This is a genomic window from Hyunsoonleella sp. J2K-J805, from assembly GCF_057167125.1.
The window spans coordinates 57,672-115,342 of the sequence record NZ_CM169901.1 but is presented as its reverse complement, the minus strand read 5'-3'; the positions used below and the strand labels follow the sequence as shown (position 1 = coordinate 115,342).

The 57,671-nt window shown below is 33.4% G+C and carries 52 protein-coding genes and 1 tRNA gene (2 of these 53 cut by a window edge); 35 read left to right on the top strand and 18 right to left on the bottom strand.

Annotated elements, in window-relative coordinates:
* Together AC1B0Z_RS00485 and AC1B0Z_RS00480 are read left to right on the top strand one after the other, a co-directional pair.
* Window positions 1-169 carry the 3' end of a Fur family transcriptional regulator gene (locus AC1B0Z_RS00485; protein WP_483793517.1) on the top strand. The gene continues 299 nt to the left of window position 1, outside the view, so only the last 169 of its 468 coding nucleotides appear in the window; its start codon lies beyond the left edge, outside the window; its stop codon occupies window positions 167-169.
* Between the two features lie 17 nt (window positions 170-186).
* Window positions 187-1,461, top strand: coding sequence for an adenylosuccinate synthase (locus tag AC1B0Z_RS00480; protein WP_483793516.1), 1,275 nt, complete (start codon window positions 187-189; stop codon window positions 1,459-1,461).
* Window positions 1,462-1,491: 30 nt separating this feature from the next.
* Here the strand turns inward: AC1B0Z_RS00480 and AC1B0Z_RS00475 are convergent, their stop codons facing one another.
* Together AC1B0Z_RS00475 and AC1B0Z_RS00470 are read right to left on the bottom strand one after the other, a co-directional pair.
* Window positions 1,492-2,235: a DUF6503 family protein gene (locus AC1B0Z_RS00475; protein ID WP_483793515.1), complete on the bottom strand. Its 744-nt coding sequence runs from the start codon at window positions 2,233-2,235 to the stop codon at window positions 1,492-1,494.
* 74 nt (window positions 2,236-2,309) lie between these two features.
* Window positions 2,310-3,254 carry a calcium/sodium antiporter gene (locus AC1B0Z_RS00470; RefSeq protein WP_483793514.1) on the bottom strand — a complete coding sequence of 315 codons (945 nt, stop codon included), beginning with the start codon at window positions 3,252-3,254 and terminating at the stop codon, window positions 2,310-2,312.
* Between the two features lie 354 nt (window positions 3,255-3,608).
* Here AC1B0Z_RS00470 and AC1B0Z_RS00465 point away from each other — a divergent pair, with 354 nt between their 5' ends.
* From AC1B0Z_RS00465 to AC1B0Z_RS00450, 4 genes are all read left to right on the top strand, one after another.
* A complete protein-coding gene (locus AC1B0Z_RS00465; RefSeq protein ID WP_483793512.1) occupies window positions 3,609-3,968 on the top strand; it encodes a BlaI/MecI/CopY family transcriptional regulator in 360 nt (119 codons plus the stop codon).
* 2 nt (window positions 3,969-3,970) lie between these two features.
* Window positions 3,971-4,816, top strand: a complete 846-nt coding sequence (locus AC1B0Z_RS00460; RefSeq protein ID WP_483793511.1) for a M56 family metallopeptidase — start codon at window positions 3,971-3,973, stop codon at window positions 4,814-4,816.
* On the top strand, window positions 4,791-5,708 hold the full coding sequence (locus AC1B0Z_RS00455; RefSeq protein WP_483793510.1) for a TonB-dependent receptor plug domain-containing protein: 918 nt from the start codon (window positions 4,791-4,793) through the stop codon (window positions 5,706-5,708). The genes AC1B0Z_RS00460 and AC1B0Z_RS00455 overlap by 26 nt, the downstream gene beginning before the upstream one ends.
* A gap of 494 nt (window positions 5,709-6,202) precedes the next feature.
* Window positions 6,203-6,355 (top strand): SsrA-binding protein, encoded by a 153-nt coding sequence (locus AC1B0Z_RS00450; RefSeq protein WP_483793508.1) that lies wholly within the window; start codon window positions 6,203-6,205, stop codon window positions 6,353-6,355.
* 287 nt (window positions 6,356-6,642) lie between these two features.
* Here the strand turns inward: AC1B0Z_RS00450 and AC1B0Z_RS00445 are convergent, their stop codons facing one another.
* Complete coding sequence (locus tag AC1B0Z_RS00445; RefSeq protein WP_483793507.1) at window positions 6,643-7,284, bottom strand: hypothetical protein; 642 nt, start codon at window positions 7,282-7,284, stop codon at window positions 6,643-6,645.
* 688 nt (window positions 7,285-7,972) lie between these two features.
* Here AC1B0Z_RS00445 and gap point away from each other — a divergent pair.
* From gap to AC1B0Z_RS00385, 12 genes are all read left to right on the top strand, one after another.
* Complete coding sequence (gene gap / locus AC1B0Z_RS00440) at window positions 7,973-8,962, top strand: type I glyceraldehyde-3-phosphate dehydrogenase (RefSeq protein WP_483793506.1); 990 nt, start codon at window positions 7,973-7,975, stop codon at window positions 8,960-8,962.
* Window positions 8,963-8,981: 19 nt separating this feature from the next.
* Window positions 8,982-10,352 (top strand): dihydrolipoyl dehydrogenase family protein, encoded by a 1,371-nt coding sequence (locus tag AC1B0Z_RS00435; protein ID WP_483793504.1) that lies wholly within the window; start codon window positions 8,982-8,984, stop codon window positions 10,350-10,352.
* Window positions 10,349-11,068 carry a glycosyltransferase gene (locus AC1B0Z_RS00430; RefSeq protein WP_483793503.1) on the top strand — a complete coding sequence of 240 codons (720 nt, stop codon included), beginning with the start codon at window positions 10,349-10,351 and terminating at the stop codon, window positions 11,066-11,068. The genes AC1B0Z_RS00435 and AC1B0Z_RS00430 overlap by 4 nt, the downstream gene beginning before the upstream one ends.
* A gap of 509 nt (window positions 11,069-11,577) precedes the next feature.
* On the top strand, window positions 11,578-11,988 hold the full coding sequence (locus AC1B0Z_RS00425) for a DUF1348 family protein (protein ID WP_483793501.1): 411 nt from the start codon (window positions 11,578-11,580) through the stop codon (window positions 11,986-11,988).
* A gap of 158 nt (window positions 11,989-12,146) precedes the next feature.
* Entirely contained in the window at window positions 12,147-12,890 is a 744-nt protein-coding gene (locus AC1B0Z_RS00420; RefSeq protein ID WP_483793500.1) for a cysteine hydrolase family protein, read from the top strand.
* A gap of 318 nt (window positions 12,891-13,208) precedes the next feature.
* On the top strand, window positions 13,209-15,302 hold the full coding sequence (locus AC1B0Z_RS00415) for a tetratricopeptide repeat-containing sensor histidine kinase (protein WP_483793499.1): 2,094 nt from the start codon (window positions 13,209-13,211) through the stop codon (window positions 15,300-15,302).
* A 67-nt stretch (window positions 15,303-15,369) separates the two neighbouring features.
* On the top strand, window positions 15,370-17,433 hold the full coding sequence (locus AC1B0Z_RS00410; protein ID WP_483793497.1) for a tetratricopeptide repeat-containing sensor histidine kinase: 2,064 nt from the start codon (window positions 15,370-15,372) through the stop codon (window positions 17,431-17,433).
* Window positions 17,434-17,468: 35 nt separating this feature from the next.
* Entirely contained in the window at window positions 17,469-19,592 is a 2,124-nt protein-coding gene (locus AC1B0Z_RS00405) for a histidine kinase dimerization/phosphoacceptor domain -containing protein (protein WP_483793496.1), read from the top strand.
* Window positions 19,593-19,643: 51 nt separating this feature from the next.
* Window positions 19,644-21,740, top strand: a complete 2,097-nt coding sequence (locus tag AC1B0Z_RS00400) for a tetratricopeptide repeat-containing sensor histidine kinase (RefSeq protein ID WP_483793495.1) — start codon at window positions 19,644-19,646, stop codon at window positions 21,738-21,740.
* A gap of 117 nt (window positions 21,741-21,857) precedes the next feature.
* Window positions 21,858-23,981 carry a tetratricopeptide repeat-containing sensor histidine kinase gene (locus AC1B0Z_RS00395; RefSeq protein WP_483793494.1) on the top strand — a complete coding sequence of 708 codons (2,124 nt, stop codon included), beginning with the start codon at window positions 21,858-21,860 and terminating at the stop codon, window positions 23,979-23,981.
* A gap of 59 nt (window positions 23,982-24,040) precedes the next feature.
* Window positions 24,041-26,155 (top strand): tetratricopeptide repeat-containing sensor histidine kinase, encoded by a 2,115-nt coding sequence (locus tag AC1B0Z_RS00390; protein WP_483793492.1) that lies wholly within the window; start codon window positions 24,041-24,043, stop codon window positions 26,153-26,155.
* Window positions 26,156-26,362: 207 nt separating this feature from the next.
* On the top strand, window positions 26,363-27,199 hold the full coding sequence (locus AC1B0Z_RS00385; protein ID WP_483793490.1) for a TauD/TfdA family dioxygenase: 837 nt from the start codon (window positions 26,363-26,365) through the stop codon (window positions 27,197-27,199).
* A 3-nt stretch (window positions 27,200-27,202) separates the two neighbouring features.
* On the opposite strand, the gene AC1B0Z_RS00380 is transcribed toward AC1B0Z_RS00385, so the two are convergent.
* The 4 genes from AC1B0Z_RS00380 to AC1B0Z_RS00365 all read right to left on the bottom strand — a co-directional run bounded on the left by AC1B0Z_RS00380 (window position 27,203) and on the right by AC1B0Z_RS00365 (window position 30,579).
* Complete coding sequence (locus AC1B0Z_RS00380; protein WP_483793489.1) at window positions 27,203-28,597, bottom strand: sigma-54-dependent transcriptional regulator; 1,395 nt, start codon at window positions 28,595-28,597, stop codon at window positions 27,203-27,205.
* A gap of 194 nt (window positions 28,598-28,791) precedes the next feature.
* A complete protein-coding gene (locus AC1B0Z_RS00375; protein ID WP_483793488.1) occupies window positions 28,792-29,292 on the bottom strand; it encodes a LytR/AlgR family response regulator transcription factor in 501 nt (166 codons plus the stop codon).
* Between the two features lie 37 nt (window positions 29,293-29,329).
* Window positions 29,330-29,761: a hypothetical protein gene (locus AC1B0Z_RS00370; RefSeq protein WP_483793486.1), complete on the bottom strand. Its 432-nt coding sequence runs from the start codon at window positions 29,759-29,761 to the stop codon at window positions 29,330-29,332.
* Between the two features lie 744 nt (window positions 29,762-30,505).
* Window positions 30,506-30,579 (bottom strand) — tRNA-Arg (locus AC1B0Z_RS00365).
* An 84-nt stretch (window positions 30,580-30,663) separates the two neighbouring features.
* Between AC1B0Z_RS00365 and AC1B0Z_RS00360 the strand changes: the two genes are divergently transcribed.
* From AC1B0Z_RS00360 to AC1B0Z_RS00340, 5 genes are all read left to right on the top strand, one after another.
* A complete protein-coding gene (locus AC1B0Z_RS00360) occupies window positions 30,664-31,293 on the top strand; it encodes a Crp/Fnr family transcriptional regulator (protein WP_483793484.1) in 630 nt (209 codons plus the stop codon).
* Window positions 31,294-31,505: 212 nt separating this feature from the next.
* Window positions 31,506-32,063, top strand: a complete 558-nt coding sequence (locus tag AC1B0Z_RS00355; protein ID WP_483793483.1) for a YeeE/YedE family protein — start codon at window positions 31,506-31,508, stop codon at window positions 32,061-32,063.
* Between the two features lie 3 nt (window positions 32,064-32,066).
* Window positions 32,067-32,480, top strand: coding sequence for a DUF6691 family protein (locus AC1B0Z_RS00350; protein ID WP_483793481.1), 414 nt, complete (start codon window positions 32,067-32,069; stop codon window positions 32,478-32,480).
* The gene (locus AC1B0Z_RS00345; protein ID WP_483793480.1) at window positions 32,481-33,272 is read left to right on the top strand and encodes a sulfite exporter TauE/SafE family protein; all 792 of its coding nucleotides are present in this window, start codon (window positions 32,481-32,483) and stop codon (window positions 33,270-33,272) included.
* A gap of 128 nt (window positions 33,273-33,400) precedes the next feature.
* Complete coding sequence (locus AC1B0Z_RS00340; protein ID WP_483793479.1) at window positions 33,401-34,813, top strand: MBL fold metallo-hydrolase; 1,413 nt, start codon at window positions 33,401-33,403, stop codon at window positions 34,811-34,813.
* Window positions 34,814-34,876: 63 nt separating this feature from the next.
* Here the strand turns inward: AC1B0Z_RS00340 and AC1B0Z_RS00335 are convergent, their stop codons facing one another.
* The 7 genes from AC1B0Z_RS00335 to AC1B0Z_RS00305 form a co-directional block, all read right to left on the bottom strand.
* Window positions 34,877-35,152 carry an ATP-dependent Clp protease adaptor ClpS gene (locus AC1B0Z_RS00335; protein WP_483793478.1) on the bottom strand — a complete coding sequence of 92 codons (276 nt, stop codon included), beginning with the start codon at window positions 35,150-35,152 and terminating at the stop codon, window positions 34,877-34,879.
* Window positions 35,153-35,181: 29 nt separating this feature from the next.
* Window positions 35,182-36,018 carry a 50S ribosomal protein L11 methyltransferase gene (prmA, locus tag AC1B0Z_RS00330; RefSeq protein ID WP_483793476.1) on the bottom strand — a complete coding sequence of 279 codons (837 nt, stop codon included), beginning with the start codon at window positions 36,016-36,018 and terminating at the stop codon, window positions 35,182-35,184.
* 144 nt (window positions 36,019-36,162) lie between these two features.
* Window positions 36,163-36,912: a triose-phosphate isomerase gene (gene tpiA / locus AC1B0Z_RS00325; RefSeq protein ID WP_483793475.1), complete on the bottom strand. Its 750-nt coding sequence runs from the start codon at window positions 36,910-36,912 to the stop codon at window positions 36,163-36,165.
* A 62-nt stretch (window positions 36,913-36,974) separates the two neighbouring features.
* A complete protein-coding gene (locus tag AC1B0Z_RS00320; RefSeq protein WP_483793473.1) occupies window positions 36,975-37,457 on the bottom strand; it encodes a TlpA family protein disulfide reductase in 483 nt (160 codons plus the stop codon).
* 49 nt (window positions 37,458-37,506) lie between these two features.
* Window positions 37,507-38,583, bottom strand: a complete 1,077-nt coding sequence (locus AC1B0Z_RS00315; protein WP_483793471.1) for an ABC transporter permease — start codon at window positions 38,581-38,583, stop codon at window positions 37,507-37,509.
* A gap of 6 nt (window positions 38,584-38,589) precedes the next feature.
* Window positions 38,590-39,906: a BT_3928 family protein gene (locus AC1B0Z_RS00310; protein WP_483793470.1), complete on the bottom strand. Its 1,317-nt coding sequence runs from the start codon at window positions 39,904-39,906 to the stop codon at window positions 38,590-38,592.
* 81 nt (window positions 39,907-39,987) lie between these two features.
* Entirely contained in the window at window positions 39,988-40,527 is a 540-nt protein-coding gene (locus AC1B0Z_RS00305; protein WP_483793469.1) for a DUF1599 domain-containing protein, read from the bottom strand.
* Between the two features lie 111 nt (window positions 40,528-40,638).
* Here AC1B0Z_RS00305 and folP point away from each other — a divergent pair, with 111 nt between their 5' ends.
* The 12 genes from folP to AC1B0Z_RS00245 all read left to right on the top strand — a co-directional run bounded on the left by folP (window position 40,639) and on the right by AC1B0Z_RS00245 (window position 53,633).
* Window positions 40,639-41,460 carry a dihydropteroate synthase gene (gene folP, locus AC1B0Z_RS00300; protein ID WP_483793468.1) on the top strand — a complete coding sequence of 274 codons (822 nt, stop codon included), beginning with the start codon at window positions 40,639-40,641 and terminating at the stop codon, window positions 41,458-41,460.
* A 162-nt stretch (window positions 41,461-41,622) separates the two neighbouring features.
* The gene (locus AC1B0Z_RS00295; RefSeq protein ID WP_483793467.1) at window positions 41,623-42,156 is read left to right on the top strand and encodes an endonuclease domain-containing protein; all 534 of its coding nucleotides are present in this window, start codon (window positions 41,623-41,625) and stop codon (window positions 42,154-42,156) included.
* The gene (locus tag AC1B0Z_RS00290; protein WP_483793466.1) at window positions 42,153-42,842 is read left to right on the top strand and encodes a hypothetical protein; all 690 of its coding nucleotides are present in this window, start codon (window positions 42,153-42,155) and stop codon (window positions 42,840-42,842) included. Before AC1B0Z_RS00295 ends, AC1B0Z_RS00290 begins: the two co-directional genes overlap by 4 nt.
* Before the next feature lie 36 nt (window positions 42,843-42,878).
* Window positions 42,879-43,664, top strand: coding sequence for a diadenylate cyclase (locus AC1B0Z_RS00285; RefSeq protein ID WP_483793465.1), 786 nt, complete (start codon window positions 42,879-42,881; stop codon window positions 43,662-43,664).
* Window positions 43,664-44,455: a DUF3667 domain-containing protein gene (locus AC1B0Z_RS00280; RefSeq protein WP_483793464.1), complete on the top strand. Its 792-nt coding sequence runs from the start codon at window positions 43,664-43,666 to the stop codon at window positions 44,453-44,455. The genes AC1B0Z_RS00285 and AC1B0Z_RS00280 overlap by 1 nt, the downstream gene beginning before the upstream one ends.
* A 1-nt stretch (window position 44,456) precedes the next feature.
* Window positions 44,457-45,245 (top strand): DUF3667 domain-containing protein, encoded by a 789-nt coding sequence (locus AC1B0Z_RS00275; RefSeq protein WP_483793462.1) that lies wholly within the window; start codon window positions 44,457-44,459, stop codon window positions 45,243-45,245.
* Between the two features lie 230 nt (window positions 45,246-45,475).
* Window positions 45,476-46,585 (top strand): hypothetical protein, encoded by a 1,110-nt coding sequence (locus AC1B0Z_RS00270; protein WP_483793461.1) that lies wholly within the window; start codon window positions 45,476-45,478, stop codon window positions 46,583-46,585.
* A 12-nt stretch (window positions 46,586-46,597) separates the two neighbouring features.
* The gene (locus tag AC1B0Z_RS00265; RefSeq protein WP_483793460.1) at window positions 46,598-47,314 is read left to right on the top strand and encodes a hypothetical protein; all 717 of its coding nucleotides are present in this window, start codon (window positions 46,598-46,600) and stop codon (window positions 47,312-47,314) included.
* A gap of 135 nt (window positions 47,315-47,449) precedes the next feature.
* Window positions 47,450-48,934 carry a BspA family leucine-rich repeat surface protein gene (locus tag AC1B0Z_RS00260; protein WP_483793458.1) on the top strand — a complete coding sequence of 495 codons (1,485 nt, stop codon included), beginning with the start codon at window positions 47,450-47,452 and terminating at the stop codon, window positions 48,932-48,934.
* Window positions 48,935-49,074: 140 nt separating this feature from the next.
* The gene (locus AC1B0Z_RS00255) at window positions 49,075-49,659 is read left to right on the top strand and encodes an RNA polymerase sigma factor (RefSeq protein ID WP_483793457.1); all 585 of its coding nucleotides are present in this window, start codon (window positions 49,075-49,077) and stop codon (window positions 49,657-49,659) included.
* Between the two features lie 13 nt (window positions 49,660-49,672).
* Entirely contained in the window at window positions 49,673-50,413 is a 741-nt protein-coding gene (locus tag AC1B0Z_RS00250; RefSeq protein ID WP_483793456.1) for a tetratricopeptide repeat protein, read from the top strand.
* Window positions 50,414-50,417: 4 nt separating this feature from the next.
* Window positions 50,418-53,633, top strand: a complete 3,216-nt coding sequence (locus AC1B0Z_RS00245) for a CHAT domain-containing protein (protein ID WP_483793455.1) — start codon at window positions 50,418-50,420, stop codon at window positions 53,631-53,633.
* Here the strand turns inward: AC1B0Z_RS00245 and AC1B0Z_RS00240 are convergent.
* The 4 genes from AC1B0Z_RS00240 to AC1B0Z_RS00225 form a co-directional block, all read right to left on the bottom strand.
* Window positions 53,630-55,399 carry an ABC transporter ATP-binding protein gene (locus AC1B0Z_RS00240; RefSeq protein WP_483793453.1) on the bottom strand — a complete coding sequence of 590 codons (1,770 nt, stop codon included), beginning with the start codon at window positions 55,397-55,399 and terminating at the stop codon, window positions 53,630-53,632. The two genes, AC1B0Z_RS00245 and AC1B0Z_RS00240, sit on opposite strands and share 4 nt — an antisense overlap.
* Window positions 55,400-56,143, bottom strand: a complete 744-nt coding sequence (gene truA / locus AC1B0Z_RS00235; RefSeq protein ID WP_483793452.1) for a tRNA pseudouridine(38-40) synthase TruA — start codon at window positions 56,141-56,143, stop codon at window positions 55,400-55,402.
* A 454-nt stretch (window positions 56,144-56,597) separates the two neighbouring features.
* Window positions 56,598-57,083, bottom strand: a complete 486-nt coding sequence (locus AC1B0Z_RS00230; RefSeq protein WP_483793451.1) for a YybH family protein — start codon at window positions 57,081-57,083, stop codon at window positions 56,598-56,600.
* Between the two features lie 174 nt (window positions 57,084-57,257).
* Window positions 57,258-57,671, bottom strand: the 3' portion of a protein-coding gene (locus tag AC1B0Z_RS00225) for a hybrid sensor histidine kinase/response regulator transcription factor (RefSeq protein ID WP_483793450.1). 2,361 nt of this gene lie beyond the right edge of the window; only the last 414 of its 2,775 coding nucleotides appear in the window; its start codon lies off the right edge, out of view — the gene reads right to left on this strand; it ends in the stop codon at window positions 57,258-57,260.

The following is a 57,671-nucleotide window of genomic DNA, read 5'->3' as shown; positions in this document are numbered from 1 at the left end:
GCACGACCATGTGATTTTAACCGACACAGGAGAAGTCATCGAATTCTGCGATCCAAGAATACAATCCATCAAAAAAACTATTGAAGAAGTTTTCGATATAGAAATTAATAACCACTCACTTTATTTTTACGGAAATAGAAAATCTCCTGAAAACGATCAGGACAACTAACTAATTCACTTTTTAAAATGGCAGTAGATTTACTACTAGGATTACAATGGGGAGACGAAGGCAAAGGAAAAATTGTTGACGTACTGACCAAAAACTACAATATTATAGCACGGTTTCAAGGAGGTCCAAATGCAGGACACACCCTAGTTTTTAATGGAAGAAAACATGTGTTGCATACCATACCATCTGGAATTTTTCATGACAATGCTACAAATTTGGTAGGAAACGGTGTTGTTATAGATCCGGTAATTTTCAAAAAAGAATTAGATAAACTTGAAGAGCAGGATGTAGATTACAGAAAATCGTTGTTGATTTCGAGAAAAGCACATATCATTTTACCTACGCACCGTTTATTAGATGCTGCAAGTGAAGCCTCTAAAGGAAAGGCTAAGATTGGTTCAACTTTAAAAGGTATCGGGCCAACTTATATGGATAAAACCGGTAGAAATGGTATTCGTGTTGGTGATTTAGAGCTAACCGATTGGAAGGAGCGTTACCAAGTACTTGCAGATAAGCACCAATCAATGATCGATTATTACGATGCTTCAATTGAGTATGATTTAAAAGAATTAGAAACAGAGTTCTTTACAGCAGTTAAAGTCTTAAAATCCCTAACTTTCATTGATTCTGAAGAATATGTTTATCAAGCACAACGGAACGGTAAGACAATTTTAGCAGAAGGTGCTCAAGGGTCGCTTTTGGATATTGATTTTGGCACCTACCCGTTTGTAACATCTAGCAATACAACTGCCGCGGGAGCATGCACAGGTTTAGGTGTTGCACCCAACCAAATAGGTGAAGTTTTTGGGATTTTTAAAGCGTATACAACGAGAGTTGGCTCAGGACCGTTCCCTACAGAACTATTTGATGAAGACGGTGCTACCATGGCTAAAGTGGGGCATGAATTTGGCGCCACTACTGGTCGTCCAAGACGTTGCGGTTGGTTAGATTTAGTAGCTTTAAAATATGCATGTCAGGTAAATGGGGTAACCCAATTAAATATGATGAAAGGTGATGTGCTTTCTGGGTTTAAAACACTTAAAGTTTGTACTGCTTACAAATATAAAGGTAAAGAAATTAAACATTTACCTTATAATATTGAGCCAGAAAACGTTACACCTATTTATACCGAATTTAAGGGCTGGAGTGAGGATTTAACCAAAATGACGGAAGCCTCACAATTTCCAAAAGAATTGAATGATTATATTGATTTCTTAGAAAAAGAATTGGAAATTCCTATTACGATAGTTTCGGTAGGGCCAGATAGGAAACAGACTATTTTTAGACAATAATTAAAAAAAAGCTGCACTTGGCAGCTTTTTTTATTCAAGAAGAGTAACTTCCACTTGCAGTGTTTCAATTTTAGATATTAGCTTCAGCTTATTATTTTGAAATAATACATCCAAATCCGTCAATTCTACATCTAGGCTTATCGGCTTGTAATTTTTATAATCCAAAAATGTAATTCCATTCACTATCCTTTTATTATAAGCTTCCCTAAAACGAATGCCTCCACCATCTACAGCATAACTGTATGCCAAATAATCCATTGAAAAATCTGTTTTATTAATCCAATACACAAATTTATCATCAAAGTCAGTGCCCCCGCCTTCTTCATTGAAGGTTACACCAATTTTGTAATACTCTTTTCCTTTTATAGAAGCTTCTTCAAAAAGTTGTTTTTTAGCTGCCGGTGCATTTAAGCCATAAGGCAATTGCGCAAAATAGTGCACACTGTTTACGCTATTTGAATATTTTTTTGCTACTGAATCTGGCAGTTCTACTAGCGTATCGTTTACATAACGCATAAAACCATCATTCGTTAACACATCTCTTATGGCCTGTATGCTATCATTAAAGATGCGTTCGTATTGGTATGAACCACCTTTTTTTATTGACTTGTAATGCTTATCCCTAAACATAAAGGTAATAGTGCTGTTTTCACAATTACCGTTACAGTGGGCAACTATGGCTTTATCTATAACGTCTTGCGCAGTGCGCTTTTTATTAGGCGATTTACAAGCAAATAAAAGAAGTGCGACAATAATAAGATTAATGAACTTCATATTAAAAAATTTGTTTCTATGTCAAAAATAACACTGAAACCTTTCACCTATTAATGATTTTACCAAGCTAAGACTTAGCCTTTTGAAAACACCAAAACCATAAAAATACTATAGCCCAGAACCAAAAAGAATCCCTTGAACCTACTAATTTGCATACGCTTAGGGATAAAAATAAGAGGTATAAGTACAGCGGCGAACCCTAACATCCAAAAGATGTCATTGGTTAAAATTTGAGATTCAGTAACTTCTATTGGTTTTACCAATGATGTTAATCCAAGTACAGATCCAATATTAAAAATATTAGAACCTATAAGGTTGCCTAGTGAAATAGCCTTTTCTTGTTTAGCAGCCGCTATTACCGATGCCGCCAACTCTGGAACACTAGTACCTATTGCAATTAAGGATACGCCAATTACGGCCTCACTAACACCAACGGATTGCGCTATTTCTTTAGAGCCATCTACCAGCCACTCACTGCCAAAATATAATGCTGCAGCACCAATAATCAACCAAGTTATAATCTTAAAATTGGAAACTTTAGCCAAAGTTTCGTCCACTTCCTCAACAACTGTATCTTTTCTAGCGTTTCTGATGAGAATAAATAGAAACAATACCAAGCCTAAAAAAAGGATGCTACCTTCCGCTGCAGTAAGCAAGTTATCATTTTTTAAAAAGTAAAAGAGCACAAGCGAAAATACCATCATTACAGGCCAATTAAGCTTGTAAAACGATTTATCTACCGCTATGGAGCCAACCAAAGCTGTAACTCCCAGTACCAAACCTATATTTGCAATATTAGAACCTACTACATTATTAATGGCTATAGCTGGAGATCCTGAGAATGCAGCCTGTAAACTTACCAACAGTTCTGGAGCCGAAGTGGCGAAGGATACCACCGTCATACCAATAACCATTTTAGAGATATTAAATTTGAAAGAGAGCGCCACGGACGAACGCACCAAATACTCCCCTCCTACAACTAACAGAACAAAACCAAGAACAACCCAAAGGATACTCATAAACTATTTTTTTACGAAGATAATATTAAGAATTAACGATTTACAATTTTTGATTTACGATTTATAAACAGCATATAAACTAAAAATTTAGTTAAATAACTATAAATATAGTTTTATAACTAAAAAAATAGTTTATATTTGCATTGTACTGAATTTTCCAAACTAAAAAAACAGTAATGGACAGTACAGGTTGTTGCAGATAGGTGCGTTAGGGATTGCAGAGGAAAGCCCACAGCGAGCCTGAAGGAGCGAGCGAGGACTTGGAACGAAAAGCCCGACCGAAGCGATCCTGCAAGGTTTTAAAAACCTTGTAGGTATGAGCGAAGTTAACGCCCAAATACATATTTAAAATACATGGAAAAATTAACAAACAAAGAGGAAGAAATAATGCACGTGCTTTGGAAGCTTGAGAAGGCGTTTGTAAAGGATGTGCTTTCGGAAATGGACGGAGAAAAACCACATTATAACACCCTTTCTACAATAATTAGAAATTTGGAGGATAAAGGGTATGTGGCGCATAATGCTTACGGAAAGACGCACCAGTACTACCCTATTGTGAAAAAGGAGGATTACAGAAAGGGTTTTATGACTGCGGCAATTGACAACTATTTTAATAACTCTTACAAAAATGTAGTATCGTTTTTTGCCAAGGAACAGAAAATTAGTGTAGAAGATTTAAAAGAGATTATTTCGATAATTGAAAAACAAAAATAGCCATGGAATACATATTGAAAGCTTGTGGTGTTTTGGCCATTTTCTACCTGTTTTACCTAGTTTTTTTGAGAAAGGACACGTTTTTTAAATTGAACAGAGGGTTTTTGTTGTTTGGGTTAGCATTTACATTTACATTGTCTGCTATAGTTATTCCGATTTATATTGAATACGCTCCAGTTGATATTTCTAACTTTACTTTTGAAGCGGTAGAAGCTACCGGAAATGAGCCATCGTTTAGCGTTTTGGACTATTTGGTGTTTGCTTACGTTTTGGGTGTTATCTTCTTTTTGCTTCGGTTTGTTCTGCAACTGGTTTCACTTGTTAGGATTGTTTGGGGTAATGCACATAAGCGTTCGGGAAGATTTGTATATGTTGAAACAAAAAAAGACATTGCTCCTTTTTCATTCTTTAAATGGATAGTGTACAATCCTGATCAATTCAATACTGAAGAATTACAACAAATCTTAGCACATGAACGTGTACATGCAGCACAACACCATTCTTTTGATGTGCTAGTAATGCAATTGGTTTGCATTGTACTATGGTTCAATCCTTTAGTTTGGTTGTATGCTAAAAGTTTAAAGCAAAATTTAGAGTTTTTGGCTGATAGTGCAGCCGTAACGCATACCGAATGTAAAAAGGCATATCAATATACGTTGCTTAAAACAAGTTTGCCAACCTATCAATTGGCTTTGAGCAATAATTTTTACAATTCATTAATCAAAAAACGAATCGTTATGTTACACAAATCAAAATCTCGTAAATCAAATCAATTAAAATTTCTACTTATTACACCGCTGTTAGTGCTATTCTTAATGAGTTTTGGCACCAAAGAAAATTTATGTTAAAAAGGAAATTGCTCCAATTTATGAGCTCGATTCTGAATTAGTATCTCCAATGGAATCTATTACAGAACCAAAGAATACAGGAAGTACTTTAGCAAAAAAAACAGAAAAAGTTACTAGAAGAAGTGAATCTAAGGGAGAGCGTAAACCGATTAAAAACAATAGTACGGTTAATAGATTACAAAAAAAATCTATTACCACATTAGCGGCTTCATCATCTAAAACACAAGCTGTAGCAATTACACGTTCAAATATTGCTAAAAAAGGAGATGAAGTAATCATCATAACGAAAAATACTAGTGATGAAGCATTGGAAAGTATTGTCGCAAATCAAAAAAAGCTGGGACTTAATTTAGAGTTTAGTGGCGTAAAGCGAAATAAAGAAGATGAAATAACAGCAATAAAAATAGAAGCCAGTACTAAAAAATCTAATGCAAGCTATAATATTAAAGATGACGATGCCATAAACCCGATTATGATTAGTTATTCTGATGGAAATATCTCCATAGGAAACGCAAAATCAAAACACAACACTTTTGTTTTTGAAAGTGAAGATAATAACAATAAAACAGTCTCAGTAATAGTTGAAAGTGATGAAGATATTGACGAGGACGTGGAAGAAGACATTATTGTAATAAAAGAGAAGGGCAATGGAAAAGAAAATAAAGCAATTATAAAATCAGGAAAGAAAAGCAAAATGATTGTTCGTTCCAAGAATGGAACTAATCCTCTATTTATAGTTGATGGCAAAGAGCTAAAAAAGTCAAAGTTTAAAAATATAGAACCAGATGATATCGAAAAAATTTATGTTTTAAAAGGAGATAGTGCTATAGAAAAGTATGGAGACAAAGGAAAAAATGGTGTGGTAGAGGTAATTACAAAAAAGAAAAAATAAAGTTACAAGACATAAAATAAGTTATTAAATCAAGGCACTCTATGACGAGTGCCTTTTTTATCTATTTTTCTGACATAAAAAGATAAAACAATCAAAAAATAATGATTTTTAAATAAAACACCCCTTGGTTTTTAAAACACACCTCGAAAATACCCTATAATTATTTCATATTGAAATAAAAATCATAGTAAAAAACTTCATTTTAATACTTATTCAAAGGAGGTCACATAAATATCGAAACCAATTCTATTTTTTTACTTACAAATCACTATTCAAATTCATCAATTTTCATAAAAACGCTTGGTGGACACTAGGGCTAATATATATATTGAAAAAACATTGATAATGTTAACCTTTAATACCAAACAAAATGATAACTCTTGCAAAATTTTTAGTTGATGTAATACTATTTATTATTTCTAGTATTTAGCTCAAAAAAAGGTAAAACTTAGTCTAGAATAAGTTTTACTATTTTTGCTTTAAGCACATAAATTTTGAAAAAACAAGTTTTTAAATTTTTAGCAAAGGTTAATAAATTACTCCTCCCAAGCTATTCTAAAAGAAAATTAGATTTAACCAAGGCTAGCAAACTTCAACTGGCTATAATTGGTTGGCGTTGGTATGTTACAAAAAATGCTTTGAATTAAATCAAAAATAGCTGAAAGTGAAAATGAATATGCATTTCTTGCTAGTTCTTCTATTAAATTTAATAAAAATGATCTAAATGAGTTACCCTAAACAACAAAAGATATAACAAAAATCACGAAAATGTAATTGCAGTTACTATTTGATGTTACAATTTTAGTTAAAATACCTCTTTTTTATAATAACAATCAAAAGAGACCTAGCTTAAATACTAAATAATAAGACTGCTAAACGATTAATAAAATTTATTTCTTAAAAACATAAAGAGGTATTTCAAAAAAATTACTACCTAGAGTATCTCTTTATTAATTAAAACCCAACGCTGTAGTGAGTCTACATAAACAAAAGTAAAATTTCCATAACCGTTAACGTTTTCAGAAGCGCTTGGGTTTGCGTTAAACTGAAATCTATTTTCTGGAAGTGACAAAGGAGACTCGTTAATTATAAACACATTAAAGTTTTGAACATCCGCTTTTATAACAATTAATCTTCCATCTGTTCCACCAGCTATACCTGTTATAATACTTGTTCCTGGTGAGCCAACATTGCCTCTTAGAATAAACAAAGTACGGTCAGAATTCACACCGTTTATGTCCATATCCAAGTTGTTTGTGGTAGTGTTATAAAAATTACCAGAAACAATAGCAGGCAAATAACGGGTAGCACCTCCAATAGCACTTAAAACTCCATTATTAAGTTCTAAATTATTGCCTACAGTAACTCCACCCACTACCCCATTAGCATCGCCTCCCAGAAGCTGCGTTGTTGTAGTAGAATTGGTGGTTAAATCTCTAATAGCTGTTGTTCCATTAATATCAAGTGTTTCTGTTGGATTTGTAGTGTTAACGCCCATTTGAGCTTTAAGCGGTCCTACAAAACATGTTAAAAAAACAGATAATAATAGGGCATGGATATGCGGGTTACTTTTCATAACTAAAAATTTGGGTTATACATAAAATTTGGTATTGTAAAAATACAAGAATTTATAGTTTTTTTGTTGAGAATTGTGAAAACCCATGCTTTATTAACAAATAATTAAATATGGCTTAATTATTTAATAACTACCTATTGTACGAAGTAAAAATTCACTAAATCGTTAGCATTATTGTTGTAATAGAATACTAGCGGCTAACACTTTAACATGAAAAATACTGTTAATTTAGACATAATTACATTTCTAGCTCCATATCAATTTATTTTTATTTATTACTTAAAAAACTTCTGTAGATAATTTATCCTTTTTTTAATTTAAATGAGTTAACATTAATTAATCATTATAAAACTACAGCCATATTTCAGAACTAGGCATCACTTACAATCATTAAATTAAAGAGAGGTAGATACTGTATATATACGGTATGTTGTGCTTTTTGTAGTTCTACTTACACCCAAATTAATTGCAACTTTCTGAAAATGAAATACTTAAATAAAATAGTGATTTTGGCACATGTTTGGTTTATTCTAATGTAGTATACGTTTCTTAATCTATCTGAATTCATCCTGATAATCAATAAGATGAAATAAAATAGCAACTAAAAGAGTGTTATTAACTATTAAATAGAACGCCGAAAAAAGAAAAGCATTCATGAAAACATTATAACTAAATAACCATAATTAAAATGAAAAGAATAGCGATAAATGGTATGGGGCGAATAGGAAGAGCCTCACTAAAAATAATATTAGAAAATCCTGAATTAGAAATAGTAGCAGTCAATGATATTGCTTCTATAGACAATATTGCTTATCTATTAAAATACGATAGTGTTCATGGCGTTTTTGAAAAAGAAGTAACAGTAGTGGAAGATACTTTAGTAGTGAGTGGCAAATCTATTCCTTTCTATTCCGAAAGAAATCCAGCTGACCTGCCTTGGAAAAAACTGGACGTAGATATCGTTATCGAAAGCACAGGTTTTTTTACCAAAGAAGAAGACGCCCAAAAACATGTGGATGCAGGAGCAAAAATAGTGGTTATTTCTGGCCCAACTTCAAGTGATGGTGTACCAACCGTAGTACACGGAGTAAACACAAAAGATGGAAAAAGCACCATATTCTCATGTGCCAGTTGTACAACGAATAATATTAGTCCAGTTATAGAAATTTTGGGGAGAAGGATTGGTGTTAAAAAAGCTATCATGACTACAATTCATGCCAATACCTCATCTAATAGTATGGTAGATGCACCCGCTAAAAAAACTAGAATGGGCAGAACGGGGATGAATAATCTAATTCCTACTACTACAGGTGCTGCGACAGCCACTACCAAAGCAATGCCCGAATATATAGGTGTCTTTGATGGAATGGCAATTAGGGTACCGTTAGCGATTGGTTCAATTTCGGATATTACCCTTGTGATGGACAGGAATACGTCTAAAGAAGAATTGAATCAAATATTTAAAGAGGAAGCAGAGACAAACCGCTACAGAAATGTGGTACGGGTAACAAAAGATCCTATCGTATCAAGTGATATTATCAAAGACCCTCATGCCGCCATTATTGATTTAGAAATGACGAAGGTTGTGGACGGTGATTTGGTAAAAGTATTGGCATGGTATGACAACGAATGGGGGTTTGCTAACCAAATGATTCGCCAGATCTTAGAAAATATTTAACCAGATTTAACAATAAAAAATGGTAGAGTACGATTTAATTGTGATTGGGGCAGGTTCGGGAGGACTGGTGGCAGCTACTACTGGCCATCGTAAAGGACTGAAAACTGCTTTGATTGAAAAAAATAAAATCGGAGGCGAATGTACTCACTATGGCTGTGTGCCAAGTAAAGCCTTACTGAATGCTGCAAAAGCCTACAAAAGCATCTCGAAGATGAAGGACTTGGGAATAGATATCCAACAACCTCAAGTAGATTTCAAAAAAATTATGGAGCAGGTAGATGAGGTCGTGCAAGGTATTTACACTCATGAGACACCTGATGTCTTTGAAAAAATGGGCATTGATGTTTTTGTAAATACATCAGGAGCCAAATTTGTAGATAAAAACACTGTAAGTGTTGGAGACAAAACATTAAAAGCAAAAAACTTTATTATTTGTACAGGTTCGTCACCTAGAATATTACCTATTAATGGGATTGAAAAGGTACAACTATTACATAATGAAAACTTTTGGGAATTAAGGGAGCAACCTAAAAAAATTGTATTTATTGGAGGGGGCGTAATTTCTGTAGAATTAGGACAAGCCCTAGCACAATTGGGCTCTGAAGTTGTTATTATTGAGAGGAATGAACGTATATTGAAGGTTACTGACCCAGAAGTGGGAGCACATCTGACTAAAGCCTTAGAAAAGGACGGTATTCAATCAATTTTAAATGCTGATATTAAGGCATTTAAAAATAAAAACACTTTAATCTACGAGGTCGACGGAGTTCAAAAAAATATTCAAGCAGACTATTTCTTTTCAGCCGCAGGTCGGTCTGCAAATGTTAAGGGCTTAGACCTGGAAAATGCAAACGTTGCATACTCACCACATGGCATTTCAACCAATAAATACTTGCATACTTCGGCATCTCATATTTATGCCTGCGGTGATGTTACAACCCGATTTAAATTTACACACACTGCCTCACATCAGGCCAATATTGCCATTGATAACATTTTGAACCCTCAATCTAAAGAAGATGACTTGAGTGTATTGCCCTGGGCAATTTTTACTACGCCTCAGGTTGGACATGTAGGCTTAAACGAAGCTGAAGCTATTGCAAAAATTGGAAAAAATAGTATAAGAGTATTTACAGTAAATGCTTCGATAGATAGATTTATTACAGATCGAAATACAGGTGGATTTTTAAAAGTAATTTTTAATACAGATCATTTAGTCATTGGCGCAGAAGCGGTCGGAGCACATGCGGGTGAATGGATTCAAATATTAACCATTGCCATAAAAAATAGAATCCCTGCTTCAAAAATGGCTGATACTATTTTCGCTTATCCCACTTACACAGAAATCGTAAAAAAAGCATTTACCCGATACTTGAGAACCTTACCATGAATAGTCAATTAAAAATATCTGCTATTATTTTAGCTTATAATGAAGAGCTCCTGATAAATAAAATTATCACTGAGTTAAAAAAACAAATTTACGACGGTGAAGTAGAACTCATTTTGGCAGATGGAGGTAGCACAGACAGTACAGTAACTTTGGCTTTAGTTCAATCGGTTAATGTGGTTGTTAGCAAGATGAAAGGAAAAGCTAGTCAAATGAATAAAGCTGCTTCTGTCGCAACTGGTGACATATTATTTTTTGTTCATGCAGATATGCAGCTTGATGAAAATACGTTTTCATTAATCGCTCAAGTGTGTAGAGAAGGCTTTGATGGCGGTGGTTTTGCTAATATTTTCGATAGTCATAATGATAAAATTAAACGGTTAGGTAATATTTTAAACTTGAGAATATTTGATAAACGGGAGCAATCGGATAAAGGAATTTTTTATGGAGACAATGGTATCTTTGTGAAGCGAGACGTTTTTGATAAATTAAACGGATTCAACGAAATACCTATTATGGAGGATTATGATTTTTCCAAAAGGATGAGTCAAAGTTTTCAAACGATAAAGTTAAAATATCCTAAAATTGTTGTTTCGGCCAGAAGACATATTAAGGCTGGTTTTACTAAGACAAGACTCCAATGGGTCTTTATACGAATACTTTTTAAAATGGGAGTGTCGCCACATTTTCTTGTGAAATTATATAAAGATGTGCGTTGAGCATCATTAGTCTTAAAAGAAATGAAACAGAATTGGGTTCTACGCTAAAAACATCTAAAATACTTTCGAAAAAATTGAAGGAATTACTCGCTAACTACCAAATATTCTTAATAAATACCCAAGGTTTTCATTGAAATATAAAGGGTAATCAACCTAGTGCTAGATATACATCATTTAAATAACTCTTAGATAAATACAATTAACCAGCACCTTCATTAACTAAGATGTTACCACATTACAATAATAACTTCACTTACCATTATAAAACTTTAGAGTAGTAGATACTGTATATATATAATATGTTGTGCTTTTTGTAGTTGTATTTAAATTCAAAAATATTTATAAATCACTGAAAATAAACAACTTAAAACAAAACACAGCTTTGGCACGTGTTTGGCTTATTCAATGATTGTAAACTTTTCTTAATCTAAGCACTAATAATTAAGAAGATAAAAAAACAGTAACTAAAGATAGTTTTGAACTATTAAATAGAACTCAAAAAATAATTTATGGAACAAAAACCACCATTGCCACCTTTTACAGAAGAGACTGCGAAACAAAAAGTGCAATTGGCAGAGGACGCTTGGAATAGTAAAGACCCTATAAAAGTATCGAAAGCATACACCGTAAATACAGAATGGCGTAACAGAGATACATTTATCAATGGTAGAGAAGAAGTTCAAAACTTTTTGTCAGACAAATGGAACAACGAATTGCATTATAAGCTAAAAAAAGAATTATGGGCATTTAGAGATAATAGAATAGCCGTTCGGTTTGAGTATGAATATCAAAATAAAGAAGGCCAATGGTATCGTGCCTATGGTAATGAAAATTGGGAATTTGATGCCAATGGGCTGATGCAAAAACGATATGCTAGTATTAATGATTTAAAAATTGAAGCATCTGAAAGAAGATTATAATCTGTAACATCAAAAGTTTTGAACGGCCATTTAAATCGTCTTTTTTGTCCATTGAAAAATTGAACAATACTCAAATTCTGTAATCTGAGATCAATGCAATAACCATATATATTAAAGAACTGATTACAGTTCAAAATAAACCATAAAAATCAGTAAATATGAAAAATTTAATTAGAACGATTTTAGCAGTCCTTATAGGAGTAACAAGCGTGTACGCACAATTACCAGAACCTGGTTTTGTAATAGACGAAACCACAGCAATAGTAATCACAGACCCTCAGAACGATTTTCTGAGTCCTAGTGGCGTAGCATGGGGCGCAGTTGGGGAAAGCGTTAAAGAAAACAATACTATTGAAAACTTAGAAACAATCTTTAAACTCGCAGAGCAGTATGATATACCTGTTTTTGTATCTCCGCATTACTACTATGTGCATGACCATGTTTGGAAATTTGAAGGGGTATTGGAAAAATTGATGCACAATATTAGCATGTTTGATAGAGGCGATCAACTAAAAATTGAAGGTTTTGAAGGCTCTGGAGCAGATTGGTTACCGCGTTATAAAAAATATATTGCCAAAGACAGAGTTGTGGTAACAGGTCCGCATAAAGTTTTCGGGCCAGAATCGAATGATTTGGCTTTACAACTTAGAAAACAAAAAATCGATAAGATAATATTAGCTGGTATGTCTGGTAATCTTTGTGCAGAATCGCACATGAGAGAACTCGGGGAAAACGGATTTGAAGTTGCTGTTGTAGGCGATGCTACAGCTTCTGCTAAACTTCCTGGATTAGATGGAAACCAAGCAGCACAAACCAATTACAAAATGATTGCCAGTAAGGTATATACCACTGAAGAGTTAGTTACAGATTTAAAAAATATGAATATGATGAAAAAGAAATGATAAGGTTAGTTTTTAGTTAATTAGTTAGTTTGGTTAGTCAGCCCGTTGGGTATTTTGATTTAAGGGATCAAAATGCACAGCGGGTTTAGTTTCACCATGCTCTACTAAACAATCAATAGATATTAAATGTGCCGTTTTTGAAAGGCAATATTATATAAACAGATTATTAATTAATTGATATTATATTTATTTTAACGCGCTTATGTCGTTTATCTCCATCATTTTTTTTATCATAACGTGGCTGAATAACCATGGTAGCACATTAAATCTATTTTGTCTATTTTTATTATATTTCCAAGTAATCACCGCTATTGTATAATGACCAAACCTAAACACCTTATTCTTTTATGTGTTGCAATGATTGCAACTCAGGTTGGCTTTACACAAACCGAAGTCAACACAAAAACTTTAGACAGCTTATATGCCTCTGTAAACAATGCCAATGATACCCAAGAAAAAGCAACCTTGCTACTGGCCTTATGCAGTTACTACAAAAAATATAGCACTAGAAATTACGATAGTTTATCGCATTATGCCCGTAGAGTTTTAAAACTCACCCAATCTAAAAACACACTACCCAAGAAAAGAATTGAGGCATTAGATCATTTGGCTTTTAAGCATTTACAGTTAGAAGAAATCGATAGCGCAAAAGTCTTCATTGATGAAATCAAGGAAATCTCTGAACGCTTGGATTATGGTGAAGGATTGAGCTTACTACACTTTCGCTACTCTGGCATCAGTTATTTAGAATATGATGAAGATATGCATATTTATCATCTCGAAAACGCCTATAAAGTAGCAAAATCATATAAAATACCTACGCCAATTTTATTTGACCGAGCAGTAGATTTAACGTCATGGTACATCGAATACGGTTATAGTACAGATATTATTACCAAAGTGTTGCTTGAAGTGCTACCCCTGGCAGAGAACCATAATATTTCTTTGGAAAGTAAAGGGCTGTTTTATTTAAATTTGGGGCAAGCGTATGATTCTAATAACCAATCTGAAAAGGCGATACCTAACTATGAAAAATCCGTAGCGTTATTTTACCAAGATAACAATGCCGCATTTCTCTATGCACCTTTATTAAATTTGGCATCAAGCTATGTGAATACCAACAACAATAAAAAGGCCATAAAAACGTATGAGGAAGTACTTGCGCTAAATATAGCATCGTCTATACCTGAAATTTATTATGGCCTTGGCAATGCCCATTACAATATCAAAGATTTTAGTAATGCAGAAAAGTATCTTCATAAAGCATTGGCGGAATTTGAGAACATTCAGGATACTCAAAGGGAAGCAGATTGTTTAAGCATGCTTGGTAAAATCAAGCTAAAAAACAACAAACCAAAATTAGCTAACACCTATTTTGATCGTGCCATAAAAAAATACCAAAAATCCATAGAAACGAACAAAGCTGATACCACAACTATGACTAATGCGTATCTACATCTTTCCAAGATATACGAACATCAAAAAAAATACGATTTAAGTTTAAAGCATTATAAAATTTACACAAAAAATGCCTTAGAAATATTTAAACGGAAAAGTCTAAAGGTAACGGAACGCTTTGCTTATTTTAAAGAGGCTACAGCAAAAAACAAAGAAATTGAAAGCTTAGCGAGCAAGAATAGATTACAAGAATTACAAACCGCAAAAGATCGCTACATTAAAATAGGCTTGCTGTTTTTTGTAGCACTAATAGCCTCTCTTTTAGCGGTTGTATTCAATAGATACCGCTTAAAACAAAAGGCGTTACGAATCATCAAGGAAAAGAATAAAGAAAATAAGTTGTTAATGCGAGAAATTCACCATCGCGTTAAAAACAACCTGCAAATTATTTTAAGTCTTCTGGGAACACAGATCAATAACAGTAACAATGAAGAATTAAAAAACATACTCACTGAAAGTCAAAACAAGATAAAGTCCATGGCCATTATCCATCAAAACCTATACAATGGCAATCAGTTTGCTAAAGTAGAGGTATCTTCTTATGTTAAAGATTTGGTGGCCAATATTCAAAAAAGTTTTGACAAAGGTAAAAACAAAGTTCAGTTCGATTTTGATTTGGTCAAAAAAGACATTGAAATAGCACTTGCCGTACCATTGGGCCTTATTATAAATGAATTGATTACAAACTCATACAAGTATGCATTTACTGATGTTTCTTCAGATGATAATACGATTTCAATTGATTTTCATCCAATTGAAAATTCTTCAAAATATAATCTACAAATTATAGATAATGGAAAGGGATTACCTAAAGATTTTAATATGGGTAAATTATCCTCTTATGGTTTGCAATTGGTGCAGGGGCTTGTAGCACAACTTCATGGTAAGATAGAAATCATACAAAATCAGGGAACGGCTTATCAGATTATCCTAGAAGATCCAAATCTCAATTAATTTTTAAACTTTATTTTAACGGCACCATATAATCCCTACAATGATTAAAATTAAACGTCTTTTTTGCTTGATTACCTTATTATGTAGTATTAACTATTGTAATTCTCAGACTCATACCAATACATTAGATAGCCTACATGCCTTAGTAAAACAAGCAAAAAGTAAACCTGATAAAGTTACCAGACTATTAAAATTATGTAACACTTACGAGCAGCCAAAAACTATGAATTTAGATAGTGTACATAGCTATGCTAAACAAGTATTAAAACTTACCAAAAAAGAAAAACAGTTGCAAAAGCAAAGGGTTGATGCAATGCAACATTTAGCTTTTAATCATATACGTAAAGGTGAATTAGACAGTGCAACCTTATATATTGAGAAATTTAAAGCCATTTCAGAAACTATAGATTATGGTACTGGTTTAAGTTACGTAAGCCTTCGCAAAGCCTATGTACTTAGTATGGAAAACAAGGCGAATGAGGCTATTTATTACTATGAAAAAGCTTACAACACCGCCAAAGCTTATGATGTACCAAAGCATATCCTTTTTGATACGGCCGTAAATTTATCTTATGTGTATTTGGCAGCAGAGTTTGACACTAATCTTGCAACTGAAGTTTTACTAGAAGTAAAGGATTTGGTTAACGACACGAAAATTACATTGCAAGATAAAGGGCTGTATTACTGTAATCTAGGTCAAGCATATTCGGATAGTAATGACTATGAGCAGTCCATTTCAAATTATAAAAAAGCTGTAGAAATATTTACAGAGATTCAAGACTATTTGTTAAAAGCGACTTTAGGGGCTTTAGGAGACGTTTACCACACAGTTGGTGATAATAACAATGCTATAATTACTTATAAAAAAATGCTAGCATTAAAATCTACTGATACAGCTAGTACGCCATACCTTGGTCTTGCTAAGTGTTATTATGATTTAAAAGACTTTGAAACTTCAAAAAAATATTATTTAAAAGCTGCAGAAGTTTACAATAACAATAATAACCAATGGCGTGAGGCTTATTGTTTAAAAGAAATAGGTGTTATTAATTTAAAACAAAACGACATAAAAAACTCTAATCGTTATTTTAATTTTGCCATAGAAAAATTCAAAAAGTTCGAGTTAAATAAAGAGAAAGGGCTTCATAATGATAAAGAAGCAAAGTTGCATTTTGAATTATCCAAAATTTATGAATATCAAAACGACTTACCCAACAGTTTAAAACATTACAAGTTATTTACTGCTTATAAAGATACTATTAACGACAATAGAAATATCAAAGTTACAGAGCGTTTTAAGATTTCTAAAGAAGCTTTAGAAAAAAATAAAGCGATTGAAGTTTTAGAAAAACAAAACAAAATACAAGAGTTAAAAGCAGAAAGTGATCGCACTATTAAATGGGGACTACTAGTATTTTCATTACTTATTGCAACGCTTCTTGCAGTATTATTTAATAGATATCAATTAAAACAAAAATCGCTAAAAGCCATAACAGCAAAAAACGAAGAGAATAAAATATTGATGCGAGAGATACACCATCGTGTTAAAAATAATCTTCAAATCATTTTAAGTCTTTTGGGAGCTCAAATCAATAGTAATGAAGATGACAAAAAGCTAATTAATATACTTACAGAAAGCCAGAACAAAATAAAGTCCATGGCTTTAATACACCAAAACCTATACAATGGCAATCAATTTTCTAAAGTGGAGGTATCTTCTTACGTAAAAGATTTGGTAGCCAACATTCAAAAAAGTTTTGATAGAGGTAAAAATGCAATACGGTTCGATTTTGATTTGGTCAAAAAAGATATCGAAATCGCACTTGCCGTACCCTTGGGTCTTATCATAAATGAATTGATCACAAACTCCTACAAGTATGCATTTACTGATGGTTCTTTAGAGGATAAGGCCATTACAATTGATTTTTACCCCATAGAAAACACTTCAAAATACAACCTCCTCGTTAAAGACAACGGAAAGGGACTTCCTAAAGATTTTAATATGAATACATTATCCTCTTATGGTTTGCAGTTGGTACATGGCCTTGTGTCGCAGTTACATGGCGAAATGAATATTGTACAAAATCAGGGAGCGGCTTTTCATATCACATTAGAAACGCCAGAGGCTTAATTATATAAATTGAAATTTTCACAATGCCTATGGTCATGCAATTACATACTAAAAAACTTCTTTTTATAGGTATTATATTGTTGACTTTACAGTTTGGCATAGCACAACCTAAGATAAATGATAGTCTCGTTAACCGCTTAAATACTTCGGTAAAAAAAGCTAAAAACAAACAAGCTAAAGTTAGAGCCATACTTGAATTATGTAAGCATTATTCAAACCAAACAACGATTAACACTGATAGTCTCTCTTATTACGCAAATGCAACGCTAAAGCTTTCTAATGCTAACCCCGATTTTATAGAACAAAAGGCTGATGCGCTCTACTATCTAGCTATTTGCGCCATTGAAACCGAAGAAATTGAACGGGCAAACAAACTTATTAACCAACTACAATCCATATCAGAAGAATTAGCTTATGGCAATGGTTTAAAAAATGTGGCAACACTATCTTCTCGTATGAGCCAATATGAGAATGATATAAAAATGGCTACCCTACACTTAGAAAACGCATACCAAATAGCCAAAGATCATAACTTACCTTCGCCAAAGATTATCGAAAGTGCCTTAAGTCTTGGTCAAATCTACTTAATAAACGTAAACAATAAAGAAATTGTATCCCATCTATTGTTCGAAAATATAGCTATAATAAACGATGATGATGTACCGCTAGATGATAGGGCTTATTTCTATTTTCTATTCGGTCTTTTTTATGACCAATATGACGTTGATGTGCATAAAGCCATAGAAAACTACAACAAATCATTTAATTTATATACAAAAACCAATAATACCCAGTATATCAACAATCCTATAATCAATTTAGCGGAATGTTATCAAAAAATAAATGAGCATACAAAAGCAATAGAAACGCTAAATAAAGCCTTAAAAATTGCCAAATCCATAGACCAAGATATGGCTTATAGTTTCATTTATTATAATTTAGGGCTGTCTTATTTTGAACTTAAAGAGTACGACAGGTCAGAAGCGTATTATAGAAAGGCTCTGCATGAAAATAAACGAATTAAGGATTTTACCGAAGAAGCACTTTGTTTACAAAGAATAGGTGAAATCTATTTAAAAAAGGGTGATAAGACCAAAGCCAAAACCATTTTAAAAGAAGCTATTGCTGCTTATGAAAAAGGTGTTACCGTATTAAAAAAGCAAAATGAAATAGATATATATATCGCCACTTCTTACAAAGAAATATCAAAAATTCATGAACTTTTAGATGACTATCAAGAGAGTTTAAAATACCATATGGCATATACGGAGAACAAAACAAAAATAGATAGTGTGCAAACTACAAAAGTCACGGAGCGTTTTAATTTTTTAAAGGAAGCTGCTGAAAAAAATAAAGAAATTGAAACCTTAGAGAATAAAAATAAACTACAACAGCTAAAAGCGGCTGAAGAAAAAACAGTAAAACTAGGGTTATTGATTTTCTTAGTATGTGCGCTCTTGTCCTTGTTGATCGTGTTCAACAGAAACCGTATCAAACAAAAAGCCTTAAAAATAATTGAAGCAAAAAATGCGGAAAACAAATTGTTGATGGGCGAAATACATCATCGTGTAAAAAATAATCTACAGATTATTTCCAATCTATTGGGTGTTCAAATCAATGCTCATGAAGACAATGAAATCTTAAAAACCATATTGACGGAAAGTCAAAATAAGGTCAAATCAATGGCAATTATACATCAAAACCTATATAAGGGAGAAAAGTTTGCCAAAGTATCCGTAGACAGGTACATCCATGATTTAATATCAGAAATCAGAAGTGGGTTCATCTGTAATGACACTAAAATTGAAATAGATCTCAACGTTGTAAAAAAGGAAATAAAAATTGGTCTTGCAGTACCTTTAGGCCTAATTTTAAATGAATTGATCAGCAATAGTTATAAATATGCATTTACGGATGACAATATTGCGGAAAAGCAAATAACGATAGCGCTCACCCATTGTGTAGGTACCGACCGATATCTTCTTTTGGTAAAGGATAACGGCAAAGGATTGCCTGAAAATTTTGATATTGAAAGGTTAAATTCTTTTGGGCTACAATTGGTACATGGTTTGGTGGCCCAATTACATGGTAACATTGAAGTAATGCGAGAACAAGGTACAACATATAAGATTCTTTTAGAAGAACCTAAAGCTGCATAATAACAGCTAATGTTTCATTAAAAAATGACTAAAAATAATTACGGCTAAAGCATGCTAAAATCTAAATTTCTAATTTTTTGTTGTGTCCTAGGTCTGCTATACCAACATGGTTTTGCCCAAAAACATAAAAATGGCAAAACACTGGATAGTTTGCATATCGCAGTGCGTCAGGCTTCCAACACCACAAAAAAGATTGAGGCCTTACTACAGTTATGCAAGCACCATAGAAAAATAGCCACTAAAAATTTAGACAGTTTATCATTTTATGCACAGAAGGTCTTAAGCCTAACGGATTCCCTTAAAAACTTTGAAAAGCAAAAAGTAGATGCCCTAAATCATTTGGCCTTTGTGGCTTATGATAGAAAGGACAATAAGCTTGCAAAAAAATATATTGAAACTTTTAAAGAAATTTCAGAAAGCATAGACTACGGTACCGGTTTAAGCAACGCCAGTTACCTTTCTGCGTATTTAAGTTTAGATGAGAATGATGTTAACCTTTACCTTTATCAATTAGAAAATGCCTATAAGATTGCAAAAGAATACAAAGTACCAGAAGCGGTTATTTTTAAAATGGGGATTAGTTTGTCTTCTGCTTATTCTGTTTACAGGTTTAACCCAGATGTAATAGTTAAGGCACTAACGGAATTAAGAGATTTGGTACATCATCCAGATGTACCACTTCAAATTAAAGCCTTTTATTATTTAGATTTAGGGTCCTTATATGATGAAACCAAAGACTACGAGAAAGCCAAAATAAATTATAAAAAATCTATAGCCCTATTTAAAAAAGATCATAATTTTTTGGCCTATCTACCATTGCTAGATCTAGCCAATAACTATCAAACCTCTAAGGAGTATAACAAAGCCATAGCCCTTTATAATGAGGCTTTAATGTTAAAGGTGCCAGAATCTTATGCAGATATTTATGTTGGCCTTGGCAGTTGTTTTTTTTATATGAAAGATTATGTGAAGTCAGAACTGAATTATAAAAAAGCTATAGATCAATATAAAGTTATAAATGACTATTCGGGAGAAGCGGCATGCTTGGAGCAAATAGGGAGAATTTATCTTAAAAAAAATGAGGTAAAACAGGCCCATTCGTTTTTTGATCTTGCCCTAAAAAAATCCCTTAAAACCATTGCTTTACAGAAAGAGAATAATAGCGATAAATCTGAAATTCCATCTACGTATGCATTGATATCTAAAATATATAAAACCAAAAAAGAATACAAAAAGGCTTTGGCATATCATAAACTTTATGATGTTTATAATGATAGTCTTAAGGCAGAAAATAATGTAAAGATCAGTGAACAATATGCGCTTTTTAAAGTGAGAAGTGAGCAAGATGAGCGCATAAAAAAATTAGCATTTCAAAATGAGGTGCAAGAAAAAACAGCGGAAAAAGATAGGTCTTTTAAAATGTTATTGTTGTTTTCCGTGGTATTCGTCCTTTTGCTTTTGGGCATATCGGTCAATAGAAATTACCTAAAGAAAAAAGCGATTAAAACAATCGAAGCGAAAAATGATGAGACGAAGCTTTTAATTCGTGAGATTCATCATCGTGTGAAGAACAACCTACAAATCATTTTAAGCCTTTTGGGCACACAGATCAATAATAACGATGATAATGAGCTTTTGAAAACCGTATTGAGCGAAAGCAAGAGTAAAATAAAGTCCATGGCCATCATTCACCAAAACCTCTACAATCAAAACCAATTTTCTAAAGTTACGGTGTCTTCTTATATTAAAGAGCTCGTAGCGCATATCCAAGAAAGTTTTGATGAGGAAAAGAACGCCATTCAAGTTAGTTATGATGTGTTGAAAACGGATATTACAATGGCACTGGCTGTGCCTATTGGGCTTATTATCAATGAATTGGTAACCAACGCTTATAAGTATGCATTTACAAACCGGCATGACAAAGAAAATACGATAACCATAAGTTTTAAACAACTAGAAAAAGCATCAAAGAAGTACCGCCTTATGGTACAAGATAATGGAAAAGGACTGCCCGTTGATTTTGATATGGAAAATTCAGCCTCTTTAGGGCTAGACTTGGTACGAAGTCTAGTAGCGCAATTACACGGCGATATCCAAATTACAAGAGCTAAAGGAACATGTTTTATAATTACCGTTAAAGATCCTTAAGCATAGGAATTATTTCAAAACACTAAAAATCAAAATATTAAAATATTTTATTGTAAATTTATAAGTCTTGAACTATACATTCCTAACCCTCGTATTTCAGTTTTTTAAAACTAAAAAATGACCAGAACCAAATTAGTACTTTTCGGATTAATGACGCTTTTTAGCTACCAATTTGGTAATACACAAACGTTTAACAAAACGCGCCAATTAGATAGTTTACATCTTGAAGTAAAGCAAGCCCAAAACACACAAGCTAAGGCCGAAAAACTATTAGAGTTATGCCATTATTTCTCACGGATTAAAAACTACAATGCTGACAGCTTATCTTTATATTCCCGAGAAATCCTTAAGCTGGCCGAAGCCCAAAACGGTTTGGAAAAACCAAAGGTTATCGCATTAACCCATTTAAGTAATGCCCTATCTAAAAACGCCAAAACCATAGATAGCGCAAAGCATAATGTAAAAATTGCAAAAGAAATAAGCAATAGATTGGACTATACCTATGGAAAGATTTTAACCTACAGAATTTCTGGTATCATAACCTTTGAAGAAGACGAGCGTGACAAGGGAATTCAAGTTTTGGATAGCGCCTATACCATCGCTAAAAACCCAGCAAACAACTTCCCTAAACACATTATTTTACGTACCCTACTCGATTTAACGCACCACCTATTACGTCATGGCAAAACCGATAGGCTTCCCCGGTTGTTACTGATTGAAGGGGTAGCTATGGAAGATGCTCCCAAGGTTACTCTAGAAGACAAAGCCTTATTAAATTATCATATCGCTAGAATGTATCTATATGAAGATAATAATGACGACGTAGATTTAAGGGTTTCATATTTGGAGAAAGCGGTGCGTTTATTTGATAAAGATAATAATACCGTTTTTGGGGATCCACGGCTTAGACTTGCTGGAGAATATAAAAATGATAAAAGAGATTACAAAAAAGCCATAAAAACGTATAATGAATTATTGGCTTTAGGACTTAAGGAGTATTATGCAGATTGTTATGAAGGTCTAGGTGGGTGTTATTATTATTTAAAAGATTATGATGCTTTAATTAAATATTATAAGAAAGCTTTAAAAGAAGGTAAAAACCGTTCTGATGAATTTAAAGGTGACATGCTTGCATCGATAGGCCTAGGTTATAAAGAAAAAAACAATAGTAAAGAAGCTACTAAGTATTTTAAACTTGCCGAAATGAGTTTTATCGATGCCATAGCAAACGATAATCATCCTCACTTTAACCAATCTATTTATAGTAATCTAGCTTATATTTCCAAACTCCAAAATGATTACAAAAAAAGTTTAACCTACCGGAAAAAACATGCCGCTGCCTGGGACAGCCTTTTTATGCGGGACAAGACTTCAGAAAGACGGTCTTTTGCTAACATTAAAGCCGATAATGAGAAAAAAATCGAACTCGCTGTTTTAGAGAAACAACTTAAAATCAAGGCTCTGAATTCCGAAAAAGAAAAAATTACAAACTACCTCTTAGTAGGGCTTTCTGCGCTTGCTATAGTGATAGGTTTGGTGCTGTTTGAGCGTTACAGAACAAAACAAAAGGCCTATAGCACCATCAAACAAAAAAATGACGAAAATGAGTTGTTGATGCAAGAGATCCATCATCGGGTCAAAAACAACCTTCAGGTCATTTCTAGTCTTTTAGGCGCTAAAATAAATAGCGTACCCAATGATGTTGCCATAAAATCCGCCCTACAAGAAAGCCAAAACAAGATAGCATCCATGGCTTTGATCCACCAAAACCTATATAAGGGCAATCAATTCACCCAAGTAAAGGTAAGCACCTATATCAACGAGCTTATTGCACATATTAAGAGTAGTTTTAATTCGGCCAACAGACCGGTACAATTTCAGTTGGATGTTCCACCAAAAGATATAAAAATGACACTTGCGGTACCCTTAGGCTTAATCATAAATGAACTGGTGACCAATGCTTACAAGTATGCATTTACAGAGCAGCAAAAGCAAGAAAACACCATACACATCAGTTTTACCCAATTGGAAGGTACATTGAAGTACCAGCTTATGGTGCAAGACAACGGAAAAGGATTGCCAGAAGGTTTTACCATGGATAAACTGTCCTCTTATGGCCTACAATTGGTGCATGGACTCGCAGCGCAATTGCAGGGTGAGGTTATCATGACGCAGGATAAAGGAACGCGATTCGACATCACAATGGAAGAACCAAAACAAAAACAAACTGACGAACTATAATTAGTTGTATACACCTGTGAACTATACTAAAAATGAACCTATACTAAACACTAGACTACATGCCTTTTTTTAAAACATTGATTGGTATTTTTTTCTTGTTCGTAAATGCCCATTTGGTTTTTGCACAACAAAGTTACGGCTCAAAACGACTGGACAGTCTGCAGAGCATCTTAAAAAAGAGCCGCACCGATGAACAAAGCGCAGCAACACTACTGGCAATAAGCAAACACTATTTTGAAGAAGGCACTAAAAGCTTGGATAGTCTTTACCATTACGCCAACAAGGCATTAGAGGTAACGGAAAGTGCAGATGAACTAGCGCAACAAAAAGTAGATGCGCTGTATTATTTGGCTATTCACGCACTGGAAACTAATCAAATAGCTTCCGCTAAAACCTATAATGAACGCATACAAACCATATCATCAAAATTAGAATACGGTTTAGGTTTAAAAAATGTAGCAGTGCTTTCAGGTTTTATAAGCGAAAAAGAGAATAACACAAACATAGCCGCATTTTATTTTGAAAGTGCCTATGACATTGCCAAAGATTATCAATTAACTAAAAACGTAATTTTTAATAGTACTTTAGAAATAACTGAAGCCTATATACGGTTCCAATTCCCTAAAAAAGATATCGAGGCTATTTTACTTGAGAGTAAAGCCATCCTTGATGCCCCAGGCATACTTCTAAAAGATAAAGCCCGATTTTATTTTAATACAGGTCTTTTTTATGATGCCTACACCAATAACCAAGACAAGGCCATTGAAAATTATACTAAAGCCATCACCTTACTTGAAGAGGATAATGCTTCTGAAAAATTATATCAGCCTTTATTAAAATTAGCGGCATCGTACCGAAAGCAAGAGAATCCTAAAAAAGCCATAGCAACCTTACATAAAGCGCTGAACACAGCAACAACTTTACAACAAAAAGAGGCTTATGCAGCCATTTACTATGATTTAGGAATGGCTTACTATGATGCAGAAGCCTATGATACAGCAGTGTCCTATTTTGAAAAAGCAATTCAAGCGCATCAAAACAATAACAATGCTATAGGAGAGGCAGATGGTTTACAACAACTAGGGGCAATTTATCTAACACGGAACAATAAACAGCAAGCTACTGAATTTTTTGACCTGGCTATTGGGCTTTATAAACAACGTATTGAAGAATTACAAGAAGAAGACCCTTTAGAACCTAGAATTAAACATTGTTATCTAGAATTATCTAAAATCTATGAAGTAAACGGAGATTATAAAGAAAGTTGCAGGTATCATATTTTGTATCGCAGATTCAAAATTAAAACCAACAATAAAATAAGCATCTTGATTCCGGAAAGATTGCGTTATATAGAAGAAGTAATCGCAAAGAATACTGAAATTAAACTCTTAAAAAATGAAAATGAAATTCAAGAAATTGAAGCCGAAAAGGACAAAAGAGTAAAAGCAGGTTTGGGGGTATTTTTAGCCCTTTTAACACTACTTGTATTCATTATATTTAACAGCTATCGTCTAAAACAAAAAGCGGTAAACATAATTGAACAAAAAAACAACGAAAAAAAATTATTGATACGGGAAATTCACCACCGTGTTAAGAACAACCTGCAAATCATCTTAAGCCTTTTGGGGGTTCAAATAAATAATAGTAATGACGAAAAGTTAACCGATATCCTGACCGATAGCCAAAACAAGATAAAGTCCATGGCCATTATCCATCAAAATCTGTATAGCGGCGATCAATTCTCTAAGGTCACCATAGCCTCATATATTAAAGAGTTGGTTGCGAACATTCAAAAAAGTTTTGATAAGGGAAAGAATTCCGTTCAATTTGAATTCAACGTGGTACAGAAAGACATTCAAATGGCGCTTGCAGTACCCTTGGGCCTTATTATAAACGAGTTGCTGACAAATGCCTATAAATACGCGTTTACCGAAACCAAAAATCAAGATAAAACCCTGACCATTGCATTCCACCAAATTGAAAATACATCGCAGTACACACTTGTAGTTGCCGATAACGGAAAGGGATTGCCCACCAATTTTAAGCTAGAAGATCTGTCCTCTTATGGGCTGCAATTGGTACAAGGTCTGGTAGCACAATTAAATGGTTTTATAGAAATAGCACAAGATCAAGGCACACGTTTTAAAATAACCTTGGAAGAGCCTACATCATAGTTTAAATGCACAGTGTATCACAACTTCTACTAAATATTGTGTTTATTGTTAATTAAAATCTAATTAACAATAAACAAAAATTACCTAATTAACTGATTTACAGAGATGTAAATATTAAAAAAAATTATAATTATATGGCATGTCTATTGCTTCTTTATCTGTGGATAGTAGTAATATAAAGGCTGTTATCAATTAACAGCAAAAAGGATGGGCATAGTGTTTAAAAGAATTTTAAATAATATAGGGTTAAAAAAACTAATAAAAAGTAAAAATCTTGATGTTGAGAATATAGAAAACTCATTTGGTACAAGGATAAAGACTAAAATAGATTTAACCAAAATTGGTAATAAAGATATAGACAAACTAAAAACTTTATTAACAAATAGAGGCATGCTTGTTATACCATCTCATCGCGTATTAAGTGAAGCAGAGCAGCTAAAAATCACTAAATTTTTTGGAAATACAAATGGTAGCGTCAGTTATTTAAGTCCGCACACCATTACTAACGATAGCAAGGCAACTGCCGAAAACACGTATTTATCAAGCGCTTTATGGCATTGCGACTATCCTAATTTAAAAAACCCTCCGCACATCAGTGTTTTTCAAATATTAGACAATGTCAATACTAATTGGGAAACTGCATTTATCAGCTTAAATGAGGTTTATTCTAATATTAGTGGAGAACAAAAAAAAGACTGGTTGGGTATTAATATTATGTATTCTGGAGATGATATTGTGCATCCGTTATTACGTGTGCATCCTTTTACTGGAGAACAAAGTCTTTATTTTGATTTTAGATTTGTGAAAGAAGTATATAATATTTGCGAGCATACAGGAGAGATTATGCTTAAAAACAGTAACGAAATTATTTTTAAGTTAAATGAATTATTCTCAAAATATACCTCAGTATATAGTCACAAATGGTGCTCGGGTGATATTATTATCATAGATAACTATACGATATCGCGCAGAGAAGTTTCTAAACCAGATACTACTAAAATCTCATTAGCAAGACGCACTACTACAGAAGGTGTTTATTTTTAATATTTACTTGTAATCGCTATCTTTTTTGATATCAAGCTTTTTTATCCTAAAATCGAGGGTACTTGGGTGCAGTTTAAGAATCTCTGCGGCACCGCCTTTACCCCTTATTTTACCTTTGCAAAACTTTAAAGTTTGAATAATTTGATCTCGTTCCACATCTTCCAGTGATTTTAGTTCGAACGATTTTCCTGAATTTTCAGAGTGTGTTATATCTGCAGTAGTTAATGAGTTAAATAGCATATTATCCTCCGCCAATAAAATACCGCGCTCTACAAAATGCTGCAGCTCTCTTACATTACCTGGCCAATTATAACTCATAATATGTTTAAGATTGTCTTTTCCTAATTCTGGACATGGTCTATCTATTTTTTTTGAAAACCGATCCATAAAATAATTGGCTAATAATTCAATATCTTTTCCACGGTCTCTTAAAGGAGGTACAGCTATTGGAAAAATACTCAATCTAAAAAATAAATCTGCTCTAAAATTACCTTTAGTTACTTCTTCCTCTAAAGTTCTATTGGTAGCAGCAATGATACGAACATCAATTTTTTTAGACATTATTCCCCCTACTGTTTCAATTTCTTTTTCTTGAATACAACGTAGTAACTTAGATTGACTACTTAAAGGCAGTTCTCCAATTTCGTCTAAAAACAAAGTACCACCATTGGCCTGTTCAAACTTTCCAATTTTTTTTTCGGTAGCTCCAGTAAAACTTCCCTTTTCATGACCAAATAATACAGATTCTATTAAATCACTAGGTAAGGCAGCACAGTTTACTTTTACCAATGGCTTATTTTTTCTTGGTGAACTTTTATGAATGGCTTCCATAATTAGTTCTTTACCAGTTCCGGTTTCACCATGAATAAGTACAGTAACATCTGTAAATGCAACTTTGTGTACTTGTTTTAATGTATTTGTTATAGCATTACTTTCTCCTATAATATGTGTAGCATCAAGACCAAGACCTGTATAAATTTCAGATGAAGAGGAGGCGTTTTGTTTAGGAGCCTTTGTAGCAGGTGCTTCGGCATCAATTTTACTAAAACCTAATTCTAAAGCAACCCTGATATCACGATCATCAAATGGCTTAAGTATATAACCCAACGGATCTGTTTGCATCATTTCATGCAGCGTTTCCGGGTCTGAGAACGAGGTAATGTATATAAAATTTAGTCCATATTGTTCTTTTAGTGTTATAGCTAGATCTGTCCCCTTAACATCTCCAATTAAATTAATATCAAGTAAAACTAAATCAGGACGTTCGTTTTCTATTTTCTCGATGGCTTCCGCGGCAGACTTTGCCATTCCCATAACCGCATAACCTAAACCGGAAACTATACCTCGTAAATCTTGAGCTATTATAAATTCATCTTCTACAATAAGAATTTTACTCATTATATGTTTCTATCTTAAAATAAACAGCAGAACACTTTACTGATGTTTCTATATCAAACTTTTGGAATTTAACCAACAAGCTAATAAATATAAAGCATTTTTAAATATTTGATTGTTAAATAATGTTTTATCTGCTTATTTTCTTAAAAAATTAGTTTTAGTTTAGGTTTTGTTTAATCTTTCAAAAAAAACACTTAACCATTCAGCCAATTCTTAAAAGCAACGGTTTTGTTTTTCCCTACAATAATTAGATTTTCAGATGACGGATGTGTTTCAACTTTTAATCCATTACCCATTTTAACGATCCTTTTTATAGCTGAAACTCTTACTATAATTTGTCTATTTACCCTAAAGAAAAAATGATGGTCTAGTGCTTCGAATAAACTGTCTAAACTATCATTGGTAATACTTCGTTTACCGTTATGAGTTACAACATAAGTAATAGAATGTTCTTTGTAAATAAAAGCTATATCAGCGGCGTTTACAACTAAGAGGTCATTACGATAATATGTTAAAATACGTCCTTTACAATTTATGGGTTCTTTAGAAGTATCACTATTTTGATCAGCCGCTACCTCTGCGGCGTTATTGTCGATATTAATCTTATTTGCAGATACTTCTTCATAGAGATAGTTAATATTGTCCACGATAGACATAAATGTATAAATTGGTGCTTGGTAATTAAATGATAACATAGCTTTATCAGTTTTAAGTTAATACTATTTCGAAAGTTTAAAGCTCTAAAGCTATCATTAGTTCATTTCGAGACTTATTTATATAGCTCCAAAAAACATCTTCGGTAATACCCAAATCTTCACAAATAAAAGCTGTTTTATATTGCGCAAATGTTTTCATTTTAAATGCTTTTCTTTGTACGGCTGGCATGTTTTTAAGACATTCATTGAATTTCGAATATTTGTTGTCAACGCTATATAAGTTTGATGATCTATTATTTAAATTCGTAATGTTTATATTATCATTACTTACTGGATTTCTTAAAACTTGTAATTCAGTTTTTCTAAATGAAAGTTTTTTTAATAAGAATCGCATTTTTGAAGTAAGTCTATCAATACTATGCTTGATAATGCTACTATTTAAATCTAAGTTTTTTGTAATTTCCATATCTGTACTAATATTTAAGTTTTCCATATTTTGTTTAACCATTAATTTTAATGATTTACAGATAAGCCAAAGCTATGCCATTATTAAATATTATTATATATATTTGAATTACAGTGATTTACAAAATAAAATGACTTTAATTACTTAAACAAAAAACACAAGATATGAGATTCGCACAATATATAGGATTAAACAAAAAAATCCTAAATACTTATTTTCTCGTCATTTTATTAGATAAAAAACACATTGAATTACATTTTGAAAGAAAAGACTGCTCATTGGTTTAATATTTCCAAATAAATTCGGTTTTCAAAATAAAAAAAATTCAAACCGTACATATTAAGCCACTACTTTGGAAAATTTATAGCATCAATAAAGTAATAAAAACAAATAATAAACGCTACAATCTTAATTTTAAGAATTTGCCCATTAAGTATCCTTAATAAGATTGCATATCCTTACAAAGCTTCTCCCGATAGTTATCGGGATTAAAAACAAAAACTCCAACTTGTAAATTCAAGCAAGCTTGATAAGTAGTCCTACTTTTCTTTATCATGATTCTTGATTTTAGCAGGATTACATATCCTGACAAAGCTCCGCTTTGAAAAACAAAAACTCCAGCTTATAAATTCAAGCAAGCTTGATAAACAGTCCTACTTTTATTTATCATGATTCTTGATTTTAGCAGGATTACATATCCTGACAAAGCTCCGCTTTGAAAAACAAAAACTCCAGCTTATAAATTCAAGCAAGCTTGATTTAACACTGGAGTTTTTGTTTTATTCGTGACCATGGCAGGATTCAAACCTGCAACCTCTTGAGCCGTAATCAAGTGCGCTATTCAGTTGCGCCACATGGCCTTTTTTCGTGGGTGCAAATATACATTTTTTATTAAAACTCCACCAAACAATTTCTTTCAATTTTTTAAATTCTTACTTTTGAATATGGCTCGCACACTCCTACAAGAAAAATTCAATAAAAACCTAGATAATTCGCTAATAAAAGAAATAGAAACCATTGGCAAATTAGTCTCGTTCAAACAAAACGATATCATTATAGATATCAATCAAACCCTAAAATACATCCCACTTTTATTAAGCGGCAATATTAAAATTCTTCGAGAAGATCAAGACGGTAACGAACTTCTCATCTATTTCCTTGAAGCTGGCGAAACCTGCACCATGTCACTAACTTGCTGTATGGGTACCACAAAAAGTAAAATAAGAGCAGTAGCCGAAAAAGACTCTACACTCATCATGATACCCGTGCAAAATATGCAAAAATGGTTTCACGAGAACGCTAGTTGGCGTAACTTCATACTAGAAAGTTATCAAACGCGTTTTGACGAAATGCTCGAAGCCATAGACAACCTCGCTTTCATAAAAATGGACGAAAGGTTACTTAAATACCTCATCAACAAAACCAAGCTTCATAGTTCAAAAACCATCATTGTAAAACACCAAGATATCGCCGAAGACCTTCACACCTCGCGCGTGGTTATCTCCAGACTCCTCAAACAATTAGAAAATCAAAACAAAATCAAACTTAGCAGAAACAAAATAGAAGTGCTATAAATAATTTGGGCGCTACCACAATCCCGATAGCTATCGGGAGGGCTTTCACTACTTGCTCCCTCCTGCGTCGGGGAGCTCAAACATGCCGTTCAATCCCTAGCGCACCTGTTTGCCACAGTCAGTTATAATTTCATTACCTTCTGCATACTAAGTAACATATATTACAAAACAATATAAACCTTAAACATAAATTCGCACTAAAATTTACAATTATGGAATACATTTTAAACCCATGGCCTTGGTACATATCTGGCCCATTAATAGCCTTAGTTATGGCACTACTTCTCTACTTTGGTAAAACATTTGGGATGTCATCAAACTTAAGAACCATGTGTACTATGGTAGGCGCAGGTAAGTTTGCCGACTTCTTTAATTTTAAATGGAAAGATCAAATATGGAATCTAACAGTAGTTCTAGGAGCTGTTATAGGAGGTTTTATAGCAGTTCAGTTCTTATCAAACAATTCGGGAACAGATTTAAATCCAACTACAATTACCGAACTTCAAAACATGGGTTTCAATAATCCAGGACAAACACTTGTTCCCAACGAAATGTACAATCTAGATGTTTTAGCATCACCAAAAGCATTACTACTTTTAATTATTGGAGGTTTACTAGTTGGTTTTGGCACACGATACGCTGGAGGTTGTACATCAGGACATGCAATTACTGGCTTAAGCAGTTTACAAAAACCATCCTTAATCGCAGTAATAGGTTTCTTTATTGGGGGATTGATTATGACTAATTTTATTTTACCCCTAATTTTTTAAGATATGAAAGCACTAAAATTTTTATTAGTAGGTATATTTTTCGGAATCGTTTTGGTAAAATCCGAAGCCGTATCATGGTATCGCATTTACGAGATGTTCCGTTTTCAATCCTTCCACATGTACGGTATTATTGGAACAGCCATAGCAAGTGGAATTCTTTTTCTTCAAATTTCAAGTAAAGGCTACATAAAAAACATTAAAGGGACAGAAATTTTTGTACCAAAAAAAGAAAACGGATTAGTACGTTACATTTTCGGTGGTATTATTTTCGGTTTAGGTTGGGCGTTAATTGGCGCTTGTCCTGGCCCCATGTACATCCTTTTTGGCACTGGTGTTTGGAGTATGCTAATCGTTATTGCTGCAGCTATTTTTGGAACATTTATTTATGGCCTCCTTAAAAGCAAACTACCACACTAAATGGATTCTACTCAAATATTAGGATATATTGGTGCATTAATAGTTGGTCTAGTTTTAGGGCTTATAGGTGGTGGTGGGTCTATTTTAACCGTTCCGCTTTTGGTGTATCTTTTGGGGTATAATCCAGTAATAGCAACCGCATATTCTTTGTTTGTTGTAGGTACATCATCTATGGTGGGTACTTATCAAAAGCACAAAAAAGGCTTAGTCGACTTTAAAACAGGGTTAGCCTTTTCATTTCCATCATTTGTAGCGGTATATTTATCAAGGCGCTATTTAGTTCCAGGGATTCCAGAAACACTTTTTAGTTTTGGAGGTTTTGATCTAACAAAAGATATGGGTATCATGATATTTTTTGCCATTATCATGATTTTAGCCTCATACTCTATGATAAAAAACAGAAAAGAAAACCTTGAAACTACTGAAAGTCAACCATACTATAAAACATTTATTCAAGGTTTAGCAATTGGTACGATAACAGGAATTATTGGAGCTGGTGGTGGTTTTTTATACGTACCTGCTTTAGTATTATGGGCAAATATCCCAATGAAAAAAGCGGTTGGCACCTCATTAATCATTGTAACCATTAATTCATTAATTGGATTTGTAGGAGATGTTCAAACTTTAGATATAGAATGGGGATTTTTACTAACATTTACTGGTATTTCTATATTAGGGATTGTTTTAGGGGTGTTCTTGTCAAAATTTATTAGCGGACAAAAATTAAAAAAGAGCTTTGGTTATTTTGTTTTAATTATGGCTACTTACATTATATATAGAGAGTTAAAATAGTTTTAAAGTAATATAAGTTACAAACTAAAATAACGATGTTTTGTAATTTTGATTGAATATCTAGTTAAATAGATTCCCTCCCCTGCCTGCCGGTAGGCTGGTTCGAGGGAATGACAAAAAATAAAATTATGCGAATAGAACAGATATATACAGGATGCTTAGCCCAAGGGGCTTATTACATTGAATCAAATGGTGAAGTTGCTATCATAGATCCACTTCGTGAAACACAACAATATATTGATAAAGCCAAAAGAGAAAATGCAAAAATCAAATATATTTTTGAAACACATTTTCATGCTGACTTTGTTTCAGGACATGTAGATTTAGCTAAAAAAACAGGCGCAACTATTATTTTTGGTCCTGGTGCCAAAACAGAATACGATATTCATGAAGCTAAAGACAATGAAACCTTTACTTTAGGAAACATAACTATTAAAGTACTACACACGCCTGGGCATACTTTAGAATCTGCCACATATTTACTACTTGATGAAAACGGAAAAGAACACGCTATTTTCTCAGGAGATACTTTGTTTTTAGGAGATGTTGGTAGACCCGATTTAGCAATAAAATCTGATTTAACAAAAGAAGATTTGGCGGCTATGTTATATGATTCTTTACGAAATAAAATCATGACATTACCTGATGATGTTATTGTATATCCAGCCCATGGTGCTGGTTCTGCCTGTGGTAAAAACTTAAGTAAAGAAACGGTTGGTGTTTTAGGAGACCAGAAAAAAACAAACTATGCATTGCGAGCAGATATGACCAAGGAAGAGTTTGTTAAGGAAGTTTTAGACGGTATTGCACCTCCGCCACAATATTTTGCAAAAAACGCCTTGATGAACAAAGTGGGTTATGAAGATTTTGAAGCAGTACTCAATCAAGGCAACACACCACTTTCTCCGGAAGAGTTTGAGGCTATTGCAAATCAACAAGGCGCATTGGTACTTGATGTACGTACCCAAGACGATTTTGCAAAAGGACACATTCCTAATTCAATATTCATAGGCCTAAATGGTGGATTTGCTCCGTGGGTAGGCGCCCTTATTACAGATTTAAAACAACCTATTTTACTACTAACGCCCGAAGGAAGAGAGGAAGAAACTGTGACGCGATTATCGCGGGTTGGCTACGATAACACATTGGGCTATTTAAATAATGGTATTGACGCATGGAAAGAATCAGGCAAGGATATAGACACTGTAACCTCAATTTCAGCTGAAGAGTTCGCTGAAATTTACACAAAAGATATTCCCGATGTTTTGGACGTTAGAAAGGATGGAGAATATAAATCCCAGCATCTTGTCGGACATAACGTAGTGCACTTCCCTTTGGATTTCATCAACGATAACATGGATGCCATAGATAGTCATGACACTTATTATGTACATTGTGCTGGCGGCTACCGTAGTATGATTGCAGCTTCAATATTAAAAGCTAGAGGTTTTAATAACTTGGTTGACATCGCTGGTGGTTTTGGATCTATCAAAAAAACAGATTTACCACTATCCGATTTTGTTTGTCCTTCCGAATTATAAAAAAAAGACCTCACAGGTTTTAAAAACCTGTGAGGTCTGCCTACAAAGTAGATTTTTATTTCTTTAAACTATTTCTGCACTTAACCCTGCTTCTAAAAGTTTAGAACAACGTGGCTTTAAATCGTCGTAATCTCCAGTTTTAACCGTGCATTTTCCTTTATAGTGTACAATTAATGAGCATTGTTCTGCTTGTTCTGCAGTATGTTCGCAGGCATAGATTAATGTTTCTATAACATGATCGAAAGTATTAACATCATCATTATGTAATACAATTTCATTTTGAGTAACTACTGCTTCTTTGAGTAGTAATTCTTCTGAAGTTTTTTCTTTTGAACTCATTTCTTAATCTTTTGGGAGCAATTTCTCTACTAATTTAAAAATTTTAACGAAACCCAATTGTTTCGTTCTAGTTTTTCTTCAAATTTTAACAGATATTTTTCACATTCAGATTGTATCATTGGGATATCATCGGCATAAAATCCGCTTAAAAACATCATCCCTTTCTTGTTTAGGCATGATATATAAGTTCCCATATCTTGCATTAAAATATTACGGTTGATGTTAGCAATAATTATATCATATTTATTTTCACCTAAAACAGATGCATCGCCTTCTATAACCGTGATGTGTTTACAATTATTTCGTGCTACGTTTTCAAGACTATTTAAGTAACACCAATTATCATAGTCTATCGCATCAATTGGTTTTGCTCCCTTAAATTCTGAAAGAATTGCTAAAACCCCTGTACCGCACCCCATATCTAACACTGATTTTCCTTTAAAATCATTTTTTAAAATATGCTGAATCATCATGTGTGTAGTTTCGTGATGCCCAGTACCAAAACTCATTTTGGGTTCTATTATGATATCATATTTAGTATTAAAGGGCTCATGAAATGGCGCGCGTACTGCACATAAATGATCAACTACTATAGGATTGAAGTTTTTCTCCCATTCGGCATTCCAATTGGTTTGCTCAATCTCCTCAAACGTAAAAGATATTTCAAACCCATCTGAAATTAATATTTGAATATCCTCTAGAATATTTTCACGCCACTCTTCTTTTTGAATGTATGCTATAACACCATCTTCGGTTTCTGCAAAACTTTCAAAACCTGCATAACCTAACTCCGCAATTAGAATTTCGGTAGCAGGTTGTATTGGTTTTACTTTAAAGTAATAACCTATGTAGATAGTGTTAGACATGGTGTGTGACGTATTATATTAGCAAGTACGCCCGCGTTAGCGATTGCAGAGGAAACCCCACAGCGAGGGACGAACGAGGACTTGGAACGAAAAGCCTGCCTACCGGCAGGTAGGCGCGACCCCGCCCTAATTATTATTTATGCTTTAAAATGCATTAACAATAGCAAAGAAATCTTCAGCCTTTAATGAAGCGCCTCCTATTAAACCACCGTCAACATCTGGTTTAGAGAAAATTTCTTGTGCGTTTGCTGGTTTTACACTGCCGCCGTAAAGAATAGACACCTCATCTGCTACATCAACACCATATTTATCGGCTAAAGTTTTTCTAATAAATGCATGCATATCCTGCGCCTGCTCTGGGGATGCCGTCTCGCCAGTACCAATGGCCCAAACTGGCTCGTACGCCAAAACTATATTTTCGAATGCTGAAGCATCCAAATGAAACAGCGCTTTTTTAATTTGATCTCCTACAATAGTTTCTTCATTCCCTGCTTTTCTATCGGCCAATTCTTCTCCAAAACAGAAAATAATACGCATATTGTTTGCCAACGCTGCATCTACTTTTTTGGCTAGAGATGCATCGGTCTCGTTAAAATATTCGCGACGTTCACTATGTCCAAGAATCACCGTTTTTACACCTATACTTTTTAACATACCTGCACTTACTTCGCCAGTATAGGCACCGTCTTCCGCAAAATGCATATTTTGTGCTATCACCTCAATATCATCTTTCCTTAAAGACTCAAAAGCGCTCCATAAATTTGTAAAAGAAGGTGCAACCATTACCTCTGCATCAGAGGTTTTAGCTTGATTCTTTAAATCGGTTATTAAGGATTTTGTTTGCGACAAACCATTGTTCATCTTCCAGTTTCCAGCTACGATATGTTTTCTCATAATATTGTTTTAAAGTTCTAAAAGAAAGTTGTTTAGTAATTCATTATTTACTGCAAAACTACTTAATTTTTTAGAGCTTCGATCAACTTTTTATCATCAGCTTTAATTACATCAAATACAACGATTTCGCTAGCCTTGTTTATGACCATATATCGAGGAATCCAACTGATGTTTACAAAATCGGCAAATGGGCTGTCCTCTCCGTTTTGCATATAATAATGCTCGCCCACTACGCCATATTTTTCTATGCCTCGTTTCCATGGCCCTTCACCTCTATCCAAAGAAAAGAATAGATAAACAACGTTAGGATATGCGTTTTGAAGTGCCTTTACTTTAGGCATCCCTTTAATGCAATCACCACACCATGAGGCCCAAATATCGATTACTATGGTTTTACCTTTGTGCTTTTCTAAAATTGAATTGAGTGTAACTTCTTTACCCTCTATTGTGGTAAATGTATCGCTTAAAGCAGTCTCACTAAATTGCGTTGGATCTTCAGTCTTACAACCAACAAAAGTTATAAATAATGTTATTATATAAATCATTTTTTTCATGTATATCCTCTCTTTAGAGATTCATTCTTTCGCAGGAAGTCTATTGTAATTTAACCTTTGGATCTAACCAAACATAAATTAAGTCGACAATAATATTAATCATTACAAATAAAGTAGCAATGACTAAAACCGAACCCATAATTACAGGTAAATCCAGAGTATTAAGGGAATTTACGATCTCTTTTCCAAGCCCATTCCAGCCGAAAATATATTCCACAAAAACCGCTCCTGCCAGCATAGAAGCAAACCATCCTGAAATGGCCGTAACCACAGGATTTAATGCATTTTTAACTGCATGACGTTTAATGATTTGAAACTCACTAAGTCCTTTGGCTCTTGCTGTACGGATGTAATCTTGATTAAACACTTCCAATAATGAATTTCGCATAAGCTGAATAACAACTGCCAATGGACGAATACCTAAAACTATAGCTGGCAGAATAAGGTTTTTCCATTTGATATGCATCGCTTCTCCAAAATCATCCAATTCGTAAAGGCTACCTGTCATTTCTAAATTGGTGTATTCGTGCAATACATAACCGAATAACCAAGCGAATAAAATGGCACTAAAAAAAGAAGGCACGCTCATACCAAGGGTACTCAAAACCTGTATCAGCTTATCCAACCATTTATCCTTATACAGTGCAGAAACTATACCCAGTAAAATACCAATAATAATAGCAATAACGATTGCTGAAACCGCCAAAACAAAAGTATTGGGTAACGTTTCGCCTAAAACTTGAGTTACCTTTTTACCTTGTTTTGTAAAAGATTCCCTGAGGTATGGAAACTTTAAAACTGCAGTCCTATGTCCTATTGAAAATAATCTGGCTGCAGTATATTTATCTTCAGCTAAAAACGTATAATCTCCTTTGTTTTTGGAATGAAAAGATAATGGTGACAAATCATTGATGTAATAGGCGTACTGTGTTAAAATAGGTTTATCAAAACCATATTTTGCTTTTACTTTTGCTAATTGCTCACTATCTTCATTTTGCCCCATCATCATTTGCGCAGGATCTCCAGGAAGTACATTGAATAAGAAGAATATCACTGTAACTACCCCAAATAGTGTGAGTATTGCGTAGAAGATTTTATTTAGGAGGTAGTTTATCAAGAAAAGCTATTCTTTTTTTAACTTAACTTCAACGATTCCAAAATACATAGTATTATTTTGTGTATTTAACATTTTCAATTGCACTGAATCTTTTATAACATTTACACTTTCAATTAATGTGGAATCCAAAGCTTCTACTTCCTCTTTAGTTGAAGTTTCACCATCAATAAAATAAGCAATATCCTCTTTTTGCTTCTTTTTGAAAGAAATGACTTTCGGCTCTACTTCCGGCAACTCCAAATCCCCAATATCATTCCAGTGTACTTTTTGCATCACCGTTCCTTTATCTAATTCTAATATTCCAGGGTTGGAACGTACCACCGTTTTTAATGCTTTTTCATCGCACAAATACCATTCAAAATCTATATTGTAAGCCTCATTTATTCGTTTTTTAGTATCAGCTCCTGAAGCTGTCAACCCAATAATTTGATAGTTATTTTTTCTCGCTGCATCTTGTAACGCTTTCAATTTTGTAGCACCATCGGCTTCTATCTTTTCCAAACTGTAAGACACTACTACAATCAAGTTGTCTTGGTTAAGGTAGAAATCCGTTAAATCTCCACTTTCGCTTTCAATTGAAAAATCAACTACAGGCGGTGTATAACCCTCTTTAATAACTTTGGTTTCTACACCAATAAATTCACCTTCAACCGAAGGGTAAGAACCATTTGTAACATGTATCTCTTCTTTTCCATTTACATTAAACTTCCAACTATATTCTTGTACTGGTTTTGGAGCATCTTCAGGAATTGTCATGCCTTCCTTGATATTTTTCCCAATAGCATACGCTCTAAAATCTATCGTTGGTAAATGCATTAATACGTGATAACCAAACCATAAACTTAAAATAAAACCTAACAGCGCTAAAATCGTAGTTGGTAACTTTGTAAACACCGGTTTAATATACTTTACACCAAAGAATAGGATAAGGATTAAAACCAGTAAGACCGCGTCTTTCCAAAACGTTTCCCATGGTTTTAGCTTTACAAAATCCCCGAAACAGCCGCAATCTTTTACTTTTTCAAAATAAGCGGCATAAAAGGTTAAAAATGTGAAAAACACAATCATTAATAGTAAACTCCACACCGTAAACTTTGGTTTGTAGCCAATTAGTAAAAACACGCCTAGAACGACTTCAAACACTACAACAAATACTGAAATCAATAAAGCGTAAGGCTCTAGAAAAGGAATATTCAATACATCTGGACTAAAATATTCTTGGAGTTTATACGAAAACCCTATAGGATCGTTTAGTTTTATGAATCCTGAGAAGATAAACAAAACACCAACTAATATTCTTGATATGCTTACTAATTGTCTCATAGTTCTTTATTCGGTGACTGAGGCTCTCGAAGTCACTAATTTGATAAATGTCGCTTCGAGTACCTCAGCGACCATAAAAATTTATTTTTCAGACAGATGAATCATCGCAAAAACGGAGTAATTAATCATATCTTGATAATTGGCATCAATGCCTTCACTTACCAAGGTCTTCCCTTGATTATTCTCAATTTGCTTTACTCTCAAGAGTTTTTGCAAAATCAAATCTGTTAAGCTACTTACTCTCATATCACGCCATGCTTCACCGTAATCATGGTTTTTATCCTCCATTAATTTCTTAGTAATGCCAACATGCTTTTCGTACAGTGCAACGGCAGTTTGAGTATCCATATCAGGTTGTTCCACCACACCCTTTTCCAATTGAATTAATGCCATGATACAATAATTGATAATACCAATAAATTCACTCTCCTGCCCTTCATCAACTTTTTGTACCGCATTTTGTTGCAAGCCTCTAATGCGTTGTGCTTTAATAAAAATTTGATCTGTTAAAGATGGTAATCTTAAAATGCGCCATGCACTACCGTAATCACTCATTTTTTTTATAAACAAACTTTTACAAGTATCTATTACGGCATCATATTGTTTTGAAGTATCTTGCATCTGGGATTTTCTAGCGTTAAATTTGCGTAAATTTCGCATAAATAATTAGAATGTTCAAAGTTTAAGGTTTAAAGTTTTAAACCAGATACAAACACTACACGATACCTCATCATGACCATAAATTGTAAAGGCCAACTTGTTAATTTATCCACCCCAAAAGTAATGGGCGTTTTAAACGTGACACCAGATTCATTTTACGATGGTGGGAGATATAAAGATGAAACTTCTATTTTAAAACAAGTAGAACGTATGCTGAATGAAGGCGCTACTTTTATTGACGTAGGTGCTTACAGTTCCAAACCCAATGCTGAGCATGTTTCTGAGGATGAAGAATTAAATAGAATTTTACCAATTGTAAACTTAATTCTTAAAGCGTTTCCTGACACGTTGCTTTCTATTGATACGTTTAGAAACACTATTGCAAGACAGTGTATTGAGGCTGGTGCTGCCTTAATTAATGATATATCCGCTGGAAAAATTGACAATAACATGCTTGAAACGGTTGCCGCATTGCAGGTGCCATATATTATGATGCATATGAGAGGAACACCTCAAACTATGCAAAGCTTAACAGATTATAACGATTTGGTTAAGGATATTTTGTTCTATTTTTCAGAGCGAATTTCAGCAGCACGAGATTTAGGTATTATTGATGTGATCATTGACCCAGGCTTTGGTTTTGCAAAAACTTTGGAGCAGAATTTTGAGTTGTTACATAAACTAGAACTATTTAAGATGATTGAAAAACCCTTACTGGTTGGTGTTTCCAGAAAATCTATGATTTATAAAACGTTGAAAACTTCTTCCAAAAATGCCTTGAATGGTACAACAGTTTTAAACACCATCGGGTTGCAAAAAGGCGCTAAAATTTTACGGGTACACGATGTAAAGGAAGCTGTAGAAGCTATAAAATTGGTTGAGGCTCTATATTAAAACACCTCCCTGACTCCCTCCTTTTTAGGAGGGACACTCATAGTCTAAAAAACAGCACAAAAATGATAAATATCAAAAAGAAAACGCAACAGTTTCCCCTGTAATAAGCCTGTACTGAGCTTGTCGAAGTAAGGGGATTAAGGAGTGTGTTAAGCTTGTAAGATGAAAATCTACTACAATCCAAAACTAAAAGAACTCGCAAGACAACCTCGAAATAATTCCACAAAGTCGGAAATTAGGCTTTGGACTTATCTAAGAAGAAACCAAATGCACGGGTATGACTTTCAAAGACAAAAACCTATTGATAATTATATTGTTGATTTCTTTTGCAATAAATTACAATTAGCCATCGAATGTGATGGATACTCACACGAAATAATAGAAGTATTTGAAAAAGATGTAAAGAAAACCAAACGGTTAAATGAGTTAGAAATTCATGTATTGAGATTTTCAGATTATCAAATACTAAATGATATTGAAAATGTGATAAGGGCTATTGAAGATTATATTTTAGATTTGAAGAAAATAATTTTACACCTCCCTTACTCCCTCCTTCTTAGGAGGGACACTCATATTCTTAAAAAGAAAATATTAATGAAAAAACTATATTTTAAAAATCAGATGCAACAAGTCCCCTCTAAAAAGAGGGGATTAAGGGGTGTGCATAAGAATAAAGTTTTTATTTTTAAACAATGAAAAATACAGTTCTACTTTTTATCATAATACTTTTTATTTCCTGCGGAAACGAAAAAGAATTACAATTACCACAAATTGATAAAGCAGATATTACCGAATTACAAGATGTTTCGGCAGCCTATTTGTTTTATGATGAAACCCAACCTGATAGTATTTTATTGAATAGAAAAAATTTGATAAGCACCACGAATTGGTTAATAAACGTAGACAAACGCTTGACTTTAAAACAAGCCATTCCACACATTAAATTCTTGCAATCCAAAAAGAAATCCTCAAGCCATAAAAATGAAAAAGCCAAAAACTATTTTACCTGCCATGATTTGAGTATTGATAATTTGGGGTTTATTGAATTTACAAACACTGAATTCTCCACAACATGGAATGACTCAATAATTATAAGAAATTCTTTTCCCAAAATACCAAATCTTATTTTAGAATTTAATATTGAAAAAAAAATTAAGTTATTTGATTTATTTGGGCATAACCTAACATATAGAGAAACTATTAGTCGAAAAAGATTAGATGAAATTGGTCAAATACAATCAATTATCAAATCTTACAGTAGGGCTGTTCTGAAATTCAATAATCAATTGTCTTTTCAAGAATACATATCGATTAAAGCAATGATATCACATTTGGATTTAGAAAATATTGAAATATCGAAAAGTGAATTCATAATAGATTAACCACAATTTCTTAAATTTACAAAAACCGATCAGCCATTGAACATCTTTGATGACATTTTAAACCTTCGTTTTATTGATTATCTTGATGTTGTGCTTGTTGCACTCCTGCTCTATTATCTCTACAAACTTGTAAAAGGCACTGTTGCCATAAATATTTTTCTCGGTATCATCATCATTTATGGTGCATGGAAATTGACCGAGTTCCTTAACATGGAGCTGCTTTCTGGAATTTTTGGCGGTTTTATGCGCGTGGGTATTATTGCGCTTATAGTCGTGTTTCAACCAGAAATCAGGAAGTTTTTATTAATGGTAGGTTCTACTAATTTTAGTAGACGCCGTAAATTCTTAAAACAGCTTAAATTCTTAAAAACCGAGGGGACTAATGAAAGTGATGTGGATGCCATTATTTCGGCTTGCAACAAAATGAGCATGTCGAAAACTGGGGCTTTAATCGTTTTTGAACGGAATAACAACCTAGATTTTCTTTCAGAATCGGGTGATGAAATGAATATTAAAGTCACCCAACCCATTATAGAGAGTATCTTTTTTAAGAATAGTCCGCTACATGATGGTGCCATTATCATAAGTAATAATATTGTAAAAGCAACACGCGTTGTGCTTCCAGTAAATAATGAAAAACATATTCCACAGCGTTTTGGCTTAAGGCATCGTGCTGCAATAGGCGTTACTGAAAAAACCGATGCTTTAGCTTTAGCAGTAAGTGAAGAAACCGGACATATATCTTATTTTAAGGATGGGGAATTTGTAGTGTTTGAGGATACGACTGAACTTACCAAAATGATTAAGAACGATTTGGCCTAATGGAATGTAAAAACTGCGACATCCAAATTCAATCACATCAAAACTATTGCTCTGGATGTGGAGCTAAAGTGATACGTAACAGGTTAACTTTTAAAAATATTTGGTCTGAAATCAATCTTCATTTTTTTAATCTTGATAACAAGTTATTCAAAACACTAGTCTACCTTTTTACAAAACCAGAAGAAGTTATTGTAAGTTATATAGAGGGCACTCGTAAAAAGTATGTTGATGTTATTCAATATTTTGCCATTTCATTAACATTGGTAGGAATTCAAGTGTTTTTAATGAATACATTCTTTAAAGATGCTATGAACCTAGATAACTTGTATGGAGATAGTTTTAAAAATCTTGCAAATCAAGAAAATAATCCATTTGCTCCAGGAAATACAGATTTTAGTACCATAAACAACTACCAAAGTGTTATTTACGTGTTAAGCGTACCAATTTCTGCCTTTTCAACTTGGATAGCGTATTATCTTGTTGGTGACAGACGTTATAATTTCACCGAACATATTGTAATTAACCTTTACTACTCCGCACAAATTATTATTGTTAGTGCAGTATTAAGCATTCTATTTTTAGTTTGTGGAGGAGACTACTTAACGATATCGCTTCTGGTAAGTATTTTTACCTTTGCGTATCTATTTCACATACTGCATCGTGTATTTAAAACAACACTTCTTGATAGTTTCGCAAGGTTTCTGTTAATCGGTTTTGTTTATGGAATTTTATTCGTAATTATTTCAATTGCTGTATATGCAATAGGGTATTTATCTGCTAAAGCTAATTAAAGTGAATTGTAAAAATTGTAATAATACATTAAGAACAGACTATAGCTACTGTCCAGATTGCGGAGGTAAAGTAGTGAGACAAAGAATTACTAATAAAAGTTTGGTGTATGACTTCTTAGAACGCTATTTCAATCTGGATAATACGTTTATTACAACCATAAAACATATGCTTGTAAAACCTGAAAATGTTTGTGGAGGTTATATTAGTGGTTTAAGAAAAAAATATTTGAATCCTGTAAGCATGTTGGCCATCACACTAACATTATCGGGACTTACGCTTTTTTTAATGAAAAAGATTGCATGGGAAAGTATAGATTTTGGCAGTATAAGCTATGCACAAACAAGTACAGGAGGCGAGGGTACAAAAAAAATCATGGCATCGACTATGGAGTACAGCTCATTAATATATTTAGCCTACATTCCCGTATTAGCTTTTGCTGGTCTTATATTTTTTAATAAAAAGAGTTACAATTTTGCCGAACATATGATTATTGCAATTTATGGAATAACTGCTTTTAGTATTGTATCTTCGGTATACTCTGTGATTACGTTAATGATAAATCCACAGTTTTATATAGATTATGCCTTACTGTATTCTTTAATCATGATTTTGTTCTGTGCATATGTGGCATATCGTAACTCAAAAGATAGTGTTAAATCATTATTTTGGAGGGTTCCATTATATTTTGTTTTCTTTCTGATGGGTTATATGGGACTTTCTATCCTAACTATGATATTTCTTTTTTTAACAGGAGAAGTCGCTATACAAGATTTTATTCCAAAAAAGTAGCAGTTAAGCTACCTCTTGCTCCTTTAAAAACTGCACTTCGCACAAGTTTTTATAATACCCATCTTTCTCTTTAAGGAGTTCTTCTAGAATCTATCGACTTAAAAAAACGTATCCATTACACGGGTTTTAATCAAATATTCAATAATACCTATTAACAAATCAATTTTTTTTTGATGACATTTTGAAGTTGTCTTTATGTAAAGGTGTATAACCTCTAAAAATCTTTACAAATGAAAGCATTCAAAACGATCATGCTTTGTTTTATGATTAGTTGCTTAAACTATTCTTGCGGACAAACTTCTCAATCTTCACAAAATCATCAATTAAGTAAAACGATCACACTTAATGGCAAAACGTATGTGCTTAAAGAAGGGGTTGATGTTTCAAATCATCAGTCAAATAAAATTGTAAAGAGCAAAATCATTTTTCACAAAATTGACGATACTCAAAGAAACATGGTTATGTGCTATCAACCCATACCAAGTGACTGGAAATATCTGGATAAGTTAGATGAAGATGGCGCTTATATTAAAGGTAATAACAACGTGAGAGTATTAATGCCAAGAAATAATTTGTTTGTGTATTCTCAATTACCTGGCTATAACCAAATGATGGCTGAAGTTGGGCATCAAATAAAGCCCTTAAAAAGTGCTGAACAATTAGTAAAAGAAGAATTAACTCCTCTATTTTCTAAAGATGGCATTAATCTTCTTAAACAATACCACCTACCAAAACTAAAGGCTTACGATGAAAATTATGATGAGATGATGTTTACATCTGTACCACAACAAAAATCATTTGAAGTATTAGCCACAGAATGGGGTGACAATAAAGGCAATAGATTGTTACTTATAATTCGCCAATATATTAGCTACACTCAAGAAGCTTGTAATTGGGGCTATATGGTTAATATGCTTGATGCTCCAAAAACCTATTTTGAAACCGCAAAAAGCAATTATATATACAGTCTAGAAAACACTAAATATAATCCGCAATGGCGATATACATGCTATATGGAAGATGCAAAAAAAGCTGCCCAAGCAGGTAAATTACATCAACAACGTATGGCAAATTTACGCGCCGAAGGACAACGCATTATTGAAAGGGGAAAAGCACATAGCGCCATGGTAGATGCTAATCATAAACGTTTTATGGATTCGCATTTGGAAAGACAAACAGTTTCAACAGGAGGCGCCAACTATCAAGTTGATGCTGGTAGTAATGTGTATTGGATAAATTCTAATGGTGAATACATTCCTACCAACGATTTCAATTTCGACCCCAATCTAGACCCTAATCTAAATAACCAAACATGGACCAAAGGAAATATTAAAAATTAAAAAAACATAACCATGAAAAAATTTATATACACATTCGCAATACTATTTTTATTAACCAACTGTTCATCTGAAGATGATAGCAATGATCCTAATAATCGAAATCCTGGTCCGTTTTCAGTAACAATTCTAGATGTATTTATTGATGGTGCTGATATTGAATGGACTGAAGCTATAGATCTTGATGATGATCCTGTTACCTATTCAATTTATTTAAATGAAGTGCTTATCTCAACTGGAGGGACAACGCTAAACTATGCCTTTACAGGTTTAGAAGCAGAAACGGTTTATGATGGCTATATACTGGCAGATGATGGTAATGGAGGCACATCACAGGCCAATTTCTTTTTTGAAACAGAGCCTGAAACATTAGTTTTTACTGTAGATGCATCAGATTGGATTTGGGATAGCTCCCCAGAAGCAGGAGGTACGCGTGAAGTTAGAGGTGCAGGTTTTGAAATACCTTATTATGAAAACGCGGTATCTTATCAAATTGAAATTTTAAACTACTCAATAACTTGGGTAGATGGTACTGTAGATACTCAAACAGGTGTTTATTCATGGACTAACGAATCTCAAAACGATCCGATTTATGTATTGCTAAGTGATAGCAGTAAATATGTCGCTTCTCTAACTGGTATTTCTATCAATACCGTAAACCCAGATTATAATGATTTTATAGACTCCATCACTTCTAGAGAAGGTGAGGCACAAGTAATCATTACTTTTTAAATTCAACAATCAACTTATCTCAACAAACAATGCTAATTATAATCACAATGTGGATTTAAATGTAAATGGTACTTGGATCGAAGCTCAAATCAACAATTAAATTTTAATTAATCAATACATTATAAAATATTAATCATGAAAAAAAATAAAATAACCACACTTTTTGTACTATGCCTTTTTTTATTCAATTTAGGCTGTAGTACAGACGAATCCGTAAATGAGAGCCAAAATACAGCCCCCGTTATAGCAAATCAAAGTTTTGCCATAGCAGAAAATAATGCCATAGATGCTGTTATTGGCCAAATTGTGGCAACAGATGACGAAGGGGATAACCTTACCTTCTCTGGAGCAAATTCCGTGTTGAGCATTGCAACTAATGGCCAAATTACTGCCTTGACAGCATTTGACTTTGAAACAACCACCTCACATACCATAACTGTAACTGTAAGTGATGGGGAACTAAGTAGTACTGCAAACATCACCGTAAATATTACCGATGTGCAAGAGAATACACGTCCTTTTATTACTACATGGCAAACCACTACTGCCAATGAGTCTATTTTCGTACCAACAAGAGCGAATGAGTTTACCTATGACTATACCGTTGACTGGGGTGATGGCACTATAGAATCTGGAGTAACCGCAAATATCACACATACCTATGCTGCGGCAGGCACTTACCAAGTAGCTATTACAGGGACATTCCCGGCGATTTTTTTAGCCTCTCCAAGTCCGGCGAATTCAACCAAAATCATATCTATAGACCAATGGGGAGATATAGCGTGGCAATCGATGCGGGAAGCATTTGCCTACTGTCCCAATTTAGAGGGGCAGGCAACAGACGTACCTGACCTATCAAATGTTACCGATATGGTACGGATGTTTCAAAATTCTGTTGTTTTTAATCAAGACATTGGAAACTGGAATGTAAGCAATGTTACCACTATGAAGAGTATGTTTACCGACGCTGATGCCTTTAACCAAAACATTGGAAACTGGGATGTAAGCAATGTTACCGACATGGAGAATATGTTTGGTTCTGCTGATGCCTTTAACCAAGATATTGGAAACTGGGATGTAAGCAATGTTACCAATATGATACAGATGTTTTACCGTAATCCTGTCTTTAACCAAGACATTGGAAACTGGAATGTGAGCAGTGTTACAGTAATGAACAGTATGTTTGAAGATGCTACTGCCTTTAACCAAAACATTGGAAACTGGAATGTAAGCAGCGTTACCGACATGCGAGAAATGTTTCATCGCGCTGTTGCCTTTAATCAAGACATCGGAAACTGGGATGTAAGCAGTGTTACCGATATGAGACTGATGTTTGAAGAAGCTTTTGTCTTTAACCAAAATATTGGAAACTGGGATGTAAGCAATGTAAACTCCATGTTAACCATGTTTAATGGAGCCGTATCCTTTAATCAAAATATTAGTACTTGGGATGTAAGCAATGTTACCGATATGGCGTTTATGTTTCGAAATGCCACAAACTTTAATCAGAACCTTACTGGTTGGTCTGTAGCAAACGTCACTAGCTGTGTTCAATTTAATGCAGGAAGTTCTGGGCTTTCTGATAGTAACCGCCCCAATTTTACAAACTGTACGCCTTAGTTTAGATGAATAGAAATTAGTGATTCTTATTGAAAAAGGTATTACAGCAGATATACAGCTGATTGCGACCTTTTAGTAAGAATAAAGAGTCAAAAAATTTAAACATAAAAAGTGTATCTTTCTCATGCTATTAACAACTTATGCTCGAGAAAGATACACTACAAAAAGACCTCTCAGGTCAACAACAACTTATTCAATCTATCAAAGCGAATGATGAATCTTCGCTGAAACAATTATATAAAGATAATTTCTATAAAACCGAGCAATACATTTTAAATAACAGTGGCTCTATAGAAGAAGCAAAAGATATTTTTCAAGAGGCTTTTGTTACGGTTTGGGAAAACGTTCAGGATAATAAATTTGTGCCTAAGAACGAATCGGCACTAAATGGGTATTTATATACCATAGCAAAAAACAAATGGTTGAATCATTTAAATTCAGCTAAATACAGAAAAACTAATTCTTATGATGTTGATCCGCATATGTTAAATAATAAAACCGCTGAAAACGATAAAGAATTTGATAATGACAACAACATTAACACTGTAGCAAACGCTTTTAATAATTTAGGAGATGTGTGTAAAAAATTATTAACCGCATTTTATTATGATAATAAATCGCTTAGAGAAATAGCTAAACTATTTGAAATAACGGAAGCTTCGGCACGAAATAAAAAATACCGCTGTACCGAAAAATTGAGAACTCTAGTCGTAAAATCTAGTTAAAACCTATTTTAAATTGGACCACAATAACCCCATATCGCAAGAACTTTTAGAAACCATAGAACGGTATTTAAAAAATACCATGCCTATAGAAGAACGGAATACTTTTGAATTAAAAATCAAAAGTAATCCAATATTACAGCAACAAATAAAAGATGTTGAGTCCATTCTTTTTGGAGTAAGGCGTGCTGTGTTTAAAAATAAAACTAAAGCGTTTCATGAGACGTTAATACCTGAAGATGCCACGCCTAAAAAAGAAAAAAAGGTATTCGTATTAAACTATAAAACCATCTCAATTGCGGCATCTATCGCAATTCTATTTGGTAGTTTTTGGTTATTTAATAGAACAACTTCAAACGAAGCATTGTTTAACAAATACTACATTGAAGATAGAGGTTTAGAAACCAATATGAGTAAAACCAATAATTACGCTTTTAATGATGCCATGGTAGATTATAAACAGAAAAAATACACTAAAGCAATTAATAAATGGAGTGAATTACTTAAAACTAAGCCAGAAAATGATACGTTAAATTATTTTTTAGGCGTTGCACATTTGGCTAATAAAAATGAAGGGGAAGCAGTTAAATTCTTAAAAGCTACAACAAAAACTACCAACAGTGTATTTCTTAAAGACGCCTATTTCTATTTGGGCTTATCCTATTTAAAACTTGATGAAAGTGATTTAGCTATTGAATTTTTAGAGCAAAGTAATTCTGAAAAGAGTAAAGCTATAATAGCAGAGTTAAAAAAATAACGTTATGAAATTTCAGCTCAAATACTTTCTTATTCTTTTAATTAATACTTTGATTTTAAGTACCACACATGCTCAAAATAGCAGTAAAAAAGGTGATTATATAAAATCCTTAATTGCATCAGATAGTATTGTAAAAGCTGAAACTGTATTAGCATCTCTAATAACCAAATTTAAAACTGAAGGCAATTATGATACTTTAGTCCATTATGTTTATGATTTTGGAAAAATTCAAATCCTAAAAAATAAATCTATAAATAATGCTGTTCAACTTTCGAAAGATATTTCTAAAAATTTGACAAATAATGCAGCTTTAAGCCGACTAAATTTAGAATTAGCAAAATTATATTTTGAACAAAGTGAGCTTTCCAAAGCCTATGAGTATGCAGAACTAGCAAAAACTTATGCCCTAAAAAATTCTAATAAAAACCTATTAGTGACGTCTGAATATTATTTAGGCGATTATTCTATGAAACTAGGTGACATTCAAGATTTAGAAAAACACATGCGAAACGCTAATCGTATAATAACGCAAAATAAAAATAAACCCTACGCAGTTACTGCTCGTGTTTTCAATTTAATGGGAGCTGTGATGTTCTTTTCATCAAAACAAGATAGTGCTGTCTATTATTTTGAAAACGCACTTAAAAACATCAAAAATTTACCTGACAATTTAGAAAACAGATACTATTTACCCGCTGCCATAAGCGGAAATTTATTCCTTATAAAATTTAATCAGGGTAAGTATTCGGAGGCTAGAAAACTAGTGGAAAACTCATTAATCTTAAATCAAAAGTTTTTAAATCAAACCAATAATCACCCTCTTTTATCCAGAGTAAAAAGAAATATAGCTTTAGGCTACACCAATTTATCCAGCTTGTATTTTGATTTGGGTGATTTTAACAGATCCGACCAAATTACGCAGCTTTCCTATGGATTTGCACAAGCAAATTTCTCTCCAAATACCGAAGAATATTTTTTAACAACGTTAGCTGTTGCTGAAGTTAAAAATGCCAAAATTGAGCTTGAAGAAGCCCTAACATACCTAAAACAAGCTGAAGCTTCGTTAGACAATATGGAACAAGAAAACGACCAGTTGAGGGCCTATTTGTATAATGACTATGGCTCGACCTACTATAAAATGGGAAATTTAGAAACTGCATTGTCCTACTTTAAAAAAAGCGACATGCATTATGAAAAAGCAAACCCAGGAGAGTATGGCACTAATAGACTCTATGAAACCATGAACTTTGGTATTTTATTAGGTAAAATAGGCCAAAAGGATAAGGGTGTTGCTCATGTTAAAAAGGCTTATGATTATGTTGTTAAAGAAGATTCAGAAAACACATATTTAGAAAACGTTTTAATATTAACGCTTGCCACTATAAATTTTGATGGAAAAGATTTCGCCCAAACTATAAAATGGTGTGATAAAAGTTTTGATATTTACAATAGGTATTCAGAAAAAAAAGGCTTCGACAAACTTCATTTTGAAGAAAAAAAGGCAGAATTAATTTTATTATATTCTAAAGCTAAATATCACTTAGAACAAGATAAAAATGTTGCGTTCTTAGAAAATATATTAGCAAAAATTGAAGAAGCTATTAAAATTCTAGAAAATCGAAAATCGGTTATTTCTTCATTAGAAAGTGTAAACACATTATTAGAAGACAACAAATCGGTATTCGATTTCGCAAAAAAAATAAACCTAGAATTATTCAATCTCACAAAGCAACCTGAATACTTAAACCAAACAATTAGCTTACACGAATCTGCTTTATACAATAGGATCAGAACCCGCTTAAATATTAATAATAGTATATCTTTTGCTAATGTTCCAGAAGATATTATTGCTAAAGAGCTTAGTATAAAAAGTAAGCTAAATATTAAAATTGAAGATCAAGAAAATGAAGAAACTGCTATAGAAAACATTATACAAAGTAATATAGAATGGAATGATTTTTTAGAAGAGATAAAAAACAATCATCCTAGATATTATAATATGCGTTACGGTACTATTGGTGAGTCTTTAGCATATTTAAAAGACGATATAAACGCTAATACTTCAGTTTTAAGATATTTTTTTATAGATGAAACCTTATATGTATTTCTATTAAAAAAAGAGAGTCAAAAACTATTTAAATTAGATTATTCTACAATAAAAAAGCATATAAAAAACTTAGAAAAAAATGAAGAAGCGCTTGTAGTAACTCGTGATTTATTATTTAATCTTTACCAAGATTTGTGGGAACCATTTGCCTCTGAAATCACTACTGAAAATATTATAATAATCCCAGATGGAGATTTGTATAATGTAAGTTTCGAGACACTAACCCCTAATAAAATAGCCTCTTTTAAAGATCTTGCAACAAATAGTCTTCTTGCAAAGCACAATATATCTTACAATTACAGTTTATATTTATTAGAGCAATATAAAAATACAACTCAATTCAAAAACAGCTTTATAGCATTTGCTCCAGAGTTTAATGATACAATGAAGGAGAATTACAAATTAGCCATCACCGATTCCATCAATTTAGACAAAACCTATTTACAGTTACTGCAACAACCTTTTAATGTAGATTTAGCAAAATCTTATGCCAAACTTTTTGATGGTGATTACTTTTTAAATGAAAATTCTACGGAACATATTTTTAAGCAAAATGCCTCCGAACATAAAATAATCCATATAGGCACACATGCCGAATCCAATAACGTTAGTCCAGAATTATCTCGATTACTTTTTGCTAAAAATGTTTCGGATGAAGATGAAGATGGTTCGTTGTACGCCTATGAAATTTATGACACTAGTCTAAATGCTAATTTGGCCATCTTAACGGCATGCGAAACGGGAAAACCAAGTTATCAATCGGGTGAAGGAATGATCTCATTAGCACATGCATTTAATTATGCGGGTAGCGAAAGCATTTTGACTAGCCTGTGGAAAGTTGATGAGCGTTCTACATCTGAAATCATAGAATCGTTTTACAAAAACATTAATGCTGGTAAACCTAAAGATGAAGCCTTAAGGCAGGCAAAATTAGAATACATTGATAATACAGAAGGCAGAACACTTGCGCCTAAATTTTGGGCTGGATTAGTGCTGATGGGAGACACAAGTCCTATTGAAATATCTAACGGAATGCCTATTTGGCAATGGGTAGGTATTGCAGTTTTTATTCTACTTGGGATATTCCTACTCATCAAACTTAGAAAAAACTAAGCTACTTCCTTTTTTTTCAAAAACTGAACTTCATATAAGTTCTTATAATAGCCATCTTTCTTTTTAAGAAGTTCTTTGTGTGTTCCCTGTTCTACAATTTCGCCAGCATCCATCACTAGAATTTTATCTGCTTTTTTCACGGTAGCTAATCTGTGGGCAATAACTATAGAAGTGCGCCCTTTGGTAATTTTATCAGTAGCATTCTGAATCAATTGTTCTGAATATGAATCCACAGAAGAAGTTGCTTCGTCCAAAACTAAAATACTTGGGTTAGTTACATAAGCCCGTAAAAACGAAATTAACTGACGCTGACCAGATGATAGCATCACACCACGCTCTTTCACATTGTAATGATAACCACCAGGTAAACTGCTAATAAATTCGTGTACACCAATAGATTTTGCAGCGTCAACAACTTCTGCTTCTGTAATATCTGGATTATTAAGTGTAATATTATTCAGAATGGTGTCAGCAAATAAGAATACATCCTGTAAAACTACAGCAATTTGTGTACGTAGTGACGCTAACGTTACGTCCTTAATATCCTTATCATCAATCGCAATAACACCATCTTTTATTTCATAAAACCTATTCAACAGATTGATAATCGTGGATTTTCCTGCACCCGTTGCGCCAACTATCGCTATGGTTTGTCCTGCTTTTACATCAAAAGAAATATCTTTTAAAACAGGTTCATCTTCAACATAATTAAACCAAACGTTTTTAAAGGTAATATCGCCTTTAAAATGCTCTGCTTCATGGGTACCATGGTCGTCAATTTGGGACGTAGTATCCAGCACTTTAAAAACTCTTGTAGCCGCCACCATTCCCATTTGTAGTGTGTTGAACTTATCCGCAATTTGACGTAATGGCCTAAATAATTTTGGAATAAACATAATAAACGCCACCAAAACACCTTGAGACGCTGTATCGCTTAAAGTATTGCCCAAACCACCAAAATACACCACTAAACCTATAGTAATGGACGACGATAATTCAGCAATTGGAAAGAAAATAGAGTTATACCAAATCGTTTTTAACCAACCTTTTTTATGGCGTTCGTTAATCTGTCTGAACTTTTCATTTTCAATATCCTCTCTAGCGAACAATTGTAAAATTTTCATCCCCGTTAAACGCTCCTGAACAAAGGAATTTAAGTTAGACACCTCGGTACGCACCTCCTCAAAAGCCTTTTTCATGTACTTTTGAAATAGTCGTGTGGCATACAATACAATTGGCAACATAGCAAATACAATCAAGCTCAATTTCCAGTTCATGTAAAACATCGCGCCAGAAACTACAATCATAGTCAGTAAATCCTTAAATATTTGAAACAAACCTTGTCCAAAAATATCAGCAATACGTTCCATATCGGTTACCGATCGTGTGATCAATACTCCAACAGAAGAATTGTCATAGTACTTCATCTTAAAACGTAGTAAGTGCTTAAACAATTTCACCCTTACGTCCTTTACAACATGTTGCCCTAACCAACCTGAATAAAAGATAAATACCAACTGAAACAAAAACTCCAAGAACAATAAGCCTACCATAATTAGTACAAAACCTAAAAAACCAGCCTCAAGCTTTTGGGTCAAGTTTTCATCAATGGCTTGCTGCAGCAAATAAGGTGTTGCCACACCCAAAGCCGCAATAATAAGTACTGAAATAAACACCGTGATAAACACCGTTTTATAAGGGCTAATAAACTTAAACAAGCGCTTAAACAGTGTAAAATCAAATATTTGTTCCTTTTTCTTCGTCATTTATAGTTTTATGGTTTTAGGATACGCCACCTCGGTTAAATACAACCCATGGGCCGGTACCGAATACCCCGCTTCACTCCTATCTTTAGAGGTAATAATCGCATGAAAATCATCCAACGAAATTTTCCCCAGTCCAATGTTAATCATCGTGCCCACAATGGCACGTACCATATTACGCAAAAAGCGGTCGGCAGTAATGGTAAAATGCAACTCATCGTCACGCAAAAACCATTTTGCCTTCATGATATCACAATAATACGTTTTTACATCGGTATGCGTCTTTGAAAAGCATTGAAAATCCTTATACTCAAATAAAATTTTGGCTGCGGCATTCATCGCTTCCATATCCAATGGTTGCTTAAATAAGTATGCATTGCGGTGCGTAAACACGTTTTTCTTAAAGCCCACGCGGTACAAATAGCTACGTCTTACGGCATCAAATCGCGCATGTGCCTCTGGCTGAACCTTAAAAACATCAGCCACAGCAATATTAAACGGTAAAAACGAATTAAGTTTATACACCAAATCGGTTTCGGCAAAGGTGGCCTCGGTATCAAAATGTGCAAACATTTGTTTTGCATGTACGCCAGCATCCGTTCTACCGGCACCAACCACGGCAATTTTTTCATTCAATACTGTAGACAGCGCATCCTCTAAAACCTCCTGGATCGTTATGGCCTTTGGCTGAATTTGCCAACCATGGTAAGCTTTTCCATTATAAGAAAGTTCTATAAAATATCGCAAGGGCTTGGTGTATTATTATAAAAGCACAAAGATAGCGAGATTTGATCTCTCAAAGAAACCTCCAATCTTAATTATATATTAAAACATGTTTTGGGCGTTACCACAATCCCGATAGCTATCGGGAGGGCTTTCCGCTATATCTTTTTTAAAGCTACGCTTCGATATCTTCAACCAAAATATATTTTGGTTTCGATAGTCTCAAAAAAGGATGCCGCTGCTCCCGATAGCTACCGGGACTAACGCGGGTGTGTTTGCTTATTTTATTTTTTAAACTGAGAGTTAGTTTTTTTATGAGGTTTGTTTAATAGTCTCGGCTATAAGTAGCTGCTTGATTTGTCATAAAACTTTACAAGTAAATAACGAGTTATAATTTAATGACCCAAAAAAAATGCGTGTTAAATAAAACATATACATAATTTTATTTAACACACAAATCAAAAAATAAGCCTTTTTATTATTCTTTTTTATTTAATGGCGAATGATGTTCATGAACCATTTTCCAACCCATTTTAGTTTTTACAAAAAGCAAAGTAATTTGATCGTTAACAACTACCAAGTCTTCTCCAAACTTCAATTGAAAATCGGAATGAAAAGTAAGATTTGCAACATCACCGTAAACGGCAATTTTTAAATCTTTCGCATCGAATTTCACGACTTCGGTTACTGCACCAAAAACATTACGCTCGTGAGTTTCATTTGCCTCACCTCCGTTTCGTGGTTCTCCATTCTTAAATTCTGTAAATTTTGAGCCATACGCGTGATACGATATTAGTTTATCTAAATCACCATCTTTAATGCTTTGAGCAATTGCCCCAAAGGTTTCCATAACTTCTTGTTGTGCCTCGGGAAACTCATCGTTAATAAGATCCACTTGTGCGTTACAACTAGTCCCAAAGCATACTAAAAACATAATACTTACTAATGTTAATCTTGATTTCATAATATTTAATTTAATGGTTAAAAGATTGTTTTAATTACAGTACAATTTTAGAGGATATTCTAAATTATGGCTTGTACTATTTCTTCAAAAACTAGGACAGTTTATGAGAATTATAGAATTTGAAGATGGATTTTTTAGTAACAAATTGCCCGTATATAGGACTTTTACGCTATATTATTTTGATATCGCACTTGGCGCATCACCAAATTCTTTTTTAAAAGCCCGACTAAAATATGAGGGGTCATTAAACCCAACATCATAAGCAATTTCAGAAATTGTTTTATTGGTAGTTTGAAGTAATTCTTTGCCTTTTTGCAGTCTTATAGATCTTATAAACAGTGCTGTAGATTTTCCGCTTGTAGCTTTTAATTTTCTATAAAGTTGCGATTCACTTAAACCCAATTGAATGGCTAATTCCAAAGGTCCGAATTCTGCCTGAGTTATATTATCATAAATAACGGTTATAATTTTATTAAGAAATTTTGTTTCAGAATTTTTAATGTTTTTATTAAGAAGTCTGTCTATTCCTGTTTTTTCAAACTTATTCAATATTGTTTTACGCAAAAGAATTAGCTGATCTATACGCAT

Bases quoted from the DNA above. Each gene is read 5' to 3' on its own strand.
- AC1B0Z_RS00385 (WP_483793490.1), top strand. From the start codon at position 26,363: ATGGGCATAGTGTTTAAAAGAATTTTAAATAATATAGGGTTAAAAAAA.
- AC1B0Z_RS00465 (WP_483793512.1), top strand. From the start codon at position 3,609: ATGGAAAAATTAACAAACAAAGAGGAAGAAATAATGCACGTGCTTTGG.
- AC1B0Z_RS00340 (WP_483793479.1), top strand. From the start codon at position 33,401: ATGCGAATAGAACAGATATATACAGGATGCTTAGCCCAAGGGGCTTAT.
- AC1B0Z_RS00420 (WP_483793500.1), top strand. From the start codon at position 12,147: ATGAAAAATTTAATTAGAACGATTTTAGCAGTCCTTATAGGAGTAACA.
- AC1B0Z_RS00435 (WP_483793504.1), top strand. From the start codon at position 8,982: ATGGTAGAGTACGATTTAATTGTGATTGGGGCAGGTTCGGGAGGACTG.
- gap (WP_483793506.1), top strand. From the start codon at position 7,973: ATGAAAAGAATAGCGATAAATGGTATGGGGCGAATAGGAAGAGCCTCA.
- AC1B0Z_RS00375 (WP_483793488.1), bottom strand. From the start codon at position 29,292: ATGTTATCATTTAATTACCAAGCACCAATTTATACATTTATGTCTATC.
- AC1B0Z_RS00295 (WP_483793467.1), top strand. From the start codon at position 41,623: ATGAAAATCTACTACAATCCAAAACTAAAAGAACTCGCAAGACAACCT.
- AC1B0Z_RS00310 (WP_483793470.1), bottom strand. From the start codon at position 39,906: ATGAGACAATTAGTAAGCATATCAAGAATATTAGTTGGTGTTTTGTTT.
- AC1B0Z_RS00240 (WP_483793453.1), bottom strand. From the start codon at position 55,399: ATGACGAAGAAAAAGGAACAAATATTTGATTTTACACTGTTTAAGCGC.
- tpiA (WP_483793475.1), bottom strand. From the start codon at position 36,912: ATGAGAAAACATATCGTAGCTGGAAACTGGAAGATGAACAATGGTTTG.
- AC1B0Z_RS00400 (WP_483793495.1), top strand. From the start codon at position 19,644: ATGCTAAAATCTAAATTTCTAATTTTTTGTTGTGTCCTAGGTCTGCTA.
- AC1B0Z_RS00415 (WP_483793499.1), top strand. From the start codon at position 13,209: ATGACCAAACCTAAACACCTTATTCTTTTATGTGTTGCAATGATTGCA.
- AC1B0Z_RS00475 (WP_483793515.1), bottom strand. From the start codon at position 2,235: ATGAAGTTCATTAATCTTATTATTGTCGCACTTCTTTTATTTGCTTGT.
- AC1B0Z_RS00320 (WP_483793473.1), bottom strand. From the start codon at position 37,457: ATGATTTATATAATAACATTATTTATAACTTTTGTTGGTTGTAAGACT.
- AC1B0Z_RS00470 (WP_483793514.1), bottom strand. From the start codon at position 3,254: ATGAGTATCCTTTGGGTTGTTCTTGGTTTTGTTCTGTTAGTTGTAGGA.
- AC1B0Z_RS00270 (WP_483793461.1), top strand. From the start codon at position 45,476: ATGAAAGCATTCAAAACGATCATGCTTTGTTTTATGATTAGTTGCTTA.
- AC1B0Z_RS00480 (WP_483793516.1), top strand. From the start codon at position 187: ATGGCAGTAGATTTACTACTAGGATTACAATGGGGAGACGAAGGCAAA.
- AC1B0Z_RS00380 (WP_483793489.1), bottom strand. From the start codon at position 28,597: ATGAGTAAAATTCTTATTGTAGAAGATGAATTTATAATAGCTCAAGAT.
- AC1B0Z_RS00345 (WP_483793480.1), top strand. From the start codon at position 32,481: ATGGATTCTACTCAAATATTAGGATATATTGGTGCATTAATAGTTGGT.
- AC1B0Z_RS00290 (WP_483793466.1), top strand. From the start codon at position 42,153: ATGAAAAATACAGTTCTACTTTTTATCATAATACTTTTTATTTCCTGC.
- AC1B0Z_RS00390 (WP_483793492.1), top strand. From the start codon at position 24,041: ATGCCTTTTTTTAAAACATTGATTGGTATTTTTTTCTTGTTCGTAAAT.
- AC1B0Z_RS00255 (WP_483793457.1), top strand. From the start codon at position 49,075: ATGCTCGAGAAAGATACACTACAAAAAGACCTCTCAGGTCAACAACAA.
- AC1B0Z_RS00265 (WP_483793460.1), top strand. From the start codon at position 46,598: ATGAAAAAATTTATATACACATTCGCAATACTATTTTTATTAACCAAC.
- AC1B0Z_RS00460 (WP_483793511.1), top strand. From the start codon at position 3,971: ATGGAATACATATTGAAAGCTTGTGGTGTTTTGGCCATTTTCTACCTG.
- AC1B0Z_RS00405 (WP_483793496.1), top strand. From the start codon at position 17,469: ATGCAATTACATACTAAAAAACTTCTTTTTATAGGTATTATATTGTTG.
- AC1B0Z_RS00360 (WP_483793484.1), top strand. From the start codon at position 30,664: ATGGCTCGCACACTCCTACAAGAAAAATTCAATAAAAACCTAGATAAT.
- AC1B0Z_RS00335 (WP_483793478.1), bottom strand. From the start codon at position 35,152: ATGAGTTCAAAAGAAAAAACTTCAGAAGAATTACTACTCAAAGAAGCA.
- AC1B0Z_RS00395 (WP_483793494.1), top strand. From the start codon at position 21,858: ATGACCAGAACCAAATTAGTACTTTTCGGATTAATGACGCTTTTTAGC.
- AC1B0Z_RS00245 (WP_483793455.1), top strand. From the start codon at position 50,418: ATGAAATTTCAGCTCAAATACTTTCTTATTCTTTTAATTAATACTTTG.
- AC1B0Z_RS00430 (WP_483793503.1), top strand. From the start codon at position 10,349: ATGAATAGTCAATTAAAAATATCTGCTATTATTTTAGCTTATAATGAA.
- AC1B0Z_RS00355 (WP_483793483.1), top strand. From the start codon at position 31,506: ATGGAATACATTTTAAACCCATGGCCTTGGTACATATCTGGCCCATTA.
- AC1B0Z_RS00445 (WP_483793507.1), bottom strand. From the start codon at position 7,284: ATGAAAAGTAACCCGCATATCCATGCCCTATTATTATCTGTTTTTTTA.
- AC1B0Z_RS00370 (WP_483793486.1), bottom strand. From the start codon at position 29,761: ATGGTTAAACAAAATATGGAAAACTTAAATATTAGTACAGATATGGAA.
- folP (WP_483793468.1), top strand. From the start codon at position 40,639: ATGACCATAAATTGTAAAGGCCAACTTGTTAATTTATCCACCCCAAAA.
- AC1B0Z_RS00230 (WP_483793451.1), bottom strand. From the start codon at position 57,083: ATGAAATCAAGATTAACATTAGTAAGTATTATGTTTTTAGTATGCTTT.
- AC1B0Z_RS00350 (WP_483793481.1), top strand. From the start codon at position 32,067: ATGAAAGCACTAAAATTTTTATTAGTAGGTATATTTTTCGGAATCGTT.
- AC1B0Z_RS00260 (WP_483793458.1), top strand. From the start codon at position 47,450: ATGAAAAAAAATAAAATAACCACACTTTTTGTACTATGCCTTTTTTTA.
- AC1B0Z_RS00305 (WP_483793469.1), bottom strand. From the start codon at position 40,527: ATGCAAGATACTTCAAAACAATATGATGCCGTAATAGATACTTGTAAA.
- prmA (WP_483793476.1), bottom strand. From the start codon at position 36,018: ATGTCTAACACTATCTACATAGGTTATTACTTTAAAGTAAAACCAATA.
- AC1B0Z_RS00280 (WP_483793464.1), top strand. From the start codon at position 43,664: ATGGAATGTAAAAACTGCGACATCCAAATTCAATCACATCAAAACTAT.
- AC1B0Z_RS00425 (WP_483793501.1), top strand. From the start codon at position 11,578: ATGGAACAAAAACCACCATTGCCACCTTTTACAGAAGAGACTGCGAAA.